Annotated in this window: 53 protein-coding genes (2 of these 53 only partly in view); 4 read left to right on the forward strand and 49 right to left on the reverse strand. The window is 66.2% G+C overall.

Annotated elements, in window-relative coordinates; translation table 11 throughout:
• From AC3WUF_RS10825 to AC3WUF_RS10845, 5 genes are all read right to left on the reverse strand, one after another.
• Positions 1 to 1031 carry the 5' portion of an acyl-CoA dehydrogenase family protein gene (locus AC3WUF_RS10825; RefSeq protein WP_492425325.1) on the reverse strand. Its footprint begins 4 nt before the window's first position, so only the first 1031 of its 1035 coding nucleotides appear in the window; the start codon lies at positions 1029 to 1031; its stop codon lies beyond the left edge, outside the window.
• Complete coding sequence (locus AC3WUF_RS10830) at positions 1028 to 2224, reverse strand: acyl-CoA dehydrogenase family protein (RefSeq protein WP_492425327.1); 1197 nt, start codon at positions 2222 to 2224, stop codon at positions 1028 to 1030. Before AC3WUF_RS10830 ends, AC3WUF_RS10825 begins: the two co-directional genes overlap by 4 nt.
• A 251-nt stretch (positions 2225 to 2475) precedes the next feature.
• Entirely contained in the window at positions 2476 to 2811 is a 336-nt protein-coding gene (locus AC3WUF_RS10835) for a Rieske (2Fe-2S) protein (RefSeq protein ID WP_492425329.1), read from the reverse strand.
• 7 nt (positions 2812 to 2818) lie between these two features.
• Positions 2819 to 4225 carry an aromatic ring-hydroxylating oxygenase subunit alpha gene (locus tag AC3WUF_RS10840; RefSeq protein WP_492425331.1) on the reverse strand — a complete coding sequence of 469 codons (1407 nt, stop codon included), beginning with the start codon at positions 4223 to 4225 and terminating at the stop codon, positions 2819 to 2821.
• Between the two features lie 21 nt (positions 4226 to 4246).
• The gene (locus AC3WUF_RS10845; RefSeq protein WP_492425333.1) at positions 4247 to 5527 is read right to left on the reverse strand and encodes an amidohydrolase family protein; all 1281 of its coding nucleotides are present in this window, start codon (positions 5525 to 5527) and stop codon (positions 4247 to 4249) included.
• Positions 5528 to 5738: 211 nt separating this feature from the next.
• Between AC3WUF_RS10845 and AC3WUF_RS10850 the strand changes: the two genes are divergently transcribed.
• The 3 genes from AC3WUF_RS10850 (at position 5739) to AC3WUF_RS10860 (ending at position 11027) form a co-directional block, all read left to right on the forward strand.
• Entirely contained in the window at positions 5739 to 6221 is a 483-nt protein-coding gene (locus tag AC3WUF_RS10850; RefSeq protein WP_492425335.1) for a VOC family protein, read from the forward strand.
• 178 nt (positions 6222 to 6399) lie between these two features.
• The gene (locus AC3WUF_RS10855; protein WP_492425337.1) at positions 6400 to 9879 is read left to right on the forward strand and encodes an indolepyruvate ferredoxin oxidoreductase family protein; all 3480 of its coding nucleotides are present in this window, start codon (positions 6400 to 6402) and stop codon (positions 9877 to 9879) included.
• A 164-nt stretch (positions 9880 to 10043) separates the two neighbouring features.
• Positions 10044 to 11027, forward strand: coding sequence for an NAD(P)H-dependent flavin oxidoreductase (locus tag AC3WUF_RS10860; protein WP_492425339.1), 984 nt, complete (start codon positions 10044 to 10046; stop codon positions 11025 to 11027).
• A 22-nt stretch (positions 11028 to 11049) separates the two neighbouring features.
• On the opposite strand, the gene AC3WUF_RS10865 is transcribed toward AC3WUF_RS10860, so the two are convergent.
• From AC3WUF_RS10865 to AC3WUF_RS11035, 35 genes are all read right to left on the reverse strand, one after another.
• On the reverse strand, positions 11050 to 11667 hold the full coding sequence (locus tag AC3WUF_RS10865; RefSeq protein WP_492425341.1) for a pyridoxamine 5'-phosphate oxidase family protein: 618 nt from the start codon (positions 11665 to 11667) through the stop codon (positions 11050 to 11052).
• 65 nt (positions 11668 to 11732) lie between these two features.
• Complete coding sequence (locus tag AC3WUF_RS10870; protein WP_492425343.1) at positions 11733 to 13007, reverse strand: hypothetical protein; 1275 nt, start codon at positions 13005 to 13007, stop codon at positions 11733 to 11735.
• A gap of 7 nt (positions 13008 to 13014) precedes the next feature.
• The gene (locus tag AC3WUF_RS10875; protein WP_492425345.1) at positions 13015 to 14046 is read right to left on the reverse strand and encodes an aldo/keto reductase; all 1032 of its coding nucleotides are present in this window, start codon (positions 14044 to 14046) and stop codon (positions 13015 to 13017) included.
• Positions 14047 to 14052: 6 nt separating this feature from the next.
• Positions 14053 to 15021 carry an enoyl-CoA hydratase/isomerase family protein gene (locus AC3WUF_RS10880; RefSeq protein WP_492425347.1) on the reverse strand — a complete coding sequence of 323 codons (969 nt, stop codon included), beginning with the start codon at positions 15019 to 15021 and terminating at the stop codon, positions 14053 to 14055.
• A 173-nt stretch (positions 15022 to 15194) separates the two neighbouring features.
• Positions 15195 to 16046: an enoyl-CoA hydratase/isomerase family protein gene (locus AC3WUF_RS10885; protein WP_492425349.1), complete on the reverse strand. Its 852-nt coding sequence runs from the start codon at positions 16044 to 16046 to the stop codon at positions 15195 to 15197.
• Positions 16047 to 16048: 2 nt separating this feature from the next.
• Positions 16049 to 16597: a cupin domain-containing protein gene (locus AC3WUF_RS10890; protein WP_492425351.1), complete on the reverse strand. Its 549-nt coding sequence runs from the start codon at positions 16595 to 16597 to the stop codon at positions 16049 to 16051.
• A 7-nt stretch (positions 16598 to 16604) separates the two neighbouring features.
• On the reverse strand, positions 16605 to 18308 hold the full coding sequence (locus AC3WUF_RS10895) for an FAD-dependent oxidoreductase (protein ID WP_492425353.1): 1704 nt from the start codon (positions 18306 to 18308) through the stop codon (positions 16605 to 16607).
• 12 nt (positions 18309 to 18320) lie between these two features.
• On the reverse strand, positions 18321 to 18644 hold the full coding sequence (locus AC3WUF_RS10900; RefSeq protein ID WP_492425355.1) for a 2Fe-2S iron-sulfur cluster-binding protein: 324 nt from the start codon (positions 18642 to 18644) through the stop codon (positions 18321 to 18323).
• Positions 18645 to 18647: 3 nt separating this feature from the next.
• Entirely contained in the window at positions 18648 to 19490 is an 843-nt protein-coding gene (locus AC3WUF_RS10905) for an SDR family NAD(P)-dependent oxidoreductase (RefSeq protein WP_492425357.1), read from the reverse strand.
• 1 nt (position 19491) lies between these two features.
• Positions 19492 to 20763, reverse strand: coding sequence for a cytochrome P450 (locus tag AC3WUF_RS10910; RefSeq protein ID WP_492425359.1), 1272 nt, complete (start codon positions 20761 to 20763; stop codon positions 19492 to 19494).
• An 87-nt stretch (positions 20764 to 20850) separates the two neighbouring features.
• Positions 20851 to 21879, reverse strand: a complete 1029-nt coding sequence (locus AC3WUF_RS10915) for a helix-turn-helix domain-containing protein (RefSeq protein ID WP_492425361.1) — start codon at positions 21877 to 21879, stop codon at positions 20851 to 20853.
• A 248-nt stretch (positions 21880 to 22127) separates the two neighbouring features.
• Positions 22128 to 22511: an OsmC family protein gene (locus tag AC3WUF_RS10920; protein ID WP_492425363.1), complete on the reverse strand. Its 384-nt coding sequence runs from the start codon at positions 22509 to 22511 to the stop codon at positions 22128 to 22130.
• A 49-nt stretch (positions 22512 to 22560) separates the two neighbouring features.
• A complete protein-coding gene (locus AC3WUF_RS10925) occupies positions 22561 to 23763 on the reverse strand; it encodes a CaiB/BaiF CoA transferase family protein (protein ID WP_492425365.1) in 1203 nt (400 codons plus the stop codon).
• Positions 23760 to 24911, reverse strand: coding sequence for a CaiB/BaiF CoA transferase family protein (locus tag AC3WUF_RS10930; RefSeq protein ID WP_492425367.1), 1152 nt, complete (start codon positions 24909 to 24911; stop codon positions 23760 to 23762). The genes AC3WUF_RS10925 and AC3WUF_RS10930 overlap by 4 nt, the downstream gene beginning before the upstream one ends.
• Complete coding sequence (locus AC3WUF_RS10935) at positions 24908 to 26995, reverse strand: hydantoinase/oxoprolinase family protein (RefSeq protein WP_492425369.1); 2088 nt, start codon at positions 26993 to 26995, stop codon at positions 24908 to 24910. The genes AC3WUF_RS10930 and AC3WUF_RS10935 overlap by 4 nt, the downstream gene beginning before the upstream one ends.
• Positions 26992 to 28809 carry a hydantoinase B/oxoprolinase family protein gene (locus tag AC3WUF_RS10940; RefSeq protein WP_492425371.1) on the reverse strand — a complete coding sequence of 606 codons (1818 nt, stop codon included), beginning with the start codon at positions 28807 to 28809 and terminating at the stop codon, positions 26992 to 26994. The genes AC3WUF_RS10935 and AC3WUF_RS10940 overlap by 4 nt, the downstream gene beginning before the upstream one ends.
• A 226-nt stretch (positions 28810 to 29035) precedes the next feature.
• Positions 29036 to 30232, reverse strand: a complete 1197-nt coding sequence (locus AC3WUF_RS10945) for a molybdopterin molybdotransferase MoeA (protein WP_492425373.1) — start codon at positions 30230 to 30232, stop codon at positions 29036 to 29038.
• Positions 30233 to 30241: 9 nt separating this feature from the next.
• A complete protein-coding gene (gene moaCB, locus AC3WUF_RS10950; RefSeq protein ID WP_492425375.1) occupies positions 30242 to 31168 on the reverse strand; it encodes a bifunctional molybdenum cofactor biosynthesis protein MoaC/MoaB in 927 nt (308 codons plus the stop codon).
• Between the two features lie 6 nt (positions 31169 to 31174).
• Complete coding sequence (locus tag AC3WUF_RS10955) at positions 31175 to 31672, reverse strand: molybdenum cofactor biosynthesis protein MoaE (protein WP_492425377.1); 498 nt, start codon at positions 31670 to 31672, stop codon at positions 31175 to 31177.
• Position 31673: 1 nt separating this feature from the next.
• Entirely contained in the window at positions 31674 to 31919 is a 246-nt protein-coding gene (locus tag AC3WUF_RS10960) for a MoaD/ThiS family protein (protein WP_492425379.1), read from the reverse strand.
• 7 nt (positions 31920 to 31926) lie between these two features.
• On the reverse strand, positions 31927 to 32928 hold the full coding sequence (gene moaA, locus AC3WUF_RS10965; RefSeq protein ID WP_492425623.1) for a GTP 3',8-cyclase MoaA: 1002 nt from the start codon (positions 32926 to 32928) through the stop codon (positions 31927 to 31929).
• 66 nt (positions 32929 to 32994) lie between these two features.
• Positions 32995 to 33759 carry an energy transducer TonB gene (locus AC3WUF_RS10970; RefSeq protein ID WP_492425381.1) on the reverse strand — a complete coding sequence of 255 codons (765 nt, stop codon included), beginning with the start codon at positions 33757 to 33759 and terminating at the stop codon, positions 32995 to 32997.
• An 82-nt stretch (positions 33760 to 33841) separates the two neighbouring features.
• Positions 33842 to 34786, reverse strand: coding sequence for a response regulator (locus AC3WUF_RS10975; RefSeq protein WP_492425383.1), 945 nt, complete (start codon positions 34784 to 34786; stop codon positions 33842 to 33844).
• 9 nt (positions 34787 to 34795) lie between these two features.
• Entirely contained in the window at positions 34796 to 36565 is a 1770-nt protein-coding gene (locus tag AC3WUF_RS10980) for an ATP-binding protein (RefSeq protein WP_492425385.1), read from the reverse strand.
• Positions 36566 to 36686: 121 nt separating this feature from the next.
• Positions 36687 to 37973, reverse strand: a complete 1287-nt coding sequence (locus AC3WUF_RS10985; protein WP_492425387.1) for a tetratricopeptide repeat protein — start codon at positions 37971 to 37973, stop codon at positions 36687 to 36689.
• An 11-nt stretch (positions 37974 to 37984) separates the two neighbouring features.
• A complete protein-coding gene (locus tag AC3WUF_RS10990; protein ID WP_492425389.1) occupies positions 37985 to 38674 on the reverse strand; it encodes a TonB family protein in 690 nt (229 codons plus the stop codon).
• A gap of 5 nt (positions 38675 to 38679) precedes the next feature.
• Positions 38680 to 39090 carry an ExbD/TolR family protein gene (locus AC3WUF_RS10995; protein ID WP_492425391.1) on the reverse strand — a complete coding sequence of 137 codons (411 nt, stop codon included), beginning with the start codon at positions 39088 to 39090 and terminating at the stop codon, positions 38680 to 38682.
• 30 nt (positions 39091 to 39120) lie between these two features.
• Positions 39121 to 39546 carry an ExbD/TolR family protein gene (locus AC3WUF_RS11000; protein ID WP_492425393.1) on the reverse strand — a complete coding sequence of 142 codons (426 nt, stop codon included), beginning with the start codon at positions 39544 to 39546 and terminating at the stop codon, positions 39121 to 39123.
• A 10-nt stretch (positions 39547 to 39556) separates the two neighbouring features.
• A complete protein-coding gene (locus tag AC3WUF_RS11005; protein WP_492425395.1) occupies positions 39557 to 40081 on the reverse strand; it encodes a MotA/TolQ/ExbB proton channel family protein in 525 nt (174 codons plus the stop codon).
• Positions 40074 to 41450 carry a MotA/TolQ/ExbB proton channel family protein gene (locus AC3WUF_RS11010; protein ID WP_492425397.1) on the reverse strand — a complete coding sequence of 459 codons (1377 nt, stop codon included), beginning with the start codon at positions 41448 to 41450 and terminating at the stop codon, positions 40074 to 40076. The genes AC3WUF_RS11005 and AC3WUF_RS11010 overlap by 8 nt, the downstream gene beginning before the upstream one ends.
• A gap of 3 nt (positions 41451 to 41453) precedes the next feature.
• A complete protein-coding gene (locus AC3WUF_RS11015) occupies positions 41454 to 42230 on the reverse strand; it encodes a DUF3450 domain-containing protein (RefSeq protein ID WP_492425399.1) in 777 nt (258 codons plus the stop codon).
• 91 nt (positions 42231 to 42321) lie between these two features.
• Positions 42322 to 43047 (reverse strand): SDR family NAD(P)-dependent oxidoreductase, encoded by a 726-nt coding sequence (locus AC3WUF_RS11020; protein ID WP_492425401.1) that lies wholly within the window; start codon positions 43045 to 43047, stop codon positions 42322 to 42324.
• A gap of 2 nt (positions 43048 to 43049) precedes the next feature.
• A complete protein-coding gene (locus AC3WUF_RS11025; protein WP_492425403.1) occupies positions 43050 to 44279 on the reverse strand; it encodes an NAD(P)/FAD-dependent oxidoreductase in 1230 nt (409 codons plus the stop codon).
• A gap of 403 nt (positions 44280 to 44682) precedes the next feature.
• Positions 44683 to 45363 (reverse strand): SDR family NAD(P)-dependent oxidoreductase, encoded by a 681-nt coding sequence (locus tag AC3WUF_RS11030; RefSeq protein ID WP_492425405.1) that lies wholly within the window; start codon positions 45361 to 45363, stop codon positions 44683 to 44685.
• 64 nt (positions 45364 to 45427) lie between these two features.
• Positions 45428 to 46207 carry an SDR family NAD(P)-dependent oxidoreductase gene (locus AC3WUF_RS11035; protein WP_492425407.1) on the reverse strand — a complete coding sequence of 260 codons (780 nt, stop codon included), beginning with the start codon at positions 46205 to 46207 and terminating at the stop codon, positions 45428 to 45430.
• A gap of 169 nt (positions 46208 to 46376) precedes the next feature.
• On the opposite strand from AC3WUF_RS11035, the gene AC3WUF_RS11040 reads away from it, so the two are divergent.
• The gene (locus AC3WUF_RS11040) at positions 46377 to 47591 is read left to right on the forward strand and encodes a CaiB/BaiF CoA transferase family protein (RefSeq protein ID WP_492425624.1); all 1215 of its coding nucleotides are present in this window, start codon (positions 46377 to 46379) and stop codon (positions 47589 to 47591) included.
• A gap of 107 nt (positions 47592 to 47698) precedes the next feature.
• On the opposite strand, the gene AC3WUF_RS11045 is transcribed toward AC3WUF_RS11040, so the two are convergent.
• The 9 genes from AC3WUF_RS11045 to AC3WUF_RS11085 form a co-directional block, all read right to left on the reverse strand.
• A complete protein-coding gene (locus tag AC3WUF_RS11045) occupies positions 47699 to 48391 on the reverse strand; it encodes a TetR/AcrR family transcriptional regulator (RefSeq protein WP_492425409.1) in 693 nt (230 codons plus the stop codon).
• A gap of 115 nt (positions 48392 to 48506) precedes the next feature.
• Positions 48507 to 49250, reverse strand: coding sequence for a 2-oxo acid dehydrogenase subunit E2 (locus tag AC3WUF_RS11050; RefSeq protein ID WP_492425411.1), 744 nt, complete (start codon positions 49248 to 49250; stop codon positions 48507 to 48509).
• Positions 49250 to 50503, reverse strand: coding sequence for an acetyl-CoA C-acetyltransferase (locus AC3WUF_RS11055; RefSeq protein ID WP_492425413.1), 1254 nt, complete (start codon positions 50501 to 50503; stop codon positions 49250 to 49252). The genes AC3WUF_RS11050 and AC3WUF_RS11055 overlap by 1 nt, the downstream gene beginning before the upstream one ends.
• A gap of 99 nt (positions 50504 to 50602) precedes the next feature.
• Positions 50603 to 52270 (reverse strand): MFS transporter, encoded by a 1668-nt coding sequence (locus tag AC3WUF_RS11060; RefSeq protein WP_492425415.1) that lies wholly within the window; start codon positions 52268 to 52270, stop codon positions 50603 to 50605.
• 15 nt (positions 52271 to 52285) lie between these two features.
• On the reverse strand, positions 52286 to 53809 hold the full coding sequence (locus tag AC3WUF_RS11065) for a CoA-acylating methylmalonate-semialdehyde dehydrogenase (RefSeq protein ID WP_492425417.1): 1524 nt from the start codon (positions 53807 to 53809) through the stop codon (positions 52286 to 52288).
• A gap of 54 nt (positions 53810 to 53863) precedes the next feature.
• Positions 53864 to 54664: an SDR family NAD(P)-dependent oxidoreductase gene (locus AC3WUF_RS11070; protein ID WP_492425419.1), complete on the reverse strand. Its 801-nt coding sequence runs from the start codon at positions 54662 to 54664 to the stop codon at positions 53864 to 53866.
• Between the two features lie 129 nt (positions 54665 to 54793).
• A complete protein-coding gene (locus AC3WUF_RS11075; protein ID WP_492425421.1) occupies positions 54794 to 56107 on the reverse strand; it encodes an amidohydrolase family protein in 1314 nt (437 codons plus the stop codon).
• A 53-nt stretch (positions 56108 to 56160) separates the two neighbouring features.
• Positions 56161 to 57321: a thiolase family protein gene (locus tag AC3WUF_RS11080; protein WP_492425423.1), complete on the reverse strand. Its 1161-nt coding sequence runs from the start codon at positions 57319 to 57321 to the stop codon at positions 56161 to 56163.
• Positions 57321 to 57671: the 3' portion of a Zn-ribbon domain-containing OB-fold protein gene (locus AC3WUF_RS11085; RefSeq protein ID WP_492425425.1), read on the reverse strand. It continues 48 nt past the right edge of the window; 351 of the gene's 399 nt are visible here — the last part of the coding sequence; its start codon lies off the right edge, out of view; it ends in the stop codon at positions 57321 to 57323. The genes AC3WUF_RS11080 and AC3WUF_RS11085 overlap by 1 nt, the downstream gene beginning before the upstream one ends.

A 57671-nucleotide genomic window follows, 5' to 3' on the forward strand; every position in this document is an offset into this window, starting at 1 on the left:
ATCGCGCCACTCAGGAAGCGGTCGGCGATGTCGAGTTCATAGCTGCCGCCGGGCTGACCCAGTTGCTCGTTAAGCAAGGCACGTTTCAGGAACAGATGGCAGGCATGCTCGGAAGTCATGCCAATGCCGCCGTGCAACTGCAGAGCCTCCTCGGCCACTTGCGCATACACCGCACAGGCATGCAGCTTGGCGATCCTTGCCATGCCGGCGGCTTCGCCATCGTCGCCGTTGTCATCAAGGCGATCGAGCTTGTCCTGTAACAACGCCTGCGCGCTGACGGTCAGCATCTTCAGGTCGGCGCAGCGGTGCTTCAGCGCCTGGAACAGCGCGAGCGGGCGGCCGAACTGGCGGCGGGTCTGCAGATAATCGACCGTCATTGCCAGCAGCGCCTCGGCGCCGCCGACGGCATCGGCGGCGAGCGCAAAGTCGCGCTGCATCGCGATGCGGCGGGTCAGCGCTTGCGCGGCCTCGCCTTCGGCGAGCAGCAACGCGCCATCGAGGCTCACGCCGTCGAAGCGCAGGTCGAACAGGCGGCGCGTCGCATCCCAGGTCGGCCGTGCGATCCGCTCGATGCCGACCTGCGCCAGCGGCACCAGTGCGACGAGCGCGGCGTCCTTGACGGTGACGAGCACATGGTCGGCGCGGTCCGCAGATGCGACCGCCGTCAGCGTGCCGCTGAGCTTGCGCGCCTGCAGATCGAGCGCAGCGCCCGCGAGCGAAGCGCTCGCGCACTCGGTCGTCGTCAGCCGCTCGATCCATTGGTCAAGATCGGCAGCCGCCGACTGGCAGACCGCATCCAGCGCGAGCAATGCACCGCTGTAGAGGCCCGGCGCGAGGCTGCGGCCCAGTTCCGCGTGGAACGCGCAAGCACCGGCCAGCCCCTGCCCCAGGCCGCCATGCTCCTCCGGCACGGCCACCAGCAGCCAGCCGAGTTCGACGATCTGCGGCCAGGCCTTGTTCTCGTCGGCCGCGATGCCGAGACCGTCGAGCGCGTCGCGCGCCGAATCGCGCAGTTCTTCGAGCGCGCTCATTTCGGCAGCTGCCAGGTCTTCGGTTCGCGCGGCATGCCGAGCATGCGCTCGGCGATGATGTTGCGCTGGATCTCGTCGCTGCCGCCGGCAATCGACCAGTTGTAGGAATTCATGAAGTCGACCGCCCAGTTGCCGGTTTCCTGACTGCCGCCGCGCGCGAAATCCGCGTGGTACTGGCCTTCGAGGCCGCTGATGCGCAGGCCCAGCTTGGTGAACTCGCGCAGCGTGCGCGCATAGGCCAGCTTGACGATCGACGCGTCGCCCGCCGCTTCGTCGCCGGAGATGCGCTTGAGCAGGTAACGGTCCGCCAGCGCGCAGGCGGCATCGACCTTCGCAATCAGCGCGCCGAGCGCTCGCCGCTGCGCCGGGTCATCGGCAACGCCGCGCTCGCGCATGATTTGCGCGACGCGCACCAGCGAATAGCGCATGCGCTGCGTCAGCTCGACCAGCGTCAGGCCGCGCTCGGAAGCGAGCGTCGCCTGCGCAACCGCCCAGCCGCTGCCGTCCTCGCCGACGCGATCCTCGACCGGCACTTCGACATCGTCGAAGAAGATCTCGGCGAACTCGTCGTCGCCGGTGATCTGCGCAATCGGCCGTACCGACACGCCCTTGGTCTTCATGTCGAGCAGCAGGTAGGTCAGCCCGCCCTGCGGCGGCTCCGACTTGCCGGTGCGGACCAGCAGCAGGCAGCGGTCGGCGTACTGCGCCATCGTCGACCAGGTCTTCTGGCCGTTGATGACATAGCGGTCGCCGCGCAGTTCCGCGCGCGTGCGCAGCGAGGCGAGGTCGGAACCGGCATTCGGCTCGGAGAAGCCCTGGCACCATATCTCGCCCTTGAGGATGCCCGGCAGGTATTTGTCCTGCTGCGCCTGCGTTCCGCATTCGATCAAGGTGCAGGCGGCGTGATACAGCGCGACGAAGTACAGGATCAGCCGCGGCGCATCGGCGCGCGCGACTTCTTCATAGATGACTTTCTGTTCGGCGAGGCTGCGGCCACCGCCGGGCCAGCCTTGCGGCCAGTGCGGCGTTGCGTAGCCTGCGGCCACCAGCTTGAAGAACCAGTCGCGCTGCGCCGCGACGAAGGCATCCTGGCCGGTGCCGGTCATCGCCGCGCGCCAGCCGGGGGGAATGTTCTGCTTGAGCCAGGCGCGAACTTCGGCGCGCAGTGCTTCCGGATCAACACTGTTGTTCATTCAGCGACTTTACACTAGTCGGCTGGATGGTTGAAACGGACGCTGGAAAAGAGACCAGACGTAGCCCGGACGAAGTCCGGGGGCCGCGACCGTTGAAGATCGCGGAATCCCCACGACGAACCACTGCGAATGGCGGGATGCTCCCGCCCAAACTGGGCTGCGGCTTGAGACTGCGAAACCCGGACTTCGTCCAGGCTACCTCTGCTGCGACAACGCACCCCTCGCCCGCGCGCGGCGAGGGAGTTTGAAAGTCAGGGAACCAGAACCTCAATCCACTCCTCGACCGCGCGGACTTCGTAGGTCGCAATCGGCAGCTTCGCCGGCAGATTCAAGGCCGCGCCCGTCGCCAGATCGAAGCGTGCGCCGTGCGTCGGACAGGCGATCCAGCCGTTGCCCATGCGGCCGCGTTCCAGCGGCTTTTCGTTGTGCGAGCAGATGTTGGAAACCGCGAACAGCTTGTCGCTCTGCTTGCAGACCAGCACGCACTTGCCGTTGACGTCGACGACCTTCTTCGTGCCGTCTGGCAGGTCGGCCAGCTTCAGGACCCTTGAAAACCCGGAGGCTTGTGCAGCGGCTTCGGTGCTCACGTCAGTTTCATGTGTTGGGCTTGACGTACTTGTCGACTGCGCGCTCGAAATGGCGCACGCGGATTTCCTGGTAGTTGCCCAGGGTCAGGCCCGGCTTGGCGCTCGCTTCCAGACCTTCCTGCTGCAGGACCAGGTTGTCGGTGTCCTGGTCGAGGATCGCGCCGAAGCCCGGATCCATGCCGGCGGCTTCGCAGAACGACTGGTCGTCGCGCAGGTGGATCGGCTCGGCTGGCATCGGCCGCTTGCCGTCGATCGGCACCGGGCGCAGGAACAGCACTTCGTAGATGCACTTGCGGTGGTCGCGCGGGTCCGGGCGGAAGCGGTAGACCATCGGCAGCGAGATACCGGGGAACAGGAAGACGTTCGGGAACACCGTGTACGAGAAGCAGTCGAGCAGTTCCGAATCGGAGACTTTGGAAAGGTCCGTGTTCGTTGCCTGCTCGAACATGCCGCGGAACATCTCGGCCATCACGCCGCGCGCGCTGCCGCCGTCCTTCAAGGTGAACTTGGTCTCGCCGAGCGCGCTGCTGTCGCCGAGCGTGAACTGGTTGAGCACGTCCTGCTCGCTGATCTTGCCGTACAGATGCGGGCTGACGACGCCGAGCGGCGAGATGAAGCGGTTGACGTGCTCGCCGTAGACGTCGTATTGCGTGTTGGCATCGCCGTTCGACGGCGCGACCTGCGGGTGCGTCTCGATGACGTGATAGGCCTCGAGGAAGGCGTCGATCGCCAGCTTCCAGTTGCACGGCAGGCGCTTCGACACGTGCAGGTAAACGTAGCGGTTCTCGAGCTTCCAGGCGTCGATGTGCGACTTGGCGACCGGGCCGAGATACTCGGCGAGCGACGGCGCGTTGAGATCCATGTTGATGAACACGAAGCCGCCGAGCCGCTCGACCTTGGCCTGCGGCAGCGTCAGTTTCTTGAAGTCGACGTGCGGGAAGTCCCAGGGGCACAGGGTTTCCTTGTGCGTGCCGTCGATGTTCCAGGTCCAGCCGTGGAAGCTGCACTTGAACTCGTCGGCATTGCCCTCGGTGCCCGACGCGCGCAGCTTCGTGCCGCGGTGCAGGCAGGCGTTGTAGTACGCGCGGATGTCGTTGTCGCCGACGCGAGTGATGATGAACGAGTACGGCCCGACGTCGTAGACGTGGTAGTCGCCGACCGCCGGGATGTGCTCCTCGCGGCAGGCGAACTGCCAGGTGCGGTTCCACAACCGGTCGATTTCCTTCTTCGCATACGCCGCCTCGACGTAACGATCCTTGGAAATGTCTTCGTCGCCGAGGAACTGGTAGGACTCCGAACGCACCCAGGACGGCGCGCCGACCTTGTCGGCCGCGATGATGTCCTGCGTGCTCGGCGCGCCCGGGCAACGGGCGCCGCCCTTGTTCAGATCGGCCAGCTTGATCGTGTCGCTCATCGTGATACTCCTGCGTATGCCTTAAGCCGCGACGCGATGCTGGATCGCGGCGCTTTCGTTCTTGTGGAGCTGGCCGTCCTTCATGATGACGACGAGGCGCTCGGCCTTGAGCATCACCGAAAGATCCTGCAGCGGATCGCCGTCGACGAGCAGCAGGTCGGCCAGATGGCCGGCGGCGATCTCGCCCTGCTTCTCGCTGCTGCCGTAGGTCATCAGCAGACCGCCGTTCTGCGTCGCGCAGCGCAGCGCCTCGCTGGGCGTGTAGCCGTAGTAGTCGACGAAGAACTGCAGGTCGCGTGCGTTGGTGCCCTGGCGGCTCCACTCGAAACCGTAGTCACCGCCGATCAGGTGCTTGATGCCGCGCTTGCGCAGCGCGGTGTGGGTCTTCACCGATTCTTCGAGCAGACCCGGAATGCCCATGTAGCCGCCGATCTCTTTCGTGAGGCCAATACCGGCCGCCTCGTTGTTGTTGATCGTGTGGAACAGGCTGACCGTCGGCACGACGAAGACGCGGTCCTTGGCTTCCTCGAACATGTCCAGGGTCTTCTCGTCGGAATATTCGACGTGGAACAGCACGTCGACCCCCGCCTTCAGGCAGGCCTGCGTGCCGCCGACCGAGCGCGTATGCGCATTGACCTTGCGGCCGTAGGCATGCGCGGTCTCGACCGCCATCAGGATTTCGTCGTAGGCCATCGGCGTCGTGTGCGCCGGCGTGCTCGGATAGAACGGATCGCCGGAGACGTCGAGCTTGATGTTGTCGCAGCCTTCGCGGCAGCACATGCGTACGGCCTTGCGCATCTCTTCGGGGCCGTCGACGATGATCGACGGACCCACACGGGGATTATGTTCGCGGCTCTCGTCGCCCATCGCACCGGTGACGGAAATCTCCAGCGAGCCGGCGCGGATGCGCGGCCCCGGCAACAGGCCGGCATTGACCGCATCGCGCACCGCGACGCCGAGCCGCAGCTTGGCTTCCGACGCGCCCCAGGCGCTGGTGAAGCCGTGGTCGAGCAGCACCTTGGCGACGCGCGCGGTCAGCAGCGTATGCGCCTCCGGCGACGGCGTGATCAGGTCTTCGGTCGCCTTGACGGTCTCGAACGACAGGTGCGCGTGGCCTTCGGTCATGCCCGGCATCAGGAACATGCCCTTGGCGTCGATGACCTGGGCGCCGGCGGCCGGGATCTGCCCGCGGCCCTTTGCCACCGCCGCAATCCGGTTGCCCTCGACCAGCACGTCGCCTTCGAACGGCGCCGCACCGCTGGCGTCCCAGACCCTCGCACCCACGAATAGCGTCTTGCTCATGCGGACCGCGCTCCTCTTGCTCTGATACCACCGGCTTTTGCGGATCGATTATCGCCCCCGCCCCTGCCGCCTCGAATGACCGGAGACGCAGACAAACTTGCCTGCTGCGGCCAGCGTCCTCTGCGTATGGACGGCGCCTCGCTAGACTCGATTTGCTCCTCGAACGACGACCAATCCCGGAGCCCAGAACCCAGCACGGAGCGAGGCGCAGATGATCAGGGGAATTCACCACGTGGCGGTCCATGTCCACGACCTCGACCGCATGATCAAGTTCTACAGGGACGCCTTCGGTTTCGAAGTCGTCGGCGAGCCGTTCGGCTGGGACGGCAACGACTTCATCGACCGCATCGTCGACGTGCCGAACTCGGCCGCGCGCGGCGCGATGCTGCGCTGCGGCACCTGCTATCTGGAAATGTTCGAGTACAGCCGCCCGACCGGCGACAAGAAGGCCCGCAACGCGACCGACAAGGGCTATACGCACTTCTGCGTCGACGTCACCGAGATCGAGCAGGAATACACGCGGCTCAAGGCACTGGGCATGACGTTCGGCCAGCCGGGCCCGATCGACGTCGGCCACGTGAAGACGATCTACGGCCGCGATCCGGAAGGCAACCTGATCGAGATCCAGCAGACGATCGAGGGCAAGTGCGATTTTCCGCTGTCGGGTTTGAAGCGGGAACCGACGCGGCCGTGAGTGGCACTGGAACCGTCGCCGAAACCCCAAACTCCGTTCGTGTCGAGTGCCGCGCGCCAGCGCGGTGTATCGAGACACCAGCACAAGGCTCAGACCAGCACCCTTCGTTACGGCATCTCGATACACCCGCTACGCGGGCACTCGATGCGAACGGTCGTTTTTTTCGCTCCAGGCACGCATGACCAAATCCGTCACCACGCTCGACGACAAATACATCCAGTCGGGCGGGCGCGTCTTCCTGTCGTCCAACCAGGCGCTCGTGCGCCTGCCGCTCGACCAGGCGCGGCGCGACCGCGCTGCTGGCCTGAAGACCGCCGGCTACATCTCCGGCTACCGCGGCTCACCGCTCGGCGTCTATGACTCGGCATTGTGGGGCGCGCAGAAGCTGCTCGATGCGCACGACGTGCGCTTCGTGCCCGGCCTCAACGAAGAACTCGCGGTCAGCGCGATCCGCGGCACGCAGCAGCTCGCCTGGTACGGCAAATCCGAGTTCCACGGCATCTACGGTCTCTGGTACGGCAAGGGCATCGGCGTCGATCGCGCCTGCGAATCGCTGAAGCTCGCGAACCTCGAAGGCACCTCGGCGAACGGCGGCTTTCTCGCCGTCGCCGGCGACGATCACGGCGGCAAGTCCTCCGACAGCGCGCACCAGTCCGAGCACACGCTGATCGCCGCGATGCTGCCGATGCTGTACCCGGCGACGATCGGCGAGATCATCGAATACGGCCTCATCGGCTGGGCGATGTCGCGCTACAGCGGCGCCTACGTCGGCCTCAAGTGCATCACCGACACGCTCGACCTGACGGCGACGATCGAGCTGCCCGATCCGCATCGTCCCTTCATCCTGCCGCCGGACGTCACGCTGCCGCCGAACGGCCTGAACCTGCGGCAGAACCTGCCGCCGCTGGTCGAGGAAGACACGCTGGTCAATCAGCGCCTGCCGGCGGCAACCGCGTTCGCGCGCGCCAACGGCATCGACCGCGTCGTCATCGACGCGCCGCAGCGCAATCTCGCGATCGTCAGCGCCGGCAAGGCCTATCTTGATCTGCGCCAGGCGCTGTCCGATCTGGGCCTGAGCGAAGCACGCTGTCGAGAACTCGGCATCCGCGTCTACAAGCCGGCGCTGATCTGGCCGATGGACCGCGAACGCCTGGTCGACTTCGCGCGCGGCAGCAAGGCGCTGTTCGTCGTCGAGGAAAAGCGCCCAGTGATGGAAGACCAGATCGCGCGCCATCTGTATTCGCTCGGCAGCGACGCGCGCCCCGCCCTCGCCGGCAAGCACGATCTCAATGGCGCGCCGCTGCTGTCGGCAACCGGCGAGCTGTCCGCACCGCAGCTGCGCAAGGCGATCCTGCGCCTGCTCGAACAGCTCGGCCTTGGCGATGCGGCCGCGCAGGCTCACGCCGAGCGTTACGCCCAGCTCGAGGGCCGCGCGCTGCAGTCCGGCAGCGGCACGAACCGCCCCGCATTTTTCTGCTCCGGCTGCCCGCACAACACGAGCACGAAGATTCCGGACGGCGCACTCGCACTCGGCGGTATCGGTTGCCACGGCCTCGCGGCGGTCGTCATGGACCGCAACACGATGCAGTTCGTACCGATGGGTCATGAAGGCTCGCCGTGGCTCTCGGTCAGCCAGTTCGTCGACCGCCCGCACGTGTTCCAGAACATGGGCGACGGCACCTACTCGCACTCCGGCGTGCTCGCGATCCGCGCCGCTGTCGCGTCGAAGGCAAACATCACCTACAAGGTCCTGTACAACGACGCCGTCGCGATGACCGGCGGCCAGCCGGTCGAGCAGCAGATCACGCCGGTCGACATGGTCAAGCAGCTGCTGTCCGAGGGTGTGCGGCCGGTGCGGTTGGTGTCCGACAACCCCGAGCAGTACAACGGCATCGCGCTGCCGGCGAACGTCAGCGTGCATCACCGCGATGAGCTTGATGCCATCCAGCGCGAGCTGCAGCAGCTCAAGGGCGTGACCGGCATCGTCTATGAACAGACCTGCGCCGCCGAGAAGCGCCGCCGCCGCAAGCGCGGCCTGATGGCCGATCCGGATCAGCGCGTCTACATCAACCCGGCGGTCTGCGAAGGCTGCGGCGATTGCTCGGTGCAGTCGAACTGCATGAGCGTGCTGCCGCTGGAAACCGAGTTCGGCCGCAAGCGCAAGATCGACCAGTCGACCTGCAACAAGGACTACAGCTGCGCCAAGGGCTTCTGCCCGTCGTTCGTCACCGTCAGCGGCGCGAAGATCGCGGTGCGCTCCAGCGGCGATCCGCAGCGCCTGCAGCAGCTGATTTCCGCGCTGCCATCGCCCGCGATCGCGGCACTCGACGAGCGCGGCTACAGCATTCTCGTCGGCGGCATTGGGGGTACGGGTGTGCTGACGATCGGCGCGCTGCTCGGCATGGCCGCGCATCTCGATCGCAAGGGCTGCTCGGTGCTCGACATGACCGGCATGGCGCAGAAGGGCGGCGCCGTCACCAGCCACATCCGCATCGGCCCCGACCCGGCCGGCATCTACAGCTCGCGCCTCACCGAAGGCATGAGCGACGTGCTGATCGGCTGCGACCTGGTCGTCGCGTCCGGCCAAGCGGTGCTGAAGACCGTGATGCCGGGCCATACCGTCGCGGTGCTGAATTCCGACGTCGCGCCGACCGGCGATTTCCAGAGCAACAAGCACCTCGATCTGAATGCGAGCCGCCTGCGCAACGCCGTCGTCCAGGCGCTCGGTGACGCGCCGCTGCATGAACTCGATGCGACGCGGCTCGCGACCGAGCTGACCGGCGACAGCATCGCGACGAACGTCCTGATGCTCGGCTATGCCGCGCAGAAAGGTTTGCTGCCGGTCGCCGTCGCATCGATCGAGGAGGCGATCCGCCTCAACGGCACCTTCGTCGACGGCAACCTGCGCACCTTCGCACTCGGCCGTCTCGCCGCGCATGCGCCGGAAGCACTGGCGCGCGAACTCGGCGGTGAAACCGTGCAGACGCCGCTCGCGACCGTCGACGACGTGCTCACCAGCCGCATGCGCCTGCTTGGCAGCTACCAGAGCGCCGCGTATGCCGAAGGCTACCGGCGGTACATCGACGGCCTGCGCCAGCGCGTCGCCGGCCGCGCGCTGAAGGACGGCGAGCGCTTCGTCCGCGAAGTCGCGCTGAGCCTCGCCCGGCTGATGGCGTACAAGGACGAGTACGAGGTTGCACGCCTGTACAGCGATCCGGCATTCACCGCGGGCCTGCGTTCGCAGTTCAGCGGCGACTTCAAGATCCAGTTCAACCTCGCGCCGCCGATGCTGCCGGGCAAGGATGCGTCGGGGCGGCCGCGCAAACGCCGGTTCGGCGCCTGGATGCTGACCGCTTTCCGTTTGCTCGCACCGTTCAAGTTCCTGCGCGGCACCGTATTCGACCCTTTCGGCTACTTTGCCGAGCGGCGCATGGAACGTCGCCTGATCGGTGAGTATCGGACGCTTATCGATGGCCTGGTCGAGCGGCTCGACGATGCGCGGCTCGTCACCGCGATCGAGATCGCGCGCGCAGCCGGCGAGATCGGCGGCTATGGGCCGGTCAAGGATGCGGCGGTTGCGAAGTATCGCGAGCGGCTGAAGGGGCTGCTCGACACTTTCGAGAAAGGCGAGGTGCAGCCGCGGGCACGCGCTGCCTGACGGGAGCCTTGCGCAGGCCCTTCGACAGGCTCAGGGCGAACGGATGTTTGTGGATTCCGTTCGTGGTGAGCCCGTCGAACCATGAACGGAATCCCCGCACTGCCATCGCCGATCAACAACGGGCACAATCCATCCCCTCTGATTTCAACCAGGACCCCGCTGCAATGAAACTGAAGACCCGCATTACCGAACTGCTCGGCATCGAACGTCCCATCGTCCAGGGCGGCATGATGTGGGTCGGCCGTGCCGAACTCGCGGCGGCGGTCTCGAATGCCGGTGGCCTCGGCATCATCACCGCACTCACTCAGCCTTCACCCGACGCGCTGCGCGCCGAGATCGCGCGCTGCCACGCGATGACCGACAAGCCTTTCGGCGTCAACCTGACGATCCTGCCGTCGGTCAATCCGCCGCCGTATGCGGAGTACCGCAAGGCGATCATCGACAGCGGCATCAAGATCGTCGAGACCGCCGGCCACAATCCGCGCGAGCACGTCGAGGACTTCAAGGCCAACGGCATCATCGTCGTCCACAAGTGCACGGCGGTGCGGCATGCGCTGTCAGCCGAGCGCATGGGCGTCGACGCGATCTCGATCGACGGCTTCGAATGCGCCGGCCACCCGGGCGAAGACGACATCCCCGGCCTGATCCTGATTCCGGCCGCGGCGAACAAGGTCAAGATCCCGATGCTCGCATCCGGCGGCTTCGGCGACGGCCGCGGCCTCGTCGCCGCGCTGAGCCTGGGTGCCGACGGCATCAACATGGGCACGCGTTTCTGCGCAACCGTCGAAGCGCCGATCCACGACAAGGTCAAGCAACTGATGGTCGACAGCGACGAGCGCGCGACCAACCTGATCTTCCGCTCGCTGAAGAACACCGGCCGCGTCGGCAAGAACAGCGTGTCCGACAAGGTCGTCGAGATCCTCAAGCAGCCGGGCGCGAAGTTCGACGACATCGCCCATCTGGTCAAGGGCGCGCAGGGCCGCGTCGCGCTCGAGACCGGCGACATCGACGCCGGCCTGATCTGGGCCGGTCAGGTGCAGGGTCTGATCCACGATGTGCCGACGGTCGCCGAGCTGATGGACCGCATCATGCGCGAGGCCAGCGAAGTCATTGAGCAGCGCCTGAAGGGGTTTGTTGCTGCCGCTTGAGCCACGCCCTCGGGAGATGGGGCTACGAAGCGTCGCGTAGCTCCAGCTCCTGAATCCTCTTCTCGAGCGCTTCTATCTTCGCGTCGCGCGCTGCCAGCGCCGCCCTCACCTCGTCCGCCTCGAAGCGCTGCGGGATGTGCTGCGGGCAGTTCGAGTCCCAGGCGGCGACGTCGAAGACGATGACCTGCAGGCCACGCGCCCGGTAGCCGTCCGGCATCAGCTGCTTCAGCAATGCCTCGTCGTTCTCGACGATCCGCGCCGTGCCCCAGATCTTGATCCGGCGCCGGTGCTCGTAGTCGATCAGGAACAGCTGCGCCTTCGGATTTTCCGAGAGATTGCCGGTGGAGATGTACTGGCGGTTGCCGACAAAGTCGGCGAATCCGAGCGTATGCGGGTCGAGCACGCGCAGGAAACCCGGCGGCCCGCCGCGATGCTGGATGTAGGGCTGGCCGTCGGCGCTCGCCGTGGCCAGGAAGAAGCTGCGCTGCTCGCCGATGAAGCGCTGCAGGTCCGGCGTGATCCGCGTTTCCCAGGAGCCGTCCTGCTCCATCTGCGAATAGGCGGAGCGCGAACCGCGGCGCTGCTGCACAGCCTTGACCGCCGGGGTGAACGCGATATCGCTCGAATACTCGAAATCCATGGCGCTGGCTCCGCAAGGTTCGACGAGAGGCGGCCATCTTCGCCGATTGCCGGATCCGCCGGAACCTACGCCGCCAGAAAGCGCCCCAGCACCGCGCCGAAATCCTGCGTCTCCCACAGGTTCAGGAAGTTGCTCATCATCAACAGCGACGACCGCGCCGCCTCGTTATCCTCGATGCGCGGATCAAACCGGTCCTGCGCCTGCGCGAGCTCCGGCACGAGCGACGCCAGGTAGGCCGGCACGTCGAGCAGCCAGTTCAGGCCCATGATCGCGACGTACAGCATCAGCTCGCGCCTCAGCAGCGCCAGATCGACGGCCTTGCCGCCGCTGGTTTCGAACTCCGCGGCGAACATCACGAGCAGGCCGTCGAGATGCGCGTCCCACAGGCGGGGCTCGGCACCGCTGAGCGCGCCCCACAGCGCCATCGCCAGGTTCATCGGCCCGACGCAACCCCAGTCCATCAGGCCGCATTGCAGGTCGCCGCGCGCATCGCGCCAGAACCAGGCGTTGTCGACGTTGGCGTTCCAGTGGCACAGCGCGATGTGCGGCGTGTTGGCATTGAGCGCTGCACGGATCGCCGCTTCGTGCTCGGCGAAACCGGCGACCTCTTTGCGCAGCCGGCCGATGAACTCCGGCGTGCGGATGTTCGCGTTCAGCAGCTGCGGATGCTGCGCCGCGAACGCCGCATAGCGCTCGACCCGACTCTGCAGCTGCCGCGCCGTGTACGACGCGCGTTCGGCGACCGCGGCAGAACCTGGGTCGAACGGCAGCTGCGCGCATAGCGCCGCCGGCAGGCGTCCGGCCTGATGCGCGCCGGCCAGCCGCGCGACGCTGCGCAGCAGCGCCTCGTAGTGCGCCAGCGGCTCGGGCATCTGATGGTCGAGACACTTCGGATAATGCGGCTCGATGCCGCCGCGGCCGTAGGCGATGCGCTCGCTGATCAGCACGCCGGTGCCCGAGGCTTCGTCGTAGGCGGCGTGATAGCAGGACGGCACGACGATCGGAAACCCGGGCGCGCGCGACAGCTTGGCGAAGCGCACTTCGAGCTGCATCTGCGTACGGCCGCGGTCGCGGACCGGATCGTCGAGGTCGCGCGAGAACTTCACGAACAGTTCGCGATGCAGCCCCGCTCCCGGCTGCACGTACTCGACACCGAGCAGCAGCTTGCGGCCGGTACTGCCGCCGCGGATTTCGCGGAACTCGGTGATGCGGCTGACCGCGTTGTCCGCGCCGAGCACGCCGTCCGCGCGAAAGGCGTCGGTCAGGAACGCCGCGCCGCCGTCACGCAGGGCATCGGCATGTACCGGAATCCCTGCGATCCACGCCGGCTGCGCTGTCACTGTGGCATCACCGCGGCTTCAGGGCCTTGGAGATCCGGTGATCCGGCGCAATCCAGTCGGAGCTCGGATAGATCGGCTTGATCGCGCTGGCGGCGTCGAGTTCCGCAAGTTCTTCGGCGCCGAGCTTCACATCCGCCGCACCGAGATTGTCGTCGAGCTGATGGCGCTGGGTCGCGCCGAGCAGCACGCTCGTCACGCCCGGCCGTGCGAGCAGCCAGGCGATCGCAAGCTGCGGCACGCTGATGCCGCGCTGTGCGGCAATGCGCCGCAGCACATCCAGCAGCGCGAAGCCCTGGTCCTTGTCGAACTGCAGCATGTCGAAGTCCGCAAAGCGATTGCCCGGCCTGGCCAGATCCTCGCGCGTGTAGGCACCACTGAGAAAGCCGTACGCGAGCGGGCTCCAGACCGTCATGCCCAGGTCGTAGCGCCGCATCGTCGGCAGCATATCGCGCTCGACGTCGCGGCCGAGCAGCGAGTAGTACATCTGGCCGTGCGTGAACGGCGCGAGGCCGTTGGCCTTCTGGATCTCCATCGCCGCGGCGACCTTCCAGGCCGACCAGTTGGAGTAGCCGATGTAGCGCACCTTGCCGGCGCGCACGACCGCGTCGAAGGCTTCCAGCGTTTCCTCGAGCGGCGTGTACAGGTCTTCGCGGTGCGCGACGTAGCAATCGATCCAGTCGGTGCCGAGCCGGCGCAGGCTCTGGTCGACCGACCACAGGATGTGGCGCTTCGACAGGCCGGTGCGGATCAGCTCGCGGTCGCCACCGCGGCCACCGACCTTGGTCGTGATGACGACCTTGTCGCGGTGCGGCTTCAGCGCGGCACCGAGCAACGTCTCCGACTCGCCATCGGCGTAGACGTCGGCAGTGTCGAAGAAGTTGACGCCGGCATCGAGCGCCCGCGCGACCAGTTCGTTCGCAAGCTCGGCACCGACCTTGTAGACCGACTTGAGGCTCTGGTTGCCCTGCGTGAACGTCAGCGCGCCAAAGCCGAGCCGGGAAACCAGCAGCCCCGTATTTCCCAGTCTGGCGTACTGCACGGTGCGCTACTTCGCAGCCTTGCGGCCGGAACGGCTCAGACGCCAGTCCGGCGGGAACTTGCTGTCGTTGTCCTTGACCGCGTTGTTGATGCCCTTCTCGAAGGTTTCCTTGTCGAGCGTCAGGTCGGCGGCGTCGTTCTTGACCAGCGGCAGCATCGACTCCAGCCAGCCGGTCATCATGCTGCCCATGTACTCGCCCTGCTGCTGCTTCATGATCTCGAAGAAGGTCTTCTGCATCACGACGACGTCGGTCGGCCGCGACTTGCTGCAGGCGTCGGCGTACTTCTGAACCTCTTCCTCAAGTTTGTCGCGCGGCACAACGCTGTTGACGAAGTTGCACTCGTACATTTCCTTCGCGGTGAACGGCCGGCCGGTGAACACCATCTCCTGGAACTTGCGGATGCCCATGGTCTGCGCCCAGGTCCACATGCGCGGCCCCCAGCCGACGTAGCGGAACGACGGATGGCCGAACAGCGCGTCGTCGGACGAGATCACCAGATCGGCGTCGCCGGCCTGGTAGAAATGCCAGCCGTAGACATAGCCCTTGGCCTCGACGATCGAGATCTTCTTGAACTCCTGCAGGCTGCGGCAACCAAAAGCGGGATTCGCGTACAGGTTGGTCAGCTGCGCGAGATAGCGGTAGCTGCCCTTGGGCGGATACTTGACTCCTTCGTCCTCGCCGATCGCGAACTCGTGCAGCAGCGAGTGCTCGGAATCGCCAGAGATCATGTCCTCCTGCTCGCCGAGGTCCGCGCCGCCGCCGAAGCTGCTGCCGACGCCGCGCACCAGCAGCACCTTGACGTCGTCGTCAATGTTCGCGCGATGGATCATCTGCGCGTAGAGCTGGCGGGCCGCGATCGTCGGCGCATTCAGTGAGTCGGCGCGATCGAGCCAGATCGTCGCGATCTTGGTCTTCGGATTCTTCTCGTAGCGGACGATCTCTTCGGGCGCGGGACGCTTGGCTTTCTTCGCCATGAGGCTCTCCTGGGTTCTGGTTCTGGGCACGGTAGCTGTTATCGCGCGGTCCCTGCCGTCGCGTCCCTACATTTGGCGTGCAGGCATAGACACTGGGCGCAGAGACCAGAAGACCCCGGCCACACCGTCATTCCCGCGAAGGCGGGAATCCAGGGCGGAGAGAACTGCGCTTCTTAACCCTGGATTCCCGCTTTCGCGGGAATGACGTCCGAGCTACTCTCGCCCCGCCCGAACACCGGCTTCCGCTTCTCCTGCAACGCCTTGACCCCCTCGCGGTGATCAGCGGTGCGCACGCTCAGCGACTCGTAGGCGATGCCGGTCTCCAGCACCGACACGGCGGCGCGCTTCAGCTCCTGGTTCAGCAGCACCTTGGTCCAGCGGATCGCCTGCTGCGCGCCGGAGAGCAGGCGCTCGCAGAAGGCATCAACGGCCACATCGAGTTCGGCGGCCGGCAGGCAATGGTTAATCAGGCCGATCTCCGCCGCGCGCTTCGCAGTCAGCAGTTCACCGGTCAGCAGGAATTCCTTGGCGAGCGTCAGGCCGATGCGCTGCGGCCAGATCAGCGCGCCGCCGTCGCCGGCGACGAGGCCCAGCGCAACGTGCGGATCACCGATCTTCGCGGTGTCGGCGGCGAAGATCACGTCGCACAGCAAGGCCAGCGTCGCGCCCAGGCCGATCGCGTGGCCGTTGAGCCGGCACACCAACGGCTTTTCCATGTCGAGCACGCCGAGCGCGATGCGCTTGGCCTGACGCGCCTCGTGGTCGAACAGCACCGGCTGCGCCGCGTTGCGTGCGATGTGGTCGAGATCGCCACCCGCCGAGAACGCACGGCCGGCGCCGGTCAGCACCACGACGTCGGAGTGCGGATCCTGCGATGCAAACGCAATCGCCTCCGGCAGCTCGTCGTGCAGCTTCAGGTTGACCGCGTTCATCGCGTCCGGCCGGTTCAGCGTCACCGTCAGCAGCCTGCCCTTGCGGCTCAGCGCAATGGTTTCGTAACTGGGCAGAGACTCGGCGCTCGACATGATCACTTCCTGGTGCGTTCGGAGGGCGGCAGCGTTTCGGTTTCCCAGATCGCTGCGCGTTCGCGGAACGCCGCCGCGACGCGATCCCAGCGCCCGCCTTCATTCCCCTTGAGTTCGATATTGAAGCGCGTCGCGTTGCGGAACTCCAGCACTTCGACGCCTTCGGCCCCGGCTTCGTAGGTATACGCACAGCCGGCCGGCACGAACATGCCATCGCCCTTGCGCAAAACCCTGTTGCCTATATGCAACTCGCCGCCGATGACGTAGTACAGGCAATTGCCGTTGTGGCTGTGCGGCGGCAGCACGTAACCGCTCTTGAACCACAGGTAGACGAGGCTGAAGCCTTCTTCGGCACTGCAGCCGGTCTCCTTGAACAGCAGCAGGTTCATCTCGCCGAGGCCGCGCGTGACCTTCAGGCCGGCGAGGCGCGACAGGCCGGCCTGCACCGCTTCGTCGACGTCCGCCGTCGCCATCGTCTCCGGGCCGAGCGGCGTTGCCTCGCTGGCCTGGAAGAACGCGATCGACCGTCGCGGCGGCTTGGCGTCGTTCACGGCGCGATCAGCGCTTGCCCGCTCTGGCCGCGATGTCGTTCGCCGCGACGTAGCCGAAGGTCATGCCCGGCCCGATCGTGCCGCCGGCGCCCGGGTAAAGATTTCCGAACGGGCTCGCCGAGTTGTTGCCGGCGGCATACAGGTTCGGGATCGGCTGGTCGTTGCCGTCGAGCACGCGCGCCTGCGCATCGCACTTCAGGCCGCCCTTGGTGCCGAGATCGCCGAGGTTGATCGCGACCGCGTAGTACGGCGCATTGCCGATGGGGCCGAGACAGGGATTCGGCTTGACGTTGGCGTCGCCGAACATCTGGTCGTAGGGATTGCTGCCGCGGTTGAATTCCGGATCGCTGCCGCTGATCGCGTACTGGTTCATGTTCGCGACGGTCTTCTTCAGCGCGTCGACCGGCACATGGATCTTCGCGGCGAGCACTTCAAGCGTTGGCGCACGGAAAATGTACTGATCCCACCAGTCCGGCGGGATGCGGCTGTCCGGCATCAGGATCGTCGGCATGATGCCGCCGGCGGTGAATTTCTGGCGGAAGGTCGCGTCGAACAGCAGCCAGCACGGCGTGTTCGCACCGGTCTTCAGCTGGTCCTCGACCATTGCCGCGCCGAACTCGTCGTAGCTGCAGGCCTCGTTGACGAAGCGCACACCGTTGCGGTTGACGCAGACGCTGTGCGGACGGCCGACATCGAACGCCGCCTGCACGATATCTTCAAAGTTCGAGCGGCTCTCCATCGGGATGTGCATCGTCGGAATCCACCAGCCGGCCTCGGTGTGCGCGGTCGCGGCACCAATCTTCATGCCGGCGATCAGCGCTTCGCCGCGATTCGCGTCCTCAGGGGTCGAGCTGTGCCGCGTCAGGCCCGGCACCGGGAAGAACTGGTCGCGCAGTGCCTGATTCCATTCGAAACCGCCAGCAGCGAGCACGACGCCGTGGCGCGCAGCGATGTCGTAGCGGCGGCCAAAGTTGTTGACCTTGACGCCGGTGACCTTGCCATCGGCGACGATCAGCTCGTCGAGCTTGGTCGCCAGACGGACCTCGATCTTGCGATCGAAGGCCTTCTTGTACAGATGGCCCATCAGCGCCGCGCCCTGCGTGAAACGGCGGTCGCGTTTGGTCAGGAAGCGCGTCGACCAATCCGACCAGTACGTCCAGGCCATCTTCAGGAAGGTCTTGACCCAGCCCGGGCCGCGCGTCGAGATCGCAAAGAACTGCATCACGTCCATCGCGTAGCGGTTGAGGATCTTGAAGCGCGCGTACTGCTCGCGCATCAGCGGGAACATGTCGCCCAGCTCGCGGCCGTCGAAGGTATCGCAGACGATCGAGCGGTCGACGCGCGCGTTCGGCGCCGTCGGGAAATAGTCCGGGTAATACGGCGCCGGCGACACCGGCACGCCGAGCGCCTTGACGAAGCGCAGCATCTCCGGCGCCTGGTCGACATAGGCTTCGAGGCGGTCGCGTTGCACCGGCTTCTTGATCAGCGCATCGAGATAGGCCAGCGCCTTCTCGCGGCTGTCGTCGTTCGGCGTGAACTGGTGGTTGGGCACCCAGACGACGCCGCCCGACGCCGCCGACGTGCCGCCGTACTTGTGCGCCTTCTCGACGATCAGCACCGACAGGCCGTGCTCTTTCGCGCGCAGTGCCGCGGTGACCGCGGCCGCGCCGGAGCCGACGACGACGACATCAAAGGTTTCTGTACCGCTCATCGCTCACTCCCCTCAGAAGCTCGGTGCCACGTTGACGCGGACGCCGTCCAGCTCCTCACGCACCTGGATCTGGCAGCACAGCCGGCTGTTCGGCTGCACATCCATCGCCATGTCCAGCGTCGCGACTTCAACGTCGTCGGGCTTGCCGACCTTGGCCTGCCACTGCGGATCGACATAGACATGGCAGGTCGCGCAGGCGCAGCTGCCGCCGCAGTCACCGAGAATGCCTTCGACACCGGCGAAGCGGCCGGCTTCCATCATCGATTGTCCCGGCTCGACATCCTCGAGCGTCTTCTCGACGCCGTTGGCCTGGACGAAGGTCAGCTTGATACCCATACGTTATTCGCCAGCCAGCGCTTGCGCGCGGGCTTCCATGATTTCGAGGAGATGGTTGACCGGATCTCCGGCCGTGATGCCGCCGTCGACCGGCAGCACGGTGCCGGTGATCTGCGCCGAGCGGTCGCTGCTCATGAACAGCACGACCTGCGCGACATCCTCGGGACGGCCGGTGCGCTTCAGCGGCTGGTTGACGTCGAACGCGGCGCCGACCGCGTGCTTCACCCGCTCGGCCGTTTCGGCACTGATGCCCGGCGGCGCGAATGAAGTCAGCGGCGTGCGGATATGGCCGGGCGCGAGGACGTTGACGCGGATGTTGTATTCGGCCAGATCGATCGCATTCGACTTGGTGGCCATGATCAGCGCCGCCTTCGACGCGCGGTAGGTGATCAGCGCCTGACCCGGCAGCACGCCGGCGATCGAGGCGTTGTTGAGGATCACCCCGCCGCCATGGTCCTTCATGTGCCGTGCCGCGCACTGCGTACCGATCAGCGCGCCGAACAGATTGATGCCGATGACCTTCTGGAAATCCTCCAGCGGATCGTCGAGAAAGCGGGCGTGCTGCGCGCCGGAGATGCCGGCATTGTTGAACATGATGTGCAGGCCGCCGAAGCGCTCAACCGCGAAGTCGACCAGCGCCTGCACCTCGGCTCTGTTCGACACGTCGGCGCGCTTGAACAGCGCGTTCGGCCCGAGGCTGGCAGCCATTGCCTGGCCCTGCTCCTCGCTGATGTCGGCAAAGACGACCTTCGCGCCCTCGGCGACGAACAGCTCGACTGTCGCCTTGCCGATGCCGCTCGCGCCGCCGGTGATGATCGCGACCTTGCCCGCCAGCTCCTGACCCATGTCAGGCCCGCTTCGTGAACGTGATCGGCAGACGTTCGATCGTGCGCACGGCAACCGTCGGCGCGTGCGTGATCTCGGAAACCGAAATCGTCAGCTTGATGTCGCCGAGGCGGCGCACGACTTCACGCGCGACGACCTTGATCTCCATGCGCGACAGCGAAGCGCCGATGCAGCGATGCACGCCGACACCGAAGGCGACGTGCTTGCCGAGATTGGGGCGGTTCAGATCGAAGTTGCGCGGGCAGTCGAACTGCGTCTCGTCGTCGTTGCCCGATGCATACAGCACCATCACATGCGCATGCTCCGGCAGCATCACGCCGCCGAGCTCGACCTCCTTGGTCGTCATCTTGGCGAGCGCGCGCACCGGCGGTTCGATGCGCAGCAGCTCTTCGACGAAGCGGTTCAGCAGACGGTCGTCGTCGACCGACTGGTGCAGCGTCTTCGCGACTTCCGGCTGGGTCGCCAGCACGTAGAGAAGATTGCCGATCGCGCTGGCCGTCGTGTCGTTGCCGGCGATGATCATCGCGCGCACCAGCGACACCGCCTCGCCGAATTCGAGCCTGCCGTCCTCGGTCTCGGCGTGGACGAGGTCGGAGACCATGTCCTCGCGCGGCTGCGCTTCGCGCGCACGCATCTCGGCGATGATGAAGTTCTGCAGCTCGCAGATCTGCGCGGCATTGGCGAGCATCTGCGCGCGGTTCTGCATGCGGCCGATCTGCGCGGTGACCGCCTGCGACCAGGCCTTGACCTTGTCGGCGCTGAGCTGGCCGAAGCCGAGCTGCTCGCAGATCACCGCAATCGTCAGCGGAATCGCGAAATCGTTGACACCGTCGACGACCTGGCCGTTGCCGGCCTTGGCGATCAGCTGATCGATCAGCTTGTTCACCAGCGTGGTGATCTGCGGCTCCAGCGTCGCGACGCGATGCGCGGTGAAGGCCTTGTCCATCAGCTTGCGGACGCGGGTGTGCTCCGGCGGATCGGACTTGATGACGTCCGGGAAGAAGCCGCCACCGTCGCGCTCGAGGATCTGCTTGAACTCCTCGAAGAAGCCGCTCGCGTATTGCGCCGCATAGCCGTGCTTGTCCGAATAGGTCAGCGGATCGCGCAGCACCGTGACGATGTCGTCATAGCGCGACACCAGCCACATGTTGAGCTTGGCGTCGTAGTGCACCGGGCTGTCCTTGCGCAGCGCCTGGTAGAACGGCCGCGGAGAAATCATCGTCTGCGGGTCGGTCAGCGAGGCGTCCTTGAGCGACCCTGCGCCGTATCCCATCGGGCATCCGCCCGTCTGCTGTGCCGCTTTGGCTTGACCCGTTTCCATGGCGAGCTGCTGTCCTTGCTGTCTGTATTCTGTGGCGCGTCAGTGACGCGAGTTGCCGCCGTCGGCGACCAGCGTCGGCGCGTCGCGCGTCGCCTGCGGGCCGGCCTGCAGCAACGCGGCCGAGCGGTACTGGCGCGGGCTGAGCTTGAACTCGCGCTTGAACATGCGGCTGAAATGCGCGGCGCTCTTGAAGCCGACGCGGTAGGCGATCTCGCTGACCGAGGCTTCGCCGGACTTCGATGACGTCAGCCACTGCCCAGCGGTCTTCAGGCGCTTGTCCCAGACCAGCGTCGAGAACGGCGTGCCGTGCAGCTTGAGCAGCAGCGACAGGTAGCGCGGCGAGATGCCGCAGCCGGCGGCGACCGTCGCGATGCTCAGCTTGGGATCGGACAGGTGCGTTTCGATGTAGCGCAGCACGTCGTTGAGGCGCTTGTCGGACAGCGTCTGGCGCTGCGGCGCGCTGGACTCCTCGTCCTTGATCGCTTCGCAGATCACCGACAGCGCGCTGTCGACCAGCAGCTGGGCGACCGACTCCTTCAGCTCGCCCGGGTCTTCGAAGATGTCGGTCAGGATGCGCTCGGCGATCGCAAACTGGCGGCCGCGGGCCGGGATGCAGAAGCCGGTCTTGACGTCCTGCGGGATCAGCTTGCGCAGCGCATGCGCCGGCACGATCAGGTGCAGGACCTCGTGCGTGGAGTCGTCGCCGGTCTGGCACTCGACCGAGAACGGCGTCATCGACTTGGTGATCATGAAGTCGCCGGCATTGGCGACACTGTGCCCGCATTGATGCGAGACGCTCAGGCGCCCGCGCTTGACGAACCACAGCACGGCCACATCGGTGCCGTCCTCGCGGATGTGGGTCCAGGTACGACGGAAACTCAGCTTGGATTTCGAACGCAGGCGGATGATCGAACTGGCACCCACGGCCTTGCGGTCAGCGCGCACGTCGATGACCGACGCCGCCTCGATCGTGTACTCGCCCTGGTAGTACTCGCGGTTCCGCGGTCCGCGGAAACTGTTCTGACAGTCGAGATAATTGCGCTTGTCGAATACGAATAGTGTTTCCATCGGGTCGTCTCCTCAAGGCTCGGGGGGCTGAAATACCCCTACCTAGCTGGAGACAGCCTATCGGCCACCTACCCGACCGTCCCCGCAGTTTGCGCGGACGCATAGACATTTCGCGCATCGGCACGCGATGGTCAGGCAATCAAGGGCTTAGCTCCTCCCGAGGGCCCCTCCAAACCCGCAGCGCCCGTAGCCCGGATGCAATCCGGGGGGCGATCCGTCGGCCGCCACCGACCCGGGTTGCACCCGGGCTACACCAGCGCCGAATCGATCTCGATCTTGCCGCTCAGGATCTTGTGCAGCGGGCACTTGTTGGCGATGCCGAGCAGATAGGTCTTCTGCTCCTCGCTGAGATCGCCGACGAGTTCGATGCGGCGATGCATGCGATGCACGCCATCCACCGACTCGCTGCCGACCTCGACCCGCACGTCGGTCAACGGCATCTGCTTGCGCCGCGCCACGAGCGTCACCGTCAGCGCGGTGCAACTGCCCAGCGCTGCGTCCAGCAGATCGAAGGGCGTCAGCCCGGCGTCTTCGCCGCCGATCTGAACCGGCTCGTCGGCGACGATCTGATGGCGACCGTTGCTGATGTCCTGCTTGAGCTTGCCGTCGGCCGACTTGTGTACGCTGATCACGTCCTGCTCCTGCTGTCGAGTTCCCGCGCAGCATATCGAGCTGTCAGTCTCAGCGCGCGACCCCCGCCTCCGCCAGCTCAGCCTGCCTCTCCGCCGACAGTCCCAGCAGCTCACCGAACACGTAGGCATTGTGTTCGCCCAGCCGCGGCGCGGCGGCGCTGATCTCGGCACCGCGGCTCATGTTCCACGATGGCCCGACGACGGTCCGGCCATTGCCGGCGCGGTCGGTGACCTCGCGGAAGAAACCTCGCTCCCACAGGAGCGGATCGGCGACGAGATCGACCGAGCTCAAGCTTTTCGCCGCAGCGATGCCGAGGCTCTGCAGCTTGGCCGCCAGCTCGCTGGCGTCCTGGTTCGCGGTCCATTCGCGGATGCGGCGGTTGAGTTCGGCTTCGTGCGACTTGCGGCCGGCCAAGGTCGCGAAGGCCGCTTTGCAGCTCGATTCCGGCCAAACCGCGTCCGCCAGTGCTTGCCATGCGGCGTCCGACGACACGGCGATGCTGATCCACTCGCCGTCGCGGCAGGTGTAGACGCCATGCGGCGCCATCTCGGCGTGGCGGTTGCCGTCGCATTCGCGGACGACGCCGTTGAGTGAAAAATCCATGACGGCGTCACCGATCATGCTGGTCATGCATTCGACGGCGGAGACGTCGATGAACTGCCCTTCGCCGGTGCGGCGCTTGTGCAGCAACGCGACCGTTGCGGCATAGGCAGCGGCAGTGCCGAAGGTGGAGTCCGCGTAGCGAACGTTCATGCCGCCGGGCGCGGCGCCGCCCTCGCCGACCAGCAGGCTCACGCCGCCGAGCGCGGCGAAGCACGGCGCATAACCGGTCTGATACGCGAGCGGGCCATCGCTGCCGAACATGCCCATCGAGACGTAGATCAGATCGGGTTTGGCGGCTTTCGCCACGTCGTAACCGAGGCCCAGGCGCTTGACCGATCCGGGCCGCAGGTTCTCGACGAGCACGTCGGACTGCTTGAGCAGATCGAGGATCAGCTGCACGCCCTGCGGCGTCTTCATATCGATTTGCACGCTGAGCTTCTGTGGATTGACCGCCTGGAAGCCCGGCGCCTGGTTGATGTCCTTGACACCGTAGGTGCGCGTGACGTCGAGCGACTCCATGCTCTCGACGCGAATGACTTCGGCGCCGAGGAACGCGAGCAGCTTGCCGACGTAGGGACCGGCCCAGACTTTGGTCAGCTCGACGACGCGCACGCCCTGCAGCGGACCGCCGCGCAAACGCGCGCTCATGACGCGTGCTCCGCGGTGTGCTGGCCGAGCAGCGGCGCCGCGGCGCGAATCTGCGCCGGCGTCGCGCTCATCCTGTAGGGCACGGTCGGATACAGGTGCCTGCCCTGTTGCGGATGCGCGACTTCGGTGAAGAACTGGCGGAACGCATACTGCGGCGAAGCCTGCAGGTCGCGCGCATTGTTGACCGCCACCAGCGTCAGGCCAAGCTTCTGCGCGGCGGCCGAAACCTCGTCCTTGTTCTGTGTCTTCAGCCATTCGGCAATGTGCTGGCGGCACTGCGCGACGCGTTCCGGCGTGCACTCGCGCTCCAGCCAGCGCTCGGGGAATTCGTTCATCCAGGCCGGATCGCCGAGCAGCTTGCGCAGGCCGTCCCAATGGCCCGGCGCGGACATCCAGATGTAGGCGTGGCCGTCCTTGCAGGCAAAGATGCCGGCCGGCCCGAACAGGTCGAAGGCGGTGCGCCGCGTGCTGACGTCCATGTCGCCCGCCGCCATCTGGCCGAGCACGTAGTCGACGCGTGAGGCGAGCACGTCGCGTTTCGAGATATCGATGAAGCGGCCGAGCTTCGATTCCTCGCGCTCGTAGACGCTGGCAACGATGCACAGCGCGGCATCGAGGCCGGCTTCGTAGCTGGCGAGAAAGCGCCCCGGTCCCTTCAGTGGCGGCTGCGTATCGGTCGCGCCGCTCGGCGTGTGATAGCCCCAGCCGCTGCTGTGGAAGACGGTCAGATCTTCGGCATGGCGGCGCTCGTCCGGCGCCGACTGGCCGAACGGCGTGATCGAGCACAGCACGAGGTCCGGCCTGAGCTGTTCGGGATCGAGGCCATGGGCCTGCAACCAGCCCGGTGCGTGATCGTCGATGACGACGTCCACCTTCGCCAGCAGTTGCTGCACCGTCGCCGCGCCGGCTGCACTGTCCAGATCGAGCGCGACCGAATGCTTGCTGGTGTTCAGATACGCAAACAGGCCGCTGCGTTCCGGCTCGCTGGCACCCGGCGCAAACGGACCCAGCCGGCGCGTCGGGCTGCCGACACCGGGCTTCTCGATCTTGATGATCTCGGCGCCAAAGTCGGCGAGCAGCTTGCCGCAGTATTCGCCGGCAACGCTCTCGGCGAGCTCCAGCACGCGGACGGACTTCAACGCGCTCATGCCAGCGGCGTCAGTTCGTAGTCGCCGGCATCGTCGATCTGCGCCTTCCAGCCCGGATAGACGACGATGGTCGTGAAGGTTTCCTCGATGATTGCCGGCCCCTGCACTTCGTAGCCGGCCTTCAGCTCGGTGCCGAAATGGATCGGCGTGTCGGCGTAGCCCTTGCCGAGATTCGCGCGGCGAGTTTTTTTCGCCTTGGCCTGCAGCTTCGGCGCGGTCGTGCCGCGCAGCACCTTCGGCGACGGCGTCTCCACCGTCGTCACCAGACGGATGCCGGTGACCTCGGGCATCTCGCCTTCGCGGATGTGGCCGAACTCTTCGGTGTGGCGCCGGTTGAACAGCGCAATCGCCTGCTCGCCGAGCTTGGCATCGACGAAGGACAGGTCGTGCAGACCCTGGTTGACCTTGACGTCGAAGGCCAGCGACCAGTTCTGGCCGGGATAGCGCATCTTCATCTGGTATTTCGCGGTGACCTGCTTCGCGGCGAACTTGGCGTCGGCGAAGTACTTCTCGGCGCGCGCCTCGAGCTCGCCCCACAGCGTCTTCAACCGCGCGCCGTCGAGCGCATTGGCCGGCGCAATGTATGAGCGCTCCTCGTCGATGCTCGGGTTGGCAACCAGCGTGCCGAGCGCCGAGAACGTCGGCGAGGCCTTGGGGACCAGCACGCGGGTGATGCCGAGATCCTCGGCCTGGATCGCGGCGAACACCGGGCCGTTGCCGCCGTAGGCGAGCATGACCATGTCTTTCGGATCGATGCCCTTGCCGGCCACCGTGCGGCGCACCGCCTGGCTCATGTTGGCGTTGACGACGCGCCAGCAATCGAAGGCCGCGTCTTCGGCACTGTATTGCTTGCCGGCTGCGAGCTTCGCCGCGAGCTGTTCGAACGCGACATCGACGCCCTGGCGCGTCAGCTGGAAACTGCCGCCGGCAAAGCCCGCTTCGTCGGACAGGATGCCAAGCATCAGCAGCGCATCGGTGATCGTCGGCGCCGTGCCGCCGCGGCCGTAGCAGATCGGCCCCGGTTCGGAACCGGCCGATGCCGGGCCGACTTCAAGCGCGCCATTGTCGGCGTGGCAGATCGAACCGCCGCCGGCGCCGAGCGTCTCGACCTTCACCATCGGCACGCCGACCAGATAGCGGTGATGCATGTTCCAGCCGACCTCGGCCGGCGCGTCGCCGTCGATGACCATCGACATGTCGTAGGACGTGCCGCCCATGTCGACGCACAGCAGGTTCGGGCAGCCCTTCGCGGCGCCGACATGCGCGGAACCGACGACGCCGCCGGCCGGGCCGGAAGCCAGCACGCGAATCGGCGCGCCGTCGATGTAGGCCTTGGTCATCACGCCGCCGCTGGCCTGCATGACCATCAGCTGATGCCGGTAGCCGCCGTCGCGCAGACGCTCGACGAGCTTTTCCAGATACGAGGTCACGCGCGGCGCGACGTAGGCGTTGACGACGGTCGTGCTCGTGCGGTCGTACTCCGGTGCGCGCGGCAGTACTTCGTGAGAATTCGAGATCTGCACGCCGGGCATTTCCTCGGCGACGATTTGCGCGATGCGCTTCTCGTGCGCCGGGTTGACGAAGGAGAACAGCAGCGAAATCGCGACCGACTCGACGTTCTGCTTCTTCAGCCGCCGGCAGCATTCGCGCACCGCGGCTTCGTCGAGTTCCTTGTGCACCACGCCGTTGAACAGCACGCGCTCCGGCACCGTCAGGCGGCGGCGGCGCGGCGTGATCTCCTTGGGCGGCGGCAGGCGCACGTCCCAGATGTCTTCCTTGTAGCCGCGGCGGTATTCGATCTCGTCGCGGAAGCCCTCGGTCGTGATCAGGCCGGTGACCGCGCCGTTCATCTCGATCAGCGTGTTGTCGGCCACCGTCGTACCGTGGACGATCGCATCGCACTGCGCGAGGAAATCGACCAGCGCCAGGCCTTCGATCGCGGCGAGCTTGGCGAGACCGGTCATGACGCCGATCGAACGGTCCTGCGGCGTGCTGAGGTTCTTGTGCAGCACGACTTCGGCGCCCTTGAGCAGCGCGAAGTCGGTGAAGGTGCCGCCGATGTCGATACCGACGCGATAAGTCACTGACGCACTCCGGCTGCCGCCTGCATCTGTTTTCGGGTGGCCGCAGTCGCCGCCACATCGACCGCGAGGTCATATTCTTCAAGCGTGCCGGTCAGGATCACGCCGTAGCGCTCGCGCGCCGCCCTGACGCTGACCTTCTCGTCGAGCACGTCTTCCTTGACCGCTTCCGGATCGCGCAGCAGCGCGGGGCCGAAGCCGCCGCCGCCGCCGTGCTGGTAGGCGATCACCGCGCCGGCCGGCAGCTGCGCCTGCGTCGCGCGCTCGATCTTGCGCTCGCGTTCGGTGCCGACCTCGAAGTGATTCGAGTACGGACCGGCGTCATCGCCGCCGCACATGCCGCGCAGCGGATGATCGGACGACACCATCCAGGCCATCGCCATCGTCGGTTCGAGAATCTGCTTGCTGTTGAGGCTGCCCGGCTGGCCGCGCCACTGGCCGGCGCCGCCGGTGTCGATCGTCATCTCGCGGCTGATGTTGATGATCGGGAAGCGGCTCTCGGCATCCTCGGCCTCCGACAGCAGCAGGTTGCCGAGGCCGACGCAGGACGAACCCCAACCGTCGAAATCCTGGACTGCCGAGGAATCCATCGAGCGCGCGTCGACGCCCTGGTCCATCCACATACCGTTCTTGTCGAAGCCGATCACGGCATTCGGCATGCCGATCTTGTAGACCTGCGGCGTCGAGCGTTCCGGCACGATCGGCGCCATCGCGACGCAGATCGCCTCGATGATCTCGCAGGCCGGATGGAAAGAACCCAACGCCGCCGGCTTGTTGATCGGCGGATGCACGATCGTGTTCTCCGGAAGAATGATGTCGACCGCGTGGAATAGGCCTTCGTTCTTGACGATGCCCGGATCGATCATCGACGCGATCTGCACCATCGCGTAGCCGCGGCTGTTGGCGAAGGTGTTCCAGACGCCGACCAGGTTCGGCCGGTCGTCGGAGCCGGTCAGGTCGACGGTCAGGTGATCGCCCTTGACCGTGCAGTTGACGTGGACCTTGACGTCCTTGGTGCCAAGCGTGTCGTGGTCGATCAGCACATCGGCTTCGTAGGAGCCGTCCGGCCACTTCGCGATCTCTTCGCGGAAGCGCTGCTCGGTGTGATCGATGTTGGCGTTGATCGCCGCCTTGACGACATCCCCGCCCCACTTGCGGACGATGCCTTCGAGCAGCTTCACGCAATGCTGCACGGCGCCGATCATTGCCGCCAGATCGCCGGCGAACGACGGAAAGCGGTTGTTGCGTTCCAGCAGCTTGATGACGTCGCGGCGCTTCTCGCCGCGGTGGACCAGCTTAAGGCAGGGAATCGCCAGGCCTTCGGTGAAGATGTCGGTCGCTTCCAGCGTGAAGCCGCCGGGGTCTTTGCCGCCGGTGTCGCCCTGATGGGCCTGCAGCGCCTGGATCAGAATCAGCTTGCCTTGATCGTCGAACACCGGCGCGTAGACGTTGTAGTCCGGCAGATGGCCGCCGCCGTAGTCCGGATCGTTACCGACGAAGACGTCGCCCGGGCCCCAGTCGTACTCGTCGAAGAACTGCAGGCCGTAACGCACCGTCAGTTGCGAGATGAAGACCAGATGCGGCGTGCCGATCGACACGCCGGCGAGCCGGCCGTGCGCATCGATGATGCTGCCGTTGCGCTCGTTGGACTGGTTGATGATCGGCGACGACGCCGCGCGGCCGAGATGCGTCGCTGCCTCGAAGCAGACCGTCTCGAAGGCGCCGCGGATGATGCTCGCGGTGACCGGATCGACGGTCGCCGACGTCGGCAGCGGATCGCGCCGGGCGGCGAGCTTCCTGTTCAACTCGAATGACATTGCGGCACTCCTCGAAAACAATCGGACATGCGCATGCGGCGCCCGGTCCGTCGACGAGGATTAGAGTCCCGCAGGGCGGGTTTTCAGTCTCTGCAAAAGCTGCAAGGGTTTAGACAATCGCTGAGCCGCGGATGCGCAAGCCAGCCCCGTGGCCCGGATGAAATCCGCGGCCGGCGCATGCCGGATAGTTCGAACCCCGGACTGCGTCCGGGCTACGGTCGAAGTCTCAGATCGCCAGCCAGCGCAGCACTTCAACCTCTTCCGCCTCGTGCAAGCCCGGCACCCGGACCAGGGCATTGGCCTGGACCATGTTGCCGAGCATGTGCGAAGCCTGGCCGCCCAGCGGCTGCAACTGCAGCTGGCCCTGCGCGTCGGTCGTGATGCGCCCACGCAGCCAGAAGGTCTTGTCGGTCAGGCGCTTGAGGTTGGCCGGTGCGGGCACCGTCTGCCAGCGGCGGTCCGGATCGAGGCCGCACATCGCATCGAGCACGCTGCGCAGATAGACGTGCAGGTTGACCATCACCGAAGCCGGATTGCCCGGCAGGCCGAACAGCAGGCTGTTGCGCCGGCGCGCCACGAACAGCGGCATGCCCGGCTTCTGCGCGACCTTCCACAGCACGCGCTCGGCGCCGACGGCCTCGCTGACCGATGGCACGAAGTCGAAATCGCCGACCGACACGCCGCCGGTCGTGATGACCAGATCCGCGTCATGCAGCGCGCGGTCGATCGCATCGCGGACCGCGGCCTCGGTATCGGCGACGTACTCGATGCGCAGCGGCGGGCACTGCCAATGCTGCAGATGCGCCGCGAGCAGCGGGCCGTTGGCGTCGGGGATCTGTCCGCGCCGCGGCGTCATGCCCGGCGCGACGACTTCGTCGCCGGTGACGAGGACGACGACGCGCGGCGCGCGCACCACTTCGACGCTGTCGATGCCGGCCATTGCCAGCGCACCGATCAGGCCCGGCGTCAGCAGGCTGCCGCGCCCGGCCAGCAGCGCACCGGCACGGATCTCTTCGCCGGCCTGGCGCACATCGGTACCGGCTGCGACCGTTTCAAGAATGACGACGCTGTCGCTGTACGGCCGCTGCGTCAGCTCCTGGCGCACGACGGTGTCGGCGCCCAGCGGCAGCATGCCGCCGGTGAAGATGCGCGCGGCGGTCTGCGGCAGCAGCACCGGCACGCTGTCCTGCGGCGCGGCGGCGATCTGCTGGACGAGCGACAGCGCCAGCGGCGTCGATGCGATGTCTTCATGGCGCAGCGCATAGCCGTCGACCGCGCTCTGCGTGAACGGCGGCAGCTCGCAGCTGCTGTGCACCGGCTGGGCAAGCACCCGATGCAGCGCCTGCGTCAGCGGCAGTATCTGCGACTGCAGCGGCTGTACCGCGGCGAGAATCTTGGCTAGCGCTTCGCTGGCTTCGAGCATGGAGTATGCCTAGTCGTAACCGCCCGTGTGCGGCCGCGTGACGCGGACAACATCGATCAGATGCACCAGCCCCGGCAACACCGCGGCGAGGGTTTCTTCGGCGCCTTTGCGGCTACCGGGAAAGGTCATGACGACACTGTTGCCGGCAAGACCGGCGATGCTGCGTGAAAGCATCGCGTACGGCGTGCGAGCCTGGCCGAAGGCGCGTGCCGCTTCCATCAGGCCCGGCACTTCCGTGCTCAGCAGCGGCTGGATCGTCTCGACCGTGCGATCGCGCGGACCGATGCCGGTGCCGCCAACCGTGACGATCAGCTCGATGCGCTGCCCGAGCCAGTGGCGCACCCGTGCCTCGAGTTCCGCCGGTTCGTCGGGCAGCACTTCGTAGGCGGCGATCTCGAAGCCTGTGTTGCGCAGACTGTCGGCCACCGAGCGCCCCGCGGTATCCGGCTTGCGGCCGGCCGCGACGGTGTCGGACAGGACGATGACGGCAGCACGCGCACCTTCGATCTGGCGGCCGAACTGCGACTTGCCGCCTTTCTTCTCGGCAAGCTGGATGTCGCCGATGCACAGCGCCTTCGCCGACACATGCGGCTTCATCATGTCGTAGACGGTCAGCGCCGCGGCACTGACCGCGGTCAGTGCTTCCATCTCGACACCGGTCGCGGCGATCGTGCGGACCTTGGCCTCGATGCGCAGCGCCTCGTCTTCGAACTCGAAGTTCAGCTCGGCATCGAGGATCGGAATCGGATGGCAGTGCGGCAGGATGTCCGACGTGCGCTTGACCGCCATCAGGCCGGCGATGCGCGCGCATTCGAGCACGTCGCCCTTGGCGACGGCGCGGTCGCGAATCATCTTGATGCCGTCGGCAGAGAGCGTGATGCGGCCGGCCGCGGTCGCGGAGCGCAGCGTGGTCGGTTTGAGCGTGATGTCGCGCATGCGCGGTCAGTGATGATGATGGTCGTGATCGTGATCGCGATCGGGTTTGGGCGCGGGCAGGTCCTGCGGACCGGGCTGCGCGTCGCCAATGCAGCAGCCGGTGACGAACGCGCTGGTGCCGTCGGCGTAGAACTCTTCCTTCCAGATCGGCACCGTGTGCTTGGTCGCATCGACAGCGGCGCGCAGTGCGGCAAAGGCTTCGGCGCGATGCGGCGCGCGGACGACGGCGATGATCGCGTTGTCGCCGACCTGCAGCGAACCCAGCCGGTGCACGACACGGCAATACGGCACGCCGAACTCGGCACAGATGCGCTGCTCGATCTCGCGGATCATCTTCTCGGCGAGCGGCACGTGCGCGGTGTAGGTCAGCGACAGCACCGGCTTGCTCTCGTGGTGATTGCGCACCGTGCCGGCGAACAGCGCCAAGGCGCCGCAATCGGGACGCGCGCTGTCGGCAATCAGCGCGTCCATCGACAGCAGGGTTTCCTGAATTCGATTATCCATCTCAGCCTCCGGCGACTGGCGGCAGCAGGGCGATCTCGTCGCCGTCATGCAGGGAGGTTTCGCGCAGGACGATCTGGTCGCCGCGCGCGCAGGCGCAGCGCGGCAGCGTCGGCGCCAGCGCCTCGTGCCGGTCGGCCAGTACCGCGAGCGCGTCGGCCACGGTCGCGGGGTGCGGCACTTCGATCGACAGACGTGCACTGCCGGCCAACCGCGCCGTCACGCCAAAACAGTGGACCGCAATCTGCATGAAGCCTTCAGCCTCCGAGGTGATGCATGGTGATCGGCCGTTCGACGTATCCTGGCTTGGCGGCGTAGCCCGCTTCCTTGTGCCAGACCTTGCCGCGGATCAATGCGGTGAGCTGCTCGGGCCCCGCGTTCAGCGCCGCCCGCAGCGCATGACCCTGCGCGGAGAACAGGCAGCTGTACAGCGCACCGCGCGCATCGACGCGCAGGCGGTCGCAGCTGGCGCAGAACGGCTTGGAGATCGTCGAGATGACGCCGATGCGATAGCCGTCGGCGAGTTCGTAATAGCTGGCCGGATCGTGGCCGCGCGGAATTGCGGTCAGCGTGCCGAGCGGCCGCAGGCTGTCGAGGATTTCCGCTTCGCCGACGACGCGCTCGCGGCTCCAGTCGCGACGGCCGTCGAGCGGCATGAATTCGATGTAGCGCAGCGGCAGGCCGGCCTGCTGCGCCCAGCGCGCCAGCGGCAGCACCTGGTCCTCGTTGTAGTCGCGCACGACAACGCAGTTGAGCTTGACCGGCAGGCCGGCGCTCTGCGCGGCGGCAATGCCGCGCAGCACGGCATGCACATCGCCGCGGGTCAGGCGCTTGAAGGTCTCGGCGTCGATGGCGTCGAGGCTGATGTTGAGATCGTCCAGGCCGGCGGCCTTGAGCTCGGCCGCGTAACGCGGCAGCAGGCCGCCGTTGCTGGTCATCGCGATGCGCTCGAGGCCGAGCGGGCGCAAGGCATTCAGTTCGCGGACGATCTCCACGACATCGCCGCGCAGCAGCGGCTCGCCGCCGGTCAGGCGCAGTTCGGTGATGCCCAGGTCGCGGATGAAGACCCGTGCCAGCTCGACGAGCTCGGCGCGCGACATCAGCTCCGCGCGCGGCAGCCAGGTCGGCTTGTCCGGCATGCAGTACAGGCAACGCAGGTTGCAGCGGTCGGTCAACGACAGGCGCAGCTTGCGCTTGGTGCGGCCGCGGGCATCGCGCAACGGCCCGGCGCTGCCCGGCGCGGCATCCCTGCCCGTCATCATCGAAGAACCGTCCACTACCGCTCCGAAGCTATCCACCGGGCCTCACCTCGGGTCCGGGGTTTGTTACTCCAGCTTCCAGCCGAAACGCACCTGTGCGGTGGCGGGCTGAGCCTGGCCGTCTACAGTAGCAGGACTGAAGCGGCACTTCTCGATCGCCCGCTGCGCCGCAGTGTCCAGCTTGCTGAAACCGCTGCTCTTGGCGACCCGGCCGGCAAGGACCTCGCCGCCGGCGTCGAGATCGACCTCGACGGTCACCGTGCCTTCCTCGCGCCGCTTGACCGACGAATCCGGGTATACCGGCCGGCGGCAGCTGCTCCAATCGATCGCCGGTTCGGTGCGCTTCACCGCAGCAGCCTTGGCCGGCGCTGCCGTCGGCGCGGCGGCCATCGCCGGTGCGGCGGATGGCCGCGGCGCAACCGTGGCCGTGGCTGCCACCGACTGCGCACGCTGCTGCCTTTCGAGTTCCGCCGCGGCACGCTCGGCGCGCTCAAGGCGGTCGGCGTCCTGACGCTGACGGTCGCGCTGCGCTGCCTGCTCGGCATTGCGGCGCTGGGTCTGCTCCATCTCCTTGAAATCGCCCTGCAACTGCTGGTTCCAGCCGTCCAGCGCGGCCTTTTCCTCATCCTCGAAGCGCGAGCTGTCATGGCCCGGCGTCGGCGTCGACACCGCCTCTGTCGACGGCCCGCTGTCGCCATCCAGCAGCCACAAGGCGCCGCCAACGACCAGGCAGACCACGATCAGACCTGCAGCGATTGAATATTCCGCGGAGCGACCAAGCGTTGTGGTCAGGCGCTGTAGCCCGGACTCCGACTTCCCCTGTTCCGGCATCGTTCTCTTCCCCCGTCAACGTGCCCGCGGCAACGGGGACACCCTCCTGCCCCTGCCGCGCCGCCAGTATGCCGACGGGGTGCTACACCCACAACAGGGCGCGTTTGATCTTGTTCAGCAAACCGAGACGCTCGGCCGACACCGGCACCTTCGCCGGCTCCGGCGGCGGACGCAGCGCGTTTTCCGGCTGCTGGCGCAGCAGCTCGTAACGGCGGCTGGCGATGTTGATCGTGCCGCGCAGCACGCTCTCGGAAACGGGCTTCAGCAGCAGGCGGTAGATCTGCCCCTGGTTGATCAGGGTGATGCTGTGGCCGGCATCCGCATGCGAGGTCAGCACCACGACCACCAGCGCCGGGTGATGTTCGCGCAGCGCCGCGAGCAGCTGGGTCAGCACTTCGCCGCCGACGACGAGTTCGGTGACGATGACGCCGATCTGATGCTGCTCCAGCAACTGCAGGCCTTCGTCGACCGAGCCTGCCTCGTGGACCGGACGGTCGGCGTCCAGCGCGCGCTTCAGCAGCTGGCGCGCCGCAACATCCTCGTCGAGCACCAGCACGCCAACGCCACCGGCGACCGGCTTGGCGCCGGAAGCACCCGCGGCCGGCGCCTGGCTCTGCGCCTGGTCCAGCGGCGGGATGATGGGCGTCGTGTCGGCCGCGGCCACCGCGGAAGCGATCGTCGCGCGCAGCTCGACCTGCGACCAGGGCTTGGAGATGAAGCGGAAGATCTCGCCTTCGTTGATGCTGCCGATGATCGCCGACAGATCGGAGTATCCGGTCAGCAGCAGGCGCACCGCGCGCGGCTGCACTTCCTTGGCGGTACGCAGCACGTCGACCCCGGTGAAGTCCGGCATGCGCTGGTCACTGACGATGACATCGAATTCCTGCGCCTTGATCTTCTCGATGCCGGCGGCACCGCCTTCCGCGGTGACGACCTCGTAGTCGTTGCGGAACATCGCCTTCAGCGAGAGCAGGATGCGCGGTTCGTCGTCGACAAAGAGAATTCGGGGGGGTGTAGCGATGCTCATGCCTGCTTCCTATGCGGTGCCCGCGGCAGCGACTGCCGGCCGCGACTCCTTCGAAGTACCGCCGATCGGCAGGCGGACCGTGAACTCGGTGCCCTTGCCCGGCCTGGATTCCACCGCGATGCTGCCTTTATGGTCCTCGAGGATGCGGAACACGATCGACAGGCCCAGACCTGTGCCCTTGCCGACATCCTTGGTCGTGAAAAAGGGCTCGAAGATATGCGCCTGCGTCTGCTCGTCCATCCCGCAACCACTGTCGGCAATCGCGATCTCGACATTATCACCAACGCGCCGCGTACGCAGACGCAGCCAGCCGGAACCTTCGATCGCCTGCGAGGCGTTGGTGATCAGGTTCAGGAAGACCTGGTTGAGCTGCGAGGGTGCGCAATGCACGAGCGGCAGTTCGCCATACTCGCGTTCGATCTCGACGCGGCCCTTCAGATGCCCCTGGCAGATCTTCAGCGCGGTATCGAGGCCGGCGTTGATATCGAAACGCTCGGTCAGCGAGCGGTCGACGCGCGAGAAATCCTTGAGGCTGACGACCAGATCGGCAATCTGCACCAGACCGTGCTCGACGTCGCCGAGCAGGATCTTCATTTCCTCCGGGCTCTCGGCCGGATCCCAGCGGCGCTTGGCCTGCTTCAGACGCTCGGCGCTGTCGGCCGGAAGGTCCGCAGGCAGCACCGACTCGTAGGTCTCGATCAGGCCGCTGAGCGACGGCAGGGAGTCGCGCACGGTCTCGACGTTGCTGCGCGCGTAACCCAGCGGCGTGTTGATTTCGTGCGCGACGCCGGCCACGAGCTGACCGAGCGAGGCCATCTTCTCCGACTGGATCAGCTGGGTCTGCTGCTGCCGCACCTCCAGCAATGCGCTGCGCAGCTCCTGCGTGCGGACCGTGACGAGTTCCTCCAGGCCGGTGTTGGCGCGATCGAGTTCCGCATAGCTGCGGCGCAGGCGCCAGCCGCCGAGGCCGAAGACCACCAGCAGCGCCAGTGCATAGATCGCCAGCGCCTGCCGGTAGCGCGCGACGGCCGCCTCGTCCTCCGCGTAGTGCGCGTAATACAGCCGGCGCGCCTGCTGCAGCATCGGCGTCGTCGGAATCGCGGCAAGCTCCTCGGTGACGCCGCGCAGGCCGTCCTTGGTTTCGCGGACGGTGTCGACGGCCGCGAGCAGACGGTCCAGCCCGCGCGCAAGCGCCGCGTCGCCGAACTTGCGGCTGTCGTTGCTGATCTTCGCCTGCAGCCCTGACACGGTCGGACCGTTGTCCGGATTGGACTGGATGCAGTAGCTGGTCAGCTCGCTGAGCAGGCCCATGACGTCGCGGCGCAGACCGGCGCGCTGCTCGGTCGCCAGCTCGGCGACGACCGGATCGACCAGCCGGCGCAATTGCTTGAACGCGGCGAAGAAGCGGTCGAGATCGGCGCGGTATTCGACGAGCAGATCGGTCTTCGCGCTGGCGCGGCCGAAGTAGTCGCGTGCGGCCTTGTCGAGTTCGCCGGGCAGCTTGTCCTTGGGCAGCCAGCTGCCGCGCATGCGCTGGCGGGCCGCGGTCAGGGCATCGATGGAGGGCTGCAGCGTCGACGGTTCCGCATCGAGTGCCAGACGCGCGCGCGCGATCTCGCGATCCGTGGCGGTTTCCAGCTCGATCACCTTTTCGAGGTGCGACAGACGTTCGTTATGGCGCTGCAACTCCAGCGGCGGCGTCTGCGTCTTCAGCAGCAGCAGACCGAGCACCGCCAAAGCCATGAACATCGCCACAATCACGATGATTCGGCGAAGCATTGCTACCCCCTCTCGCCGGGACTGCCCTCATCCCGGTCTCGTCCCCCGCCCCTGATCGCCGCGGCCAGCCTGCGAACTCGATGACTGTTTCGCAGTGCCTGCCGGGCGATCCTGCCCCCAACTACATATTCTGCACCGCAGCCCGGCGCGCCAGTTCCTGATCGACGAACTTGATCCAGTTGTTCGCCGCCACCGCCAGCGCCGGCGACTCCGCCGCCGCCGCGAACTGCAGCCGCGCCTCGCTGTACTTGTTGTCGTTGAACAATGCAGTTCCCAGCTGCATGTGCGTATCCGCCGCCTTCTCGAGCCCCTTCGACTTCAGCGCCGTGCGGAACGATTCCGCCGCACTCTTCCAGTCGCCCAGCTCGTTGTACGCCTGACCAAGATACACGTAATGCTTGGCCTCGCCACTCATGCTGGCCACTTCCTTGAGCACCGGCACCTGCAGCTTGTACTCCTGCGCCAGCGCGAGCGCCTGCGCGTAGAGCTGCAGATTCTCGACGTTGACCTTGATCGTCTTGGCCTTGAAGCCCTGCGTCATCAGGCGCACCGCCGGATACGGCGCCCCCTGCACCATGTACAGGCGCGCGAGGTTGAGCATGTCGCCCTCGTTCGCCAGCAGCTTGTTGCGATAGGCCGCGTGCAGCAGGTTGACCTGCTCGCGCTGTTCGTCCATCAGGCCGCGGATACCCGCCAGCTGCTGCCAGTACGAGGCATTCTCCGGCTGGATGCGCAGCAGCAGCTCCTGCACCTTGGCCGCCTTCGCGTACTCCTTGCGTTCGTAGTAGATCGCGCGCAGCAGGGCGAGCGCCGATTCCTTCGGCTGCTGGCCGCGCTGCTGCGAAATCTTCAGCGACGTCGTCAGCGCCTTCTCGGCTTCCTGGAACTTCTCAAGCTGGTAGTTCGCCTGAGCGAGCAACGCATAGCCTTCCGGGCTCGGCTCGGCGACGACACCCAGCCACTTCTCGACAACCTTGATCGCGAGCGGGTAGTTCTCCTCGATGAAGTACAGCTGCGCCATCGAGTAGAGGCTGCTGTCGCGCAGCGCGTCCGGCAGGTTCGGCTGCTTGAGCACTTGCTGATAGGCCTGGATCGCCTGCGGCGTCTTGTCCTGCGCGTAGTAGACCGCGGCGTACAGGTTGTACAGCGTCGCGCGCTCGTAGTCGTTGAGCTTGGCTTCGCCGGCCTTCAGATCGTCGAGCGCGGCGAGCGCGCCCTTGTAATCCTTGGCCTCGAAGCCCTTCTGCGCCACTTCCATCTTCTTGTAGGTTTCCGCGCGGATGACCTGGGTCTTCTTGGTCGGCGGCGGTACCGGCTTTTTCTTGTCGCTGTCTGCTGCACCGGCAACAGCCATGGTGCCTGCGACGAGCAGGGCCATGATGCCGGTGAACCAAGTCTTGCGGTTCATCACGACGAGCCTCATTTCTTGTCCAGCTCGAAGCGGATCAGATGCTGCACGTTCGGCACCGAGACCGGACGACCGCTTTCGACGCGTGGCTTGTACTTGAACTTCTGCACGGCTTTCTTCGCCGCTTCATCGAACACACCCGGCGGCTGCGACTCAAGCACCTTCGGATCGATGACGGTGCCCGATTCGGTCACGGTGAAGCTCAGCAGCACCCAGCCTTCGATGCCCTGGCTCTGCGCACGCGCCGGGTACATCGGCGCGACCTTGACGATCGGCAGGTATTCGCCGTCGGTCGACGACAGACCGAAGTTGGCCTTGACCTGCGTCGTGTTCTCCAGCGACATGTTGATGCTGACGTTGGTGTTCGTCGGCCCCTGGATCTGCACGGTCTGCAGCGGCACTTCGGGCGGCGCTTCCGGACGATCCGGCATCTCGGGCGGCTTGCGCTCGCGGGTCTCGATCTCGAAATTCTTCGACAGGCGCAGGAAGTCGACGGTCGGCAGGATCTCGGAATTGCCGTGCGAACCGGTGCTGCCGGCAATCAGCGCGTGCAGCAGCCAGAACAGGCCGACCATCGCGGTGCTGGCGAGCAGCAACGGCACCACGAAGCGGAACGGCGACAACCCCAGGCCCTTGGCACTGAAGTTCGGCGCATCGGCGACCGCGATGCGCACATTGCGCTCAACGGAAATCGGGCTCACGGCCATCAGCCACCTTCCCCTTGCGTGGCGACGGAGACACTGTCGACACCGCCGGCGCGGACCTGGTCCATGACCTGCGCCATGATGCCGCTCTCGGAGTTCTTGTCGGCAAGGATGACGACGGTGTCTTCCGGACGCTCGGCATGCATGCGTTCGACCAGCGCGCGGACCTCCGGCAGGTTGACCTTCTTGCGATCCATCCAGACCTCGCCGTTGGGGCGCACCGCGATCAGGATGTTGCCGGACACCTTGGCTTCGGCGGTCTCGGCCATCTCCTTGTCGACCTTGACGCCGGCCTGCTTGACGAAGGACGTGATGATGATGAAGAAGATCAGCAGATTGAGGACAAAGTCGAGCATCGGCGCGAGGTCGATGCCGTGATGTCCATCATCGGCGGTATGGCGGCGGGCTTGCATGGTGGTGGTCTCCTCCGGCTCGCTGTCTAGTTATTTCGTCGCGGTCGGCTGCAGCAGGACGTTCATGGCACCGCCTGCGCGGGCCTGGTCCATCGCCTTGACGACAACGCCGGTCGGCGCCTTGGTGTTGGCCACGACGATCACCGGACCTTCCGGATGCTCGCCGCGGAAGCGCTCGACGTTGGCGCGGATCGCCGCCGGATCGACCAGACGCTGGTCGATCGAGATGTCGCCGCTCTTGTGGACGGCAATGAACAGCGTGCCCTTGTCGTCTTCCTGCTGTTGCTGATTCGGCGGCGCCGGCGGCGGCGTGTTCAGCGTGAGGCCGACTTCCTTGACGAAGACCGCGGTGATGATGAAGAAGATCAGCAGGTTCAGCACGAAGTCGAGCATCGGCGCGAGGTCGATGGCCTCTTCGTCGTGCTCGACATGCTGGCGGCGGTGGCGCAGTCCCATGGGCTGTGTCCTAGAAGCTGAAACGCTCGGCGAGCAGTTCGGTCTGCTTGCGGATCGTCGACTGGAAATAGAACACCGGATACATGCCGGTGATGCTCACCGCGAGGCCGGTCATCGTGCAGTTCATCGCCTTCGATACACCCGAGGCCATCGTGCGCGCGTCGGCCGAACCCAGAATGGCCATCGAATCGAAGACCTCGAGCATGCCGTGCACGGTGCCGATCAGGCCCAGCAGCGGGCACATCGGGATCAGCACCTTGAGCACCGGCATGTTGTCGGCCATCGCGCTGTTGAGCCGCGAGATGTGCGTCTTGCGGATCTGATGCGCCGCCCAGGACTGGTGGTCGCGGCGCGACGTCCAGTCACCGAGCAGGCCCTGCACCATGGACGGCAGGTTCATCCGGAAGAACCACAGGCGTTCGAAGATCAACGTCCACATGAGGACCCCGGCGACCAGGATCCAGATCACGAACGGTCCTCCCGCCGTGACCAGCTGGCCGACCGCATGAAACGGTGCGGTCAGGAACTCAGGCATTGCGCTTCTCGATCAGCTCGGCCAGCAGGCCGGTGCTCTGCTCGTCGAGGATCTGCGTCAGGCGCTTCGAACGCGCCTGCAGCGCCGAGTTGGCGAACAGCAGCGGGATGGCGATGCCCAGACCCAGCAAGGTCGCGATCATGGCCATCGAGATACCGCCGGCCATCAGCTTCGGATCGCCCGAACCGGATTCGGTGATGACCTGGAAGGTGTGGATCATGCCGACGACGGTACCGACCAGGCCGAGCAGCGGACCGGCGGCAACGGCGAGCTTGAGGAAGGACTGGCCGCGTTCCAGCGGCGGCAGTTCCTTGAGCACTGCCTCCGACACGCGCAGCTCGACGACCTCGGTCTCTTCCGCACCGGTCGGCGTGTTCTTGCCCTTGAACGCGGACAGCACGCGGCCCAGCGGGTTGTCGGTGCTCAGGTTGTTGAGGTTGAGCAGCTGGCGGTTAACCTTGGTGCCGACGACGACCAGGTAGAAGAACTGGTAGATCGCGATGACCATGCCCAGGCCGCCGATGCCCAGGATCAGCCAGTTGACCGACTCACCTTCAACGATACGGTCGGTCATGCTCGGACGCTGCGAGAACAGCGACAGCAGCACGCCGCGCGTCGGGTCGACGACCATCGTGTGATAACCGCTGCCCTCGCCTTCGAAATCCTCGGCGATGTTGCCGAAGTTGCTCGGCGGCTGCTTGGGCGGCGTCGAGAAGGCGTTGCTGCCGGTGGTGTATTCGAGGAACTGGCCGTCGGCCACCGCCACGAACGGACCGACGCGCAGCACGGTCTTCTCGGTCTGCGAGCCGTCCGGCGCGGTGACCTTGGCCTGGATGCGGGTGATCTTGCCGGCTTCGGTCATTTCACGCTGCATTTCGAACCAGAACTGATTCAGGTCCTCCATCGGCGGCATGGTCTTGGTCTGCGCCAGGCGGTCGATCTGCGCGACGCGGTCGGTGAACTGCGCGGTCAGCATCGAGTTGCGCGCGATCGTCGCGAAGTCGCCGGCGGTCTGGCGCATGACGCCGAACAGTTCGCCGAGATTGCCGGCCTTGATGTCGCGGGCCTTGAGCAGCTCGCCGATCAGCGTGTCGTTCTTCTCGAACTCGCGCGCCAGTGCAGCGGCTTCGTTCTCGAGTGCGGTCTTCTCGGCTTCGGCTTCGCGCAGCAGGCTGCCCTGCTGGTCGCGCGCGGCGGCGAAGCGCGCTTCGCGTTCGGCATTGACCTTGGCGTCCTGCGCATCGGCCGAGCGAACCTGTTCGAGCAGTTCGTCGAGCGTCTTCGGCGCCGGTGCCTGGGCGGAAACCGAGAGGCTGGTCAGTCCGAGGACCAGGGCGGAAGCGAGCTTGAGCATAGTGGTCTGGCGCATGGCTTACTGGCCCCCGTTCGCGGCGGCTTGGATCGGAACAATCAACAGGTTCGGCGAGGTCTGCTTGAGCGCGACCTTCAGGCCTTCACGCACGCCGTTGGCGTATGCGTTGTCGAGCGTCCAGTCCTTCTTCTCGACGTCCCAGTAGCCGGTGTCGCTGCCGTCCGGCGTCTGGTAGAACAGGCCGACGCGGCCGACGCGCAGGAATTCGACTTCCTTGTCGCCGAGCTTGCCCTTGTAGGCTTCGATCGTGCGGCCGTATTCCATCTCGATCTGGTAGGCCTCGATGATGCGGCGATACTTCTCCGACACCGTGACGTCGGCGCGCGGCATCATCTCCTTGAGCTTGGCCACCCGCAGCACGCGGTCGGCCTTCAGGAACGGCACGTCGAGTTCGACGAACTGCTCCAGCGAACCGAGCATGCGGCCCATCAGCGGCTGGATCTCGATGTTCGTGCGGTCGAGTTCGGACGACTCCTGGCGGATCGCCTCCATCTCTTCTTCCTGCGAGTTCAGCTGCGAGCGCAGCTGCTGCAGGTAGAGCTTGAGGCCTTCGCTTTCGCGCAGCGTCGTGCGGTAGTCGTTGGCAAGGTCGCGGCCCTGTTCGGCCAGCGAATCGACGCGCTTCTGCGAGTCGACCTGGGCGACCAGCCATTGGTCGCTGGTCGAGGACACGTCCTTGACCGTCGCCGCCTGTGCGGCAGTGGCGAGGACCAGCGTTGCGACCGGGACGGCAATCACCCGGGAAACCCGGCTTGCTGACTTCAACAGGTACATCATCGATCTCCTCCGTAAACCCTTTTTGTCAGGCTTCGGTTCAAGCCTGGCAGCTGCGACGATTAAAAACGAAAGTTCCGTGGCCGCATGCGAATCACATGCTGGCCAGCGGGCGGAGGACGATGTCCTCCATCATTGTTCTGCGCGACAACTTGTACGCATCGACGAAAACGCCGGCGATGTCGGCAGCCGACATCAGCTTGCTGGTATCGACACCGCTGCCGTCCCAGGTCGGCGTGTCGGTCGGCCCCGGATACACGCAGCTGACGCGGATACCGCGGCTGGCGACTTCGGCGCGCAGCGCCCTGGCATAACCGGTCACGCCGTGCTTGGCGGCGCAGTAGGCGGAATTGTTGGCCAGGCCCTGAAGGCCCGAGGTGGACGACATCAGGAAGATGTCGCCGCTGCCGCGCTCAAGCATTTTCGCCAGGAACGCACGCGTCACCGCAAACAGGCTGACGAGGTTGGCCTGCAGCACCTGGACGAAGTCGGCGACGCTCATCTCGTGCGCCGCACCGCCCTTCCAGCTGCCGGCGTTGTTGATCAGCACATCCACGGCGCCGAAACGATCTTGAATCCTTGCGGCCATGCGCTCGACCGCGGCGCTGTCGGTGAGATCGACAGCCACGGTTTCGACATCGGCGCCGCTGCGCCGGCACTGCTCGGCGACGGCTTCGAGTTTCGCCGCATTGCGTGCCAGCAGACCGAGGCGGACATCCGGGTAGGCCGCTGCAAACGCCAGCGCGATGGCCGCGCCGATACCCTGCGATGCGCCAGTGACGACGACGACCGGACCCGGATGCTTCGGCGTCGTGTTCATCGTCAGGACACCAGCGATTTCAGCGCGACGGCTTCGTCGGCGAGTACGGCGGGGTCGGCCTGCACCCTGGCGGCGACCATCTTCTTGCCGAACATGAAGTCCTGCGGACGATTGACCGCATCGACCGCGATCACCGCACCGCCCTGCAGATAGAACGCGGTGAAGCTGTCGGCATCCATCGAGCCGCGCACGACGATGCGCTCGTGGCCCTGCGACAGACCGACCATCTGCAGCTTGAGGTTGTACTGATCCGACCAGAACCAGGGCACGCCGGCATGCGGCACGCGCTTGCCGCAGATCGTCGCGGCGGCGACGCGCGCCTGCTCGCTGGCATTGGGCACGGACTCGAGGCGCATGCGGCGACCGTAGAAACCGTTCTCGTGATTGGTGCAGTCGCCGGCGGCGAGGATGTCCGGATCGCTGGTCTGCGAATACAGGTCGACCAGGATGCCGTTGTCGACCGCCAGACCGCAGGCCTCGGCCAGCTCGGTGTTCGGAATCAGGCCGATGCCGACGATGACGATGTCGGCCGGCAGCCGCGTGCCGTCCTGCAGGACGACCGCTTTGGCGGTGGCGCCGCCTTCGAGCGCCTGCACCCCGACACCCAGGCGGATGTCGACGCCATGACGGCGGTGCACGCTGTCGTAGTACTGCGAAAGTTCGGGGCCGGTCACGCGCGCGAGCAGGCGCGGCAGCGCTTCGACCAGGGTGACGTTGAGGCCTTTCTTGATGCCGACCGATGCAGCCTCGAGGCCGATGTAGCCGCCGCCGATGATGACCAGCCGCTGTCCCGGATGGAACAGCTCGCGCAGGCGCTGGATATCTTCGATGGTGCGGACGTAGCAGACGTTCGGCTTCTCGGCGCCCGGCAGCGGCAGGCGCCGTGCGCGGCCGCCGGTCGTCAGCACCAGCTTGCTGTAGGCGAGCTGGCTGCCGTCGGCGAGCGTGACCGTATGCGCGGCGCGGTCGATCGCGGTCACGCGCACGCCGGTACGCAGTTCGATGTCGTGCTTGCTGTAGGCCTCGCGCGACTTGATGTACAGCGCGGCCTCTTCAATCTCGCCCGAAAGGAAAGTCTTCGACAGCGGCGGGCGCCGGTACGGCACGGCCGGTTCGTCGCCGATCACCACGATGCGTCCGCCATAGGCGTTCTGGCGCAAGGCACTCGCCAGATCGCTGCCGGCCTGGCCGGCGCCGACGATCAGGATGGTTTCGGTCGAGGACTCGCTCACGGCAACCGCGCTTCCGCGGCGCACGCAGCCAATACCGTAGCGGCAACGGCGCAATGCCATCTGCTCCCTGCGATATGGATCTGTCGTGCCATGCTGTTTGCGTCCGTCGGCTAGAGCCGCTTTTTTCGGGCTTCCTCAGCGGCGGAAATATCGCGCCGCGATCGGTTGCTCGCTCCTCAGCTTTATAATCAACAACGTTGTCTATATTACGCCGCCTGCCCCGGGATGCAAGCTCGGCGGTCATGCGGCAACAGCGCTGCGACGACTATAAGACCTCGGTAGCTGAACGCATACTAAGTCAGCGTACTGAAGCGCAAACGCCGCGAGCGCGCAAGGTCAAGTCTGGCTGCAGCCTGGGTATCGCCCTACGACGGTGCACGCGCAGTAGCTTCGAGAAAGCCGCTCAGACGCGTCCGGTCACCGGAATCAATGCGCCGGTCACCACCGCCCCGCGCTCGCTGAGCAGGAACACGATGACATCGGCCAGCGCCTTGGGCGTCACCCAGCGGGAATGGTCCGCGTCCGGCATGTCGGCACGATTGGCCGGCGTGTCGATGATGCTCGGCAGCAACGCGTTGACGGTGATGTCGCGCGCCTTGAGTTCCTCGGCCAGCGCTTCGGTCAGCCGTGCGACGCCCGCCTTCGAGGCGGCGTAGGCGCCCATGCCGGCCGCTGCCTTGACCGCGCCGTTGGCACCGATGTTGACGATGCGCCCGCCGGACTGCGGAAAATGCGGCAACGCAGCACGACTGGCGTTGACCGCCGTCCGCACATTGAGCTGGTAGAGCTGATCCCAGGTATCGACCGAGCCGTCGGCCAGCGTCTCCCAGCGGAAGCCGCCGGCGATGTTAACCAGCGCATCGATGCGCCCCTGCTTGCCGGCAATGTCGGCGAGCGCGGCCTGGGTCGCCTGCGGATTGCCGAGATCGAGCGCCGGCGCCGCCAGTGCTCCCTTCGGCGGCGTGCCGTCGACGCGGTCGATGGCGATGACCGTCGCACCGGCGGCGGCGGCGGTTTCCGCGACCGCACGGCCGAGTGCGCCGAGCGCGCCGGTGATCACGACGACTTTGTCCTTGAGTTCCATGGTGCTCTGCCTTGTTCTTGTCGCCCGGGTGCAACCCGGGTTTCACCCGGGCTACGGTAGCTGCTCAGCGAGGCTGCATGCGGATGGCGCCGTCGAGACGCAGCGTCTCGCCGTTGAGATAGCCGTTGCGAATGATTTCCAGCGTCAGGCTCGCATATTCGTCGGCATGGCCCAAGCGCGGCGGGAACGGCACCATCTTGCCGAGCGCCTCGAGCATCTCCGGCGTCGCGCGCGCCATGGCCGGCGTCGCGAAGATGCCGGGCTGGATCGTGTTGCAGCGGATGCCTTCGCGCGACAGATCGCGGGCGATCGTCAGCGTCATGCCGACGATCGCGGCCTTGGCCGCCGAGTACGCCGCCTGCCCCATCTGGCCTTCGGTCGCCGCCGCCGATGCGGTGTTGACGAGCACGCCGCGTTCACCGTTGATCGGCTCCAGCGTCATCATGCCGGCCGCCGCGCGCGTCACGCAGCGGAAGGTGCCGACCGTGTTGAGCTTGAGCACCCATTCGAACTTGTCGCTGGGAAAGATGTTGATCGCGCCGGTTGTCTTGTCCCGACGCGCAGTCGGAATCGCGTTGCCGCCGCCGGCGCAGCAGACCAGCGCTCGCTCCTGGCCCTGCGCCGCGCGTGCGCTCGCGAACGCCTGGTCGACGCTCTCGTCGGACAGCACGTCGCAGCGGTGGAACGTCGCGCCGGTCTCGACGGCAACCTTCGCACCGATCTCCTCGTTGAGATCGAAGATGGCGACTTTCGCGCCGGCGGCGCGCAGCGCCTGCACGGTGGCGAGACCGAGGCCTGAGGCGCCGCCGGTGACAACGGCCGCAAGTGAACTGTCGATCTTCATGGCGTGCTTCCGGTGAACGGTTGGCTGAACAATTTGATGTGGCGTGCGTTGTAGCGCAGTTGCGAACACTATGCAACAACGCTGTTGATTAGTATCATCGGTCGATCAATGGCCGGTCTGTCTTCGATCGGCTGCGAACGAAAACGAGGAGCGCGGCATGACGCAGGTAATGAAGGGTGTACGGGTTCTTGAGGTGGCGCAGTTCACCTTCGTACCCGCCGCCGGCGCCATCCTCGCCGACTGGGGCGCCGACGTCATCAAGATCGAGCATCCCAGGCGTGGCGACACGCAGCGCGGCTTCGTCAATCTCGGCGGCATCAAGGTCAACCCGAACCGCAGCCCGTTCATGGAGCATCCCAATCGGGGCAAGCGCAGCGTCGGCGTCGACATCTCCACGCCGGAAGGCATGTCGGTGATCTACGAACTCGCCAAGACCGCCGACGTGTTCCTGACCAACTACCTGCCGAGCCAGCGGCAGAAGATGAAGTTCGACATCGAGCACATCCGCGCGATCAATCCGAAGATCATCTACGCACGCGGCAGCGCCTACGGCGACAAGGGGCCGGAGCGCGACACCGGCGGCTTCGACGGCACCGCGTTCTGGAACCGCAGCGGCATCGCCCACAGCATGACGCCGGAAGAACTGCCGGGGCCGCTGTCGCAGGGCATTCCGGCCTTCGGCGATTCGATCGGCGGCATGAACATCGCCGGCGGCATTTCCGCGGCGCTGTTCCATCGCGAGCGCACCGGCGAGGCGATCGAGCTGGACGTCTCGCTGCTGAGCACCGCCTGGTGGGCGGCTGGCATCTCGATCGACATGGGCGTCGACTGCGGCCAGATGATGCGCAACCGCATGCCCGGCTCCGGCGGCAATCCGGGCAATCCGTTCATGGGCAACTACCGGACCTCCGACGGCGGCACGATCAACCTATGCACGCTGACGCCGGGGCCGCACATCAAGAGCTTCTTCGCCCACATCGGCCGGCCGGAATGCGCGGACGACGAACGCTTCGCCACCGCCGAGGCGCTGATGAAGCACTGGCAGCCGGCCAGCGAGATCATCCGCGACGCTTTCGCGCAGCAGGATTTCAAGTACTGGCGCCAGCAGCTGCAGAGCTACAGCGGCCAGTGGGCGCCGGTGCAGAGCCTGCTCGACATCGCGACCGACGAGCAGGCGCTCGCCAACGACATGTTCTTCGAAGTCGAGGCGTCCGACGGCGGTGCGCCGATCAAGGTCGTGCGCGGCCCGGTGCAGTTCAATCACGCGCCGGTCGAGACCATGCGCGCGCCGCAGGCCTCCGAGCACACCGAAATCGTGCTGATGGAGCTGGGCATGGAATGGGAGCGCATCGAGCAGCTCAAGGCGGCCGGCGCAATCGCCTGATCGGCGAGCAGCGTAGGCTGGGATGAAGCGCAGCGAATCCCAGCAGCTTGCGGGGCTTCGCCGGGATTCGCTACCGCTTCATCCCAGCCTACGGCCCTACAGCCAGATCACTTCGCCGGCTTCTTCTTCGCCGCCAGCGTCTTCTTCATGCGCGCATCGAGCTCCGGAAACTTCTCCGGGCGCACGGTGCCGTAGAGGCTCAGGCGCAGCATTTCGGTCGTGAAGCGCTGCGCCATCATCTGACGGTCCTTCGCGGTGCGCGATTGCGCGCGTGCGAACACCGGCCACAGGAAGGCGCCGATCAGCATGATCACCGAATGCACTTCGGGATCGATGCCGGGCTGGGCGAGATCGGACTGCGCGAACTTCTCGAACTGGGTCCAGTACTGATGCCAGAACGGGTCTGTGTCGGGGCGGCTGGAGCTCAGCACCTCGAACAGCCAAACGCGGCCCAGTTCCGGATTCTCCATCGCGAACTCGGCGACATGGCCGGCCACCGCCTGCGGATCCATCGAACCGATGGCCGGCTCGGCGTCCTGCGCGCCGAACACCGCCTGGCGCAGGCGTTCAGAGACCCAGGCCGTCGTCGCCGCAAGCAACTGCTCGCGCGTCGGGAAATGCTGATACGCGGTGCCGCGATTGACGCCGGCCAGCTGCGCCACCTGCGAAACGCTCAAGCCCTCGGGACCATCCTTGGCGAGCAGCTTGCCGGCTGCCTCAAGGATCGCGGCGCGCGTGCCATCCGGATCACGCTTGCGGCGCCGTACCTTCTTGTCCGCAGGACTCGCCTTGTTCGCCATGCTTCAGACCCCCAAACGATTCTTAACCGCGACTATTTTGCAGTTTTTTTACTCAACGATGTTGATGTCCACGGGTAGGCTGCGCAGCGGCGCCGCCCTACCCGCCTCAACGCCCCTACACAAATTCGTATACCGCCAGCCAATCGGCGATCGCCCGCACGAATCGTGCGGCGTCGGCGCCATTGATCACGCGGTGGTCGTAGCTCAAGGACAGCGGCAGCATCTGGCGCAGCACCGGGCGCCCTTCGGCGTCGGGCAGGAAGCGGTCCTGGGCGCGGCAGATGCCGAGGATCGCGACTTCCGGCGCATTGATGATCGGCGTGAAACCGGTGCCGCCGATGTGGCCGAGCGACGACAGCGTGAAGCAGCCGCCGCTCATCTCGGCCATCGCCAGGCCCTTGGTGCGCGCCTTCTCCGAAATGCGCGCGGTCTCCTCGACGATCTCGTCGATGCTCTTCGCGTCGCTGTTCCTCAGCACCGGCACCAGCAGGCCGCTCGGCACATCCACCGCGATGCCGATGTGGAAATACTTGCGCGCGGTCAGCACCGAGCCATCGGCGTTCAGCGCACTGTTGAACTTCGGATACTGCTGCAGCGCCGCGACCGAAGCCTTGACCAGCGCGGCAAGCAGCGAGCGCTTTCTCTCGGGGTTGGCAGCGTTCCATTGCTTGCGACGCTGCTCGAAACCGGTGATGTCGGCATCGTCGTGATGCGTGACGTGCGGGATCGACGTCCAGTTGCGATGCATGACGCGACCGACGAAATGCTGGGTCTTGCCCAGCGCGGTCGCCTCGACCGGTCCGTAGACCGAGAGATCGTCGGCGGGCCAGGGCAATGCTGCTTGAGGCGTGGTCGACATCAGACGCGCTCGATGATGATGGCCGGGGCCATGCCGCCGGCCGCGCACATCGTGATCAGGCCGCGACGCAGGTTGCGGCGTTCGAGCTCATCGAGCACGGTACCGATCAGCACCGCACCGGTCGCGCCGATCGGATGGCCGAGCGCGATCGCACCGCCATTGACGTTGACCTTCTCGCGATCGAGGCCAAGGTCGCGGATGAACTTCTCGACCACGACTGCGAAGGCTTCGTTGATTTCCCAAAGGTCGATATCGGCCTTGGTCAGGCCCGCCTTGGCGAGCACCTTGAGCGCTGCCGGTCCTGGCGCGTTGAGCATCAGGGTCGGATCGTCGCCGATGTTGGCGGTCGCGACGATGCGCGCGCGCGGCTTGAGGCCATGCTTGCGCGCGTAGTCCTCGGAGGCCAGCAGCAGCGCGGCGGCACCGTCGACGACGCCGGACGAACTGCCGGCGTGGTGGAAGTGCTCGATCTTCAGATCCGGATAACGGCGATTGATCAACTGACGGAACGTCGCGCCGGTTGGATCCAGCGCCATGTCGGCAACCTGGATGAAGCTTGGCTTGAGGCCGGCCAGATCGGCCGCCGTGGTCTGCGGCCGCGGATACTCATCCTTGTCGAGGCGGACCTTGCCGTCGTCGTCGACGACCGGGACGATGGACTTGTCGAAACGGCCTTCGGCGATCGCCCGCGCGGCGCGCTGCTGGCTCGCCAGCGAATAGGCGTCGAGCGCCTCGCGGCTGATGCCTTCCATCGACGCGATGGCATCGGCGCAGACACCCTGGTGCGATTGCGGATGACGCGCCTGCAAGCGCGCGTTGCCGGAACCCATCATCAGCGGTTTGAGACCGGCGGCGGCTTCCTTCTGCCCCTGCTCGGTGATCAGCGACATCATCTCGGTGCCGCCGGCGATGATCAGGTCTTCCATGCCGGAGCGGATCTGCGCGGCCGCCAGGCTCGTCGCGGTGATGCCGCTGCCGCAGAAGCGATCGAGCGTGACGCCGCTGACGCGTACGTCGAAGCCGGCATCGAGCGCGGCCATGCGGCCCATGTCGCCGCCCTGCATGCCCTTCTGCGCGCTGGTGCCCCAGATCACATCGTCGATGTCCGCGGTCTGCAGATTGTTGCGCTGCTGCAGCGCCTTGAGCACGGTCGCGGCCAGGTGCTGCGGATGCATGCCGGCGTAGGCGCCCTTGCCGGGCTTGCCGATGGCGCGCGGCGTACGCACCGCGTCGATGATGAAAGCTTCGCCCATGGGTATCTCCTGAAGATACTGTTCTTGTATGCAACGAGTATAAGCGCCCGATTTGCTTTTAGTCGACAGTGTTGTCTATTTGTACAACCGGTCCGGCGCTCAGGGCGTGAAGGGGCCGATCGTCTCGCCGCTCGGGTCGAGAGACTCGTTGCGCCAGCGCACCGATCCGAACGGCCGCTCCAGGCGCCGCCGCACGCGCGAACCGTGGCCCGGCGTATGGAAGCCATCCGCACGCGCCTGGATCTGGCGGTCGGCCTGGGTGAAGCGACTGCGCTGGCGCAGGTAGTCACCCCAGGTCGGACAGCTGTAGCGCTCGGTCCACATCATGATGTCGGCGATGTCGCGCGACAGCGACCAGTCGAAGGCGCCGTTGCGCTTGCGCAGCTGTTGGACCTTGAGCATCGCCTCATAGAACTGCCGCGCCAGCGCCGGATCGACGCGGTAATCGACCTCGATGACGACCGGGCCGCTGCGTGCCGTGATCGGCAAGGCCACTTCCGGTTCGTGCGCCAGCTCGACCATCTCGACCGACTCGTGGGTCACGCGCGGCATCGGCAACAGCAGACCGATCAGCGGCGTCAGCAACAGCGTGACGCCCGATGCGACGATCGCCATGCCCAGCCCCCAATCGGCGGTCAGATGACCCCACAGCCAGGCGCCGAACGCGATGCCGCCGGTCAAGGCCGACTGGAACCAGGACAGCGAGCGCGCCGCCACCCAGCGCGGCGCCGACAGCTGCACGCCGACACTGAACAAGGTGATCAGCAGCATGTACGCCGCACCGGAGATCACCAGCAGCAGCTGCGTCAGCAGCATGTTGCGGCTGAGCCCGATCAGCACGATCGCGATGCCGGCGATGATCGCGCACAGCGCCGCGGCGGTTTCCGCCTTCAGGCGCTCGCGAACGGTGCCGACCGCAAAGGCACCGATCACCGCACCGACGCCGGTAGCGCCGAGCAGCAGGCCGTAGGTGCGCGCATCGCCGGCCAGCAGGTCGCGCGCGATCAGCGGCATCAGCGCGGCGGTCGACGCGCCGGCGACGCCGGTCGCGAACGCGCGGATCATGACGTTGCGGATCGGCGGCGAGTGCGCGGCGTAGCGCGCCCCGGAAATGATCGCGCGATCCATGCGCTCGGGCGGCAGACGCGGCGGCACATGCTTGCGTTGCCACATCCAGAACGCGGCAATCAGCGGCAGGTAAAACAGCGCATTGATCGCGAAGGCCGCCATCGCGCCCGCCGCCATGACGATCAGGCCGCCGATCGCCGGGCCGAAGCTGCGTGCGATGTTGTAGCTGACCGACGCCAGTGCGACGGCCGCCGGCAGCTGCGCCGGCTTGACCTGCTCGATGACCGACGCCTGCCACGCCGGACCATAGACCGCGACGCCGGCGCCGATCAGGAAACAGAACACCAGCAGTGTCCAGGGCGTGGTCATGCCGAGCGCGGCGAGCACGGTCAGCACCGTCGCCGCGAGTGTCGCGAAGCTGAGGCCGAGCAGCGCGATCTTGCGGCGATCGAACATGTCCGCAATCGCGCCGGCCGGCACCGCGACGAGCATCAACGGCAGCATCAGCGCCGTCTGCACCAGCGCGACCATGCCGGCCGACGAGGTCAGGCGCGTCATCTCCCAGGCCGCGCCGACACCCTGGATCAGCTGCCCGAAATTCGACATCAGGCTCGCCGACCAGATCAGCAGAAAGGTCCGCTCGCGCAGCGGCTCCAGCGCTGCCCAGGATTTGCGAGATTGCGGCCCGGTGTCGGTCACTGCGGCGGAGGAAACTTATTTCATCGTCGGCATGTTGAACTCGGCGCGGCGCTCGACTTCGCGCGGCCAGCGCTGCGTGATCGCCTTCAGGCGCGTGTAGAAGCGCACGCCTTCGCGGCCGTAGATGTGATGATCGCCGAACAGCGAACTGCGCCAGCCGCCGAAGCTGTGGAAAGCCATCGGCACCGGCAGCGGCACGTTGACGCCGACCATGCCGACCTCGATGCCGGAGGTGAACGCACGCGCCGCGCTGCCGCTGCGCGTGAAGATCGCGGTGCCGTTCGCATACGGGTGCGCATTGATCATCCTGATCGCGCTGTCGAGGTCCGGCACGCGGATGATGCCGAGCACCGGTCCGAAGATTTCTTCCTTGTAGATGCGCATGTCCGGCTGCACGCCGTCGAACAGCGAGCCGCCGAGGAAGAAGCCGCCCGGTGCGCCGTCATAGCCAGGGCGGCCGTCGACCAGCAGCTTGGCGCCCTCGCCGACGCCGGACTTGATGTAGTCGCAGACCTTGTTGCGATGCTCGCCGGTGATCAGCGGCCCCATCTCGGTCGCCTCGTCGGTCGGCAGGCCGACGCGCAGCGCCTTGACGCGCGGCGCGAGACGCGCGATCAGCTGGTCCGCGCATTCGTCGCCGACCGCAACCGCGATCGAGATCGCCATGCAGCGCTCGCCCGCCGAGCCGTAGGCCGCGCCGAGCAGCGCTTCGACGGCATCGTCGATGTCGGCGTCCGGCATGATGACCATGTGGTTCTTCGCGCCGCCCAGCGCCTGCACGCGCTTGCCGCGCTGCGTGCCCTCCAGATAGACGTGCCGCGCGACCGGCGTCGAACCGACGAAGCTGACCGCGGCAACGTCCGGATGCTGCAGCAGGCCGTCGACCGCGGTCTTGTCGCCATGCAGCACATTGAACACACCGTCCGGCAGGCCCGCTTCATGCAGCAGCTTTGCCAGCAGCACGGCCGCCGACGGATCGCGCTCCGAAGGCTTGAGGATGAAGCTGTTGCCGCAGGCCAGCGCGATCGGGAACATCCACAACGGCACCATCGCCGGGAAGTTGAACGGCGTGATGCCGGCAACGACGCCGAGCGACTGGCGCAGGCTGTAGGCGTCGACACCGGTACCGACGTTCTCGTTGTGCTCGCCCTTGAGCAGTTCCGGAATGCCGCAGGCGAACTCGACGACTTCGATACCGCGCACGATCTCGCCGCGCGCATCGCTGACCGTCTTGCCGTGTTCGCTGGAGATCAGCACCGCGAGTTCGTCGGTCGCCGCTTCGAGCAGCTGGCGGAAGCGGAACAGCACGCGTGCGCGACGCAGCGCCGGCGTGGCCGACCAGCCGGCAAACGCGGCCTTGGCGGTCGCGACGCAGGCGTTCAGTTCTTCGGCCGATGCATACGGCACGCGCGCACTGACCAGACCGGTGCTGGGGTTGAACACATCGGCGTTGCGCCCCTGCGTCGGGACGACGGCCTTGCCGCCAACCCAGTGCGGAACGGTGGACAGGGAAGCGGCGGCGGGGGCGGAAGCAGTCATGGCAAACCTTGTGTCGTTGATTGAAAGTGAGTGAAGCCCGGGCGGTCGATCCGCTCAGGTCGCGAAGCTGTAGCCGCCGTTGACCGGATAAGTCTGGCCGGTGACCCAGCCCGCGGCATCGGAACTGAGGAACAGCGCCATCGCCGCGACGTCCTCTGGCTGGCCGAAGCGGCGGATCACATAGCGCGCGACATGCGCCTTGGCCTGCTCGCTCGCCATGAACTCGGATTTCGCCGGCTCTTCAAGCGCGGGCTCCAGAGTCGACAGCGATATGCAGTTGGCGGTGATGTTGTAACGGCCAGTCTCGCGCGCGATCGAGCGCATGAAGCCGGCGGCGCCGGCCTTGGCGGCCGAGTACACGGCAAGCCGCGCCTCGCCGATCCGGCCCGCGTCGGAAACGATCGTGACGATACGGCCGCGCTGCTGCGCGACCATGCCGGGCAGCAGCGCATGACAGCAGTTCATCACGCCCTGCAGGTTGGTGCGGAAGTAGCGATCCCAGTCCTGCGGCGCCGTTTCCCAGAACAACGGCGACGGTCGCATCACCGTGTTCGGTCCGGCATTGCCGGCGTTGTTGACAAGGATCGTGACCGGGCCGAGCGTCGTGGCCTGGTCGATCGCGCGCTGGACCGACTCGCGATCGCCGACATCGGCAACCGCCGCGACGGCGGCAACGCCGGTCGCGCGCACCTCGGCGGCGACCGCTTCGGCGCGCGCCGGATCGACGTCGTTGATCGCGATGCCGCCGGCGCCGTGGCGCGCGAACGCCAGCGCGATCGCACGACCGGCGCCCTGTCCGGCACCGCTGATGAAGGCGATCTGGCCGTTGAGGTTGAGGAGGTCTTCGTGACTCATAGAAGCACTCCCTCTCCCCTCAGCGAGGGGAGAGGGTTGGGGTGAGGGGCTGCCGGAGAGCCCAGCTGCGGTAGCAGACGCCCCTCACCCTAACCCTCTCCCCGCACGCGGGGAGAGGGAATCAACAGCTCAAGCCGCCTTCGAATGATGCGAGAACATCCGCATCAGATCGCCCGACGTGATCGGACGCTGGGCTTCGCCTTCTTCCAGCGGCTTGGCACCGCCGGACGACACCGGCGTCACGTCAACACCGTCGGCCGCCGCCTTGGCGCGCAGCGCGCCGACCGTCAGCGCTTCCTTCTTCTGATGCTTGAACAGATCGAAGTTGAAGAAGCGCATCGCATTCAGATGCGTGACCTTGTCGATCTGCTTGTCGGTCAGGTGATTGATGCTCTTCCACAGGTACTCCGGCACTTCCGGCCACAGCGAGTCGGAGTGCGGGTAATCGCATTCGTAGGAGACCATGTCCTCATTCAGCGAATCGAGATTCTTCAGGCCGAAGGCATCGTCGATGAAGCAGTTGAGGAAGTGGCGCGCGAAGATTTCGCTCGGCTTGGTGTCGCCGAAGGTCGAATGCGTCCAGAACTTGTGGCGCGAGTGGCTGAAGTCGGCGCGTTCGAGGAAATACGGAATCCAGCCGATGCCGCCTTCGGACAGCGCGATCTTCATCTTCGGATAGCGGTGCAGCGCTTCAAGATTCAGCCAGTCGGCGGCGCCGGTCGCGATCGACATCGGCATCGTCGTGATCCAGGCCTCAATCGGCGTTTCCATCGACGCATGCGGCGCCGGATTGCCGGCACCGATGTGCAGACAGATCGCCATATCGTGATCGACGATCGTCTTCCACAGCGGTTCCCAGTACGGGTTGTGAATGCTCGGCAGGCCCTGCACGGTCGGGTTCTCGTTGAGCGAGACCGCGGTGCAGCCCTTCTTGGCGATGCGCTTCACTTCTTCGACCGCAGCCTTGATGTCCCAGGTCGGCAGCAGCGCGCAAGGGATGAAGCGGCCGGGGTGCGAGCCGCACCACTCGTCGATGTGCCAGTCGTTGTAGCCGCGCATGTGGATCAGCGACAGGTTCTTGTCCGGCACCTTGTGGAAGCGGCCGCCGTCGAAGCCGGGGAAGCTGCCGAAGTTCAGCGACGCGGCAATGCCGTTGACGTTCATGTCGTCGATGCGCGCATTGTGCTCGTAGCAACCCTTGCGCAGCTGCTCGAACGAGGTCGGCTCCATGCCGTACTCGTCCATCGGCCGGCCGACGACCGCGTTCAGACCCACCGACGGCATCTTCAGGCCCTGGTACTCCCAGAACGTCGTGCCGTTGTCGGCGACCTTCAGCGTCGGCGCCGACGCCAGATCGGCACCGGACAGGTGCTGCTTGTACATGTCAGGCGGTTCGCTGATGTGGTCGTCAACGCTGATCAGCACCATGTCGTTCATCTTCATAAGGCTCTCCTTGTTGCTTCGGGCGACCGCTCGGCGGTCGCCATTGATTCGAATCAGTCTCTGGCCAACAGCAGGGCGGTCGCCAAGGGCCCGCCGCCCGAAGTGCATACCGCAACCCGCGGATCGTTCTTGATCTGGCGCGCGCCGGCGTTGCCGCGCAGCTGCGTCACCGCCTCATGCGCGAAGCCGAAGCCGTGCAGGCGGCCGCCGGCGATCTGCCCGCCAAAGGTATTCAGCGGCAACTCGCCATCCAGCGCGATGCGCTTGCCGCCTTCGATGAACCTGCCGCCCTCGCCGAGCGCGCAGAAGCCGAGCGCTTCGAGCCAGGTGATCGGATAGAACGCGAAGCCGTCGTAGAGCTGCACGGTGTCGACGTCCTCGGGCTTGTAATCGGTGTGCTTCCACAGGTCGGCGCCGGTCGGATAGCAGGCCATCCACTCGGCCTGATCCCAGCTGTGGCGCTCGACCGAGCCGGCCATCGCGGCGATGCGGACCGGTGTGCATTTCACTTCATCGACGGCATCGCCGGCGGACACGATCAGCACCGTCGATGCATCGGTGAAGCGGTCGCAGTCGTACAGGCACAGCGGCGTCGAGATCATCCGCGCCGCCATGTATTGATCCAACGTCAGCGGCTCGCGGACCAGCGCACGCGGATTCAGCAGCGCGTTGGCGCGATCGGTCAGCGCGACCTGCGCGAGCTGTTCGCGGGTCAGGCCGTACTTCTTGACATGACGCATCGCGTACTGCGCGGTCCAGTTCGCCGCCGAGATCGCGCCGAACGGCGCGAGCCACTGCGAGGAACCGTCGACCCGATCGCGCTTCGGCGGCGGATATTCGTCGGGCCGCGCCATCGCTGCCGCTTCATAGACGGTACGGAAACAGATCACATGTCGCGCAAGGCCCGCACGCACGGCTGTGGCCGCGGCAACCACCGCGCCGAGCTGCGAAGTGATCTCGCCGCCGCCGGCATACCAGGTCGCGCGTATGCCGAGCGCGTCGATCACCTCATCGGCGCCGACCGGCGAGAAACCCAGATACGCCGGCACCCGGCCGGGATAGGTCGAGACGCCATCGATCTGGCCGATCGTCAGCCCAGCTTCGCCGAGCGCTTCGCGAATCGCATCGAGCGTCAGCAGCAACGGATGGCGCGTCAGCTTCGTGCCGACCTCGGACTGGCCGACTCCGGTGATGTAGGCATCAGCGCGCGACATCAGCTCACCTTCTCGAACAGCGGCAGCCAGACATCATCATGCTGCTCGAACTTCACGCGCACGCGGTCGCCGATGTCGACTGCATCGACCGGGCAGCCAATGATATTCGTCGTCAGGATCACGCCGGGCGCGCCGTCGATCGCGACGCGCGCGATCACGTAGGGCACATCGATCGCCGGATGGAACTTCTGATGATTGACTGTGTAGGTATCGACAACGCCAGTGCCCGCCACCGCAACGGCCTTAACGTGCTCCGACAGACAGCTGCGACAGACCGGCCGCGGCGGATGAATGAAGGTCTTGCAGTCCTGGCACTGATTCAGGCGCAGCTGCCCGTCCGCGCCGCCGGT

The sequence above is a fragment of the Fontimonas sp. FW305-C-3 genome, assembly GCF_058783185.1.

Coding starts and splice junctions, on each gene's coding strand:
- AC3WUF_RS10830 (WP_492425327.1), bottom strand. CDS start 2,224: ATGAACAACAGTGTTGATCCGGAAGCACTGCGCGCCGAAGTTCGCGCC.
- AC3WUF_RS10840 (WP_492425331.1), bottom strand. CDS start 4,225: ATGAGCGACACGATCAAGCTGGCCGATCTGAACAAGGGCGGCGCCCGT.
- AC3WUF_RS10845 (WP_492425333.1), bottom strand. CDS start 5,527: ATGAGCAAGACGCTATTCGTGGGTGCGAGGGTCTGGGACGCCAGCGGT.
- AC3WUF_RS10850 (WP_492425335.1), top strand. CDS start 5,739: ATGATCAGGGGAATTCACCACGTGGCGGTCCATGTCCACGACCTCGAC.
- AC3WUF_RS10855 (WP_492425337.1), top strand. CDS start 6,400: ATGACCAAATCCGTCACCACGCTCGACGACAAATACATCCAGTCGGGC.
- AC3WUF_RS10860 (WP_492425339.1), top strand. CDS start 10,044: ATGAAACTGAAGACCCGCATTACCGAACTGCTCGGCATCGAACGTCCC.
- AC3WUF_RS10865 (WP_492425341.1), bottom strand. CDS start 11,667: ATGGATTTCGAGTATTCGAGCGATATCGCGTTCACCCCGGCGGTCAAG.
- AC3WUF_RS10880 (WP_492425347.1), bottom strand. CDS start 15,021: ATGGCGAAGAAAGCCAAGCGTCCCGCGCCCGAAGAGATCGTCCGCTAC.
- AC3WUF_RS10885 (WP_492425349.1), bottom strand. CDS start 16,046: ATGTCGAGCGCCGAGTCTCTGCCCAGTTACGAAACCATTGCGCTGAGC.
- AC3WUF_RS10895 (WP_492425353.1), bottom strand. CDS start 18,308: ATGAGCGGTACAGAAACCTTTGATGTCGTCGTCGTCGGCTCCGGCGCG.
- AC3WUF_RS10900 (WP_492425355.1), bottom strand. CDS start 18,644: ATGGGTATCAAGCTGACCTTCGTCCAGGCCAACGGCGTCGAGAAGACG.
- AC3WUF_RS10905 (WP_492425357.1), bottom strand. CDS start 19,490: ATGGGTCAGGAGCTGGCGGGCAAGGTCGCGATCATCACCGGCGGCGCG.
- AC3WUF_RS10910 (WP_492425359.1), bottom strand. CDS start 20,763: ATGGGATACGGCGCAGGGTCGCTCAAGGACGCCTCGCTGACCGACCCG.
- AC3WUF_RS10915 (WP_492425361.1), bottom strand. CDS start 21,879: ATGGAAACACTATTCGTATTCGACAAGCGCAATTATCTCGACTGTCAG.
- AC3WUF_RS10925 (WP_492425365.1), bottom strand. CDS start 23,763: ATGAGCGCGCGTTTGCGCGGCGGTCCGCTGCAGGGCGTGCGCGTCGTC.
- AC3WUF_RS10930 (WP_492425367.1), bottom strand. CDS start 24,911: ATGAGCGCGTTGAAGTCCGTCCGCGTGCTGGAGCTCGCCGAGAGCGTT.
- AC3WUF_RS10940 (WP_492425371.1), bottom strand. CDS start 28,809: ATGTCATTCGAGTTGAACAGGAAGCTCGCCGCCCGGCGCGATCCGCTG.
- AC3WUF_RS10945 (WP_492425373.1), bottom strand. CDS start 30,232: ATGCTCGAAGCCAGCGAAGCGCTAGCCAAGATTCTCGCCGCGGTACAG.
- moaCB (WP_492425375.1), bottom strand. CDS start 31,168: ATGCGCGACATCACGCTCAAACCGACCACGCTGCGCTCCGCGACCGCG.
- AC3WUF_RS10955 (WP_492425377.1), bottom strand. CDS start 31,672: ATGGATAATCGAATTCAGGAAACCCTGCTGTCGATGGACGCGCTGATT.
- AC3WUF_RS10960 (WP_492425379.1), bottom strand. CDS start 31,919: ATGCAGATTGCGGTCCACTGTTTTGGCGTGACGGCGCGGTTGGCCGGC.
- moaA (WP_492425623.1), bottom strand. CDS start 32,928: ATGACGGGCAGGGATGCCGCGCCGGGCAGCGCCGGGCCGTTGCGCGAT.
- AC3WUF_RS10970 (WP_492425381.1), bottom strand. CDS start 33,759: ATGCCGGAACAGGGGAAGTCGGAGTCCGGGCTACAGCGCCTGACCACA.
- AC3WUF_RS10975 (WP_492425383.1), bottom strand. CDS start 34,786: ATGAGCATCGCTACACCCCCCCGAATTCTCTTTGTCGACGACGAACCG.
- AC3WUF_RS10980 (WP_492425385.1), bottom strand. CDS start 36,565: ATGCTTCGCCGAATCATCGTGATTGTGGCGATGTTCATGGCTTTGGCG.
- AC3WUF_RS10985 (WP_492425387.1), bottom strand. CDS start 37,973: ATGAACCGCAAGACTTGGTTCACCGGCATCATGGCCCTGCTCGTCGCA.
- AC3WUF_RS10995 (WP_492425391.1), bottom strand. CDS start 39,090: ATGCAAGCCCGCCGCCATACCGCCGATGATGGACATCACGGCATCGAC.
- AC3WUF_RS11000 (WP_492425393.1), bottom strand. CDS start 39,546: ATGGGACTGCGCCACCGCCGCCAGCATGTCGAGCACGACGAAGAGGCC.
- AC3WUF_RS11005 (WP_492425395.1), bottom strand. CDS start 40,081: ATGCCTGAGTTCCTGACCGCACCGTTTCATGCGGTCGGCCAGCTGGTC.
- AC3WUF_RS11010 (WP_492425397.1), bottom strand. CDS start 41,450: ATGCGCCAGACCACTATGCTCAAGCTCGCTTCCGCCCTGGTCCTCGGA.
- AC3WUF_RS11015 (WP_492425399.1), bottom strand. CDS start 42,230: ATGATGTACCTGTTGAAGTCAGCAAGCCGGGTTTCCCGGGTGATTGCC.
- AC3WUF_RS11020 (WP_492425401.1), bottom strand. CDS start 43,047: ATGAACACGACGCCGAAGCATCCGGGTCCGGTCGTCGTCGTCACTGGC.
- AC3WUF_RS11030 (WP_492425405.1), bottom strand. CDS start 45,363: ATGGAACTCAAGGACAAAGTCGTCGTGATCACCGGCGCGCTCGGCGCA.
- AC3WUF_RS11035 (WP_492425407.1), bottom strand. CDS start 46,207: ATGAAGATCGACAGTTCACTTGCGGCCGTTGTCACCGGCGGCGCCTCA.
- AC3WUF_RS11040 (WP_492425624.1), top strand. CDS start 46,377: ATGAAGGGTGTACGGGTTCTTGAGGTGGCGCAGTTCACCTTCGTACCC.
- AC3WUF_RS11045 (WP_492425409.1), bottom strand. CDS start 48,391: ATGGCGAACAAGGCGAGTCCTGCGGACAAGAAGGTACGGCGCCGCAAG.
- AC3WUF_RS11050 (WP_492425411.1), bottom strand. CDS start 49,250: ATGTCGACCACGCCTCAAGCAGCATTGCCCTGGCCCGCCGACGATCTC.
- AC3WUF_RS11055 (WP_492425413.1), bottom strand. CDS start 50,503: ATGGGCGAAGCTTTCATCATCGACGCGGTGCGTACGCCGCGCGCCATC.
- AC3WUF_RS11065 (WP_492425417.1), bottom strand. CDS start 53,809: ATGACTGCTTCCGCCCCCGCCGCCGCTTCCCTGTCCACCGTTCCGCAC.
- AC3WUF_RS11070 (WP_492425419.1), bottom strand. CDS start 54,664: ATGAGTCACGAAGACCTCCTCAACCTCAACGGCCAGATCGCCTTCATC.
- AC3WUF_RS11075 (WP_492425421.1), bottom strand. CDS start 56,107: ATGAAGATGAACGACATGGTGCTGATCAGCGTTGACGACCACATCAGC.
- AC3WUF_RS11080 (WP_492425423.1), bottom strand. CDS start 57,321: ATGTCGCGCGCTGATGCCTACATCACCGGAGTCGGCCAGTCCGAGGTC.